Below are 57671 nucleotides of genomic sequence, written 5' to 3' on the forward strand. Positions count from 1 at the left end.
GCCCCCGTAGAGGTCGGGCCCGAACTTGGCGAAGCGTTGCAGTCTTGCCGGACGTATTGCGAACGGACCGAGGGGCTTTTCGACATCACCCTCCGGGATCTCTCCCGCGTTCGTCTCGGCACGGAGGCGGGTGTCGTCAGCGTCCGCTTCGACGGGGAGGAAACGTCGCTCGATTTCGGCGGCTTCGCCAAGGGCTATGCGCTGAAGAAGATCGGCGTGCTGTTGCGCGAAGCCGGTGTCGGATCGGCCTTCGTCGATTTCGGCAACAGCTCCATTCTCGGCATCGGCCGTCATCCTTACGGCCCCTGCTGGCGGGTGAGTCTGCCCGATCCTGCAACGGGGAATGCTTTGGCCGAGTTCGACCTCGTGGACCGGGCCCTCTCCGTGTCGGGCAATACGGCGGCCCATACGGAACATATCGTGAATCCGCGCACCGGCCTGCGTGACGCCTCGCGGCAGATCGTGGCGGTCGTCGCCGACGATCCGCTCGATGCCGAAGTGGTGAGCACCGCGTGGATGATCGCCGGCGAACCGCAACGGCGGCGTATTGCCTGCGGATTCGACAAACTGGAAGTTTACGCATACATATTGCATCATGGATAGGAAGAATGGCGGAGCGGAGATAAGTCGCAGGGATTTTTTGAAGAACATGGGGCGCCTGACCGGCGGCGTGACGCTGCTGGCCGCCACGCCGTGGCTGACGTTCTGCACTCCCGAGAAGCATCGGGAGATTGCGGGCGAACGGGCCCGTGTGGCGCTCATCGGCACGGGGTCGCGCGGCCAGTACCATCTCCACAACCTGCGGGCGATCCCCCATGCCGAAGTGGTCGCCCTGTGCGACGACTACGAACCCAACCTGCGGGCGGCGCAGCGGTTGTGCCCCGGGGCGAAATGTTATACGGATTACCGCCGGCTGCTCGAGGACCCCTCGATTGACGGCGTTATCGTCTCTACGCCGCTCGACTGGCATGGGCGGATGACGCTCGACGCCCTGGCGGCCGGCAAGCATGTCTTCTGCGAGAAGGCGATGGCCCGTACGCTCGACGAGTGCCGGGCGATCTACGATGCCTACGGGCGGACGGACCGGGTGCTCTATTTCTGCATGCAGCGCATGTACGATGAGAAATACATCCGGGGCATGGAGCTGATCCGTTCGGGACTGATCGGCGACGTGGTCGGCATGCGCTGCCACTGGTTCCGCAACGCCGACTGGCGCCGTGCGGTGCCGTCGCCCGAGCTGGAGCGGCGGATCAACTGGCGCCTCTATCGGGAGAGTTCGGGCGGTCTGATGACCGAGCTGGCCTGCCATCAGTTGGAGGTGTGCAACTGGGCCGCAGGGCGTATGCCCGAGGAGATCGCGGGCATGGGCGACATCGTTCATTGGAAGGACGGCCGCGAGGTCTATGACAGCGTGAATGTCATCTACCGCTACCGCGACGGCCGCAAGATCTGTTACGAGTCGCTTATCTCGAACAAGTTCAACGGCATGGAAGACCAGATTCTCGGAAGCCGCGGCACGATGGAGCTGGCCAAGGGAGTCTATTACCTCGAGGAGGACCGCTCGGCGTCGGGCATCCGCCAGCTTATCGGGCAGATGAAGGACCGGGTTTTCGCGGCGATTCCGGCGGCGGGGCCGAGCTGGCGTCCCGAAACGCGTGTGGAGTATCCGCCGCATCCGATCGTCGAGGGGGCGATCCACGTGAACGGCGGTCAGAGCATGGTCGGCGCCGACAAGGACGGATCGGACATCATCCTCTCGGCCTTTTGCCACTCGTGCATCACGGGCGAGAAGGCTCCCAATGTCGTCGAGGAGGCCTACTGTTCGACGGTGCTCTGCCTGTTGGGCAACCGGGCCATGGAGGAGCAGCGCACGATCCGCCTCCCCGAGCAGTACCGAATTCCCTACATGAAATTTTAGACCATGAAAGATCTTGTTATCTCCGCACGCCGCATCCGTCGCGAGATCCGCTTTGCGTCGGCGGCTTTCATCGTCGCTTTCCTGACGAATCTCTATGCCGTCGTGCGTTTCGACCGTCCGTGGTACGAGCTTTTCACGCAGATGGGTTACGTCGTCGTAATTACGGCGGTGATCTACCTGCTGCTGTGGATCCCGCGGCTGCTCGCGGCGCTCGTTTCGCGTATGGGAGGGCGCCGCGGATGACTTTTGCGTTTTTTGAAGGTTCATTGTCGGGATTGACGAGCCGTAATCCCCGTAAAATCTCTAATTTTGGATAAACATTACGACCTATGACTACGAGAAGAGACTTCATTAAGAAACTGATGACGGGGGCGGCTGCCGTATCCTTGGGAAGCGTCTTGCCCGGCGTGGTGTCGGCACGGGCCGCCGGAGCCAACGAGCGCATCCGGATCGGCGTGATCGGCGTGAATTCGCGCGGCAATGCCCTGGCTCAGGGTTTTGCGAAGATGAGGGACTGCGAGGTAACCTGTGTGTGCGATGTCGATTCGCGCGCTTTGGCCAAATGCCGCGAGGATATCGCCAAGGTCTGCGGGCGCAAGCCCCGCGGCGAGCGGGATCTGCGCCGTCTGCTCGAGTCGGAGGATGTCGATGCCGTGGTGATCGCCATGCCCGACCACTGGCATGCCGCCGCGGCCGTCATGGCCATGAAGGCCGGCAAGCATGTCTATCTCGAGAAGCCTACGAGCCACAACCCTGCGGAAAACGAACTGCTGATCCGCGCGGCCCTGAAATACGACCGTGTGGTGCAGGTGGGCAACCAGCGCCGTTCGTGGCCCAACGTGATCGAGGCCGTTGCGGCGATCCGCGCCGGCGAGATCGGCAGGGTGCGCTACGCCAAATCGTGGTATGTGAACAACCGCCCGTCGATCGGCATCGGCAGGGAGGTTCCGGTCCCCGGGTGGCTGGACTGGGATCTGTGGCAGGGCCCCGCGCCGCGCGTGAAGGCTTTCAGGGACAATGTCGTACACTACAACTGGCACTGGTTCTGGCACTGGGGAACGGGCGAGGCGTTGAACAACGGTACGCACTTCGTGGATATTCTCCGCTGGGGTCTCGGGGTCGAGTATCCCACGCTGGTCACCTCCGTGGGCGGTCGCTACCGCTTTCAGGACGACTGGGAGACGCCCGACACGCAACTCATTACCTATCAGTTCGGCGACGAGGCCTCCTGTTCGTGGGAGGGCCGCAGTTGCAACGGCACGCCGGTGGACGGCTTCGGTGTGGGCACGGCCTTCTACGGCGAGACGGGCACGCTCTTCATCAGCGGCGGCAACGAATACCGGATCGCCGACATGGGCGGCAAGACGGTCAAGGAGGTGAAGAGCGCCCTGAAGTTCGAAGAGGGCAATCTGCTCAATCCCTCCGAGCAGCTCGATGTCATTCACTTCCGGAACTGGTTCGATGCGATCCGCAAGGGCGAGAAACTCAATTCGGGAATCGTCGATGCCTGCATCAGTACGCAGTTGGTCCAGTTGGGCAACATCGCTCAGCGCGTGGGCCGTTCGCTGCGGATCGACCCGACGACGGGCCGCATCCTCGACGACCGCGAAGCCGGCGACCTCTGGGGCCGCACCTACGAAAAGGGGTGGGAGATTCGCGTCTGACGCCGCGTCGGAAACGCATGGGATAAAAACATAACGTATTATATACTAACGATATGCAAAGGAGAATGCTCGTCTCCCTGTGTGGGGTGTTGTCTCTGTTGATCGCCGGATACGAAGTCTCGGCACAACCCGCCCCGGGGAAATATCTGCCGATGACCGATATTCGCGACCTGGTGCTGATCTATCAGGGTGGTTCTCACCGCATGGACTACAACGCCGAACAACTGCGTCCCTATGTCGTCCACGAGGACCGCTTCGGGAACCGCGACTGGCTCTTTGACGGCTTCCTCTTTCTGGAGTTCGACAGCGGCGAAGGGGTCTCGTACCATGTACGGGGCTCCGCGCCGCTGGCCAGAAAGGAGGACTGGGCCTGGCTTGTCGATCGGCATTTCGAGAGCGGCAAGGGCATTGCGGCGCTCGACGACTGCATCGCGGCGGCCGTTCGGGAGTTGGGAGAGCCGCCCTTCCGTCACAAGGTGGTGATCGGGATTCCCGAGCCTCCGCGCGGTCAGAAAGACTGGGGCGAACTGGAAGGCCGCAAGTTGGATTTCTCGAATGAGGAGGATCGCATAGCCGCCTGCAAATGGTATGCGGATCTCCTCGAGGAACGTTTCCGCAGCAGCGGTTTTCGGCACCTCGAGTTGGCCGGATTCTACTGGCTGCCCGAGATACTGCGGCAGAGCCGCGAGGTGACCCGCGCCCTGGGCGACTACGTGCGGAGCAAGGGGCTGCGCTTCTATTGGATTCCCTACTACACCGCCCAGGGTTACAGCGAGTGGCGCGATCTGGGTTTCGATGCCGCCTACCTGCAGCCGACCTACTTCTGGAACCGCAAGATCGGCGACGAACGGGTAGATCGGGCCTGTGAGTTGGCCCGGACCTACGGCATGGGGCTCGAAATGGAGTTCGACATGCGGGCTTCGGTGAAGTCGGAGGAGTGCCGCCGCGACCGCGGCATGGGCTATATGTCGTCGTTCCGCAGGAACGGAGTTTACCGCTCTTCGGCGATCGCCTACTACGAAGGGGGCGGCGGGGTATATTATTTTACGAAGACCACGGCTCCCGAAGACCGGGCCTTTATCGATACGCTGGCCTACTTCATCCGCGACCGCCGGCATCGGATGCTCGACGGAGCGAAACCCGACTTCCGGGAGACGTTCGGCGGAAAGCGCCTTGATACGGCTTCGTGGAACGAGACGCCGGGCGGCAAGGCCGTCGTGCGGCGCGGACGCCTGCTGTTGAAGGGTACGACCCGCCTCGACACGCGCGGCCGGTGGGATCTGCAATACGGCACGATCGCCGTGCGGGCCCGCATCCGCTCGCGCAATCCCGAAGCGAAGGCCCGCATCCGCCTGCTGCCCGTCACGGAGCGGCTCGGAGCGTGGCCCGACAGCGGCGACCTGTTCCTCATGGACTACGACGGATCGCGGCCCGGCGCTGTGGCCTGCGGTGCGAACACGATGCAGATGAACGAGGTGAAACTGCAAAATATCAAGCGGTCGGTCCTGCCGGTCGAGAACTTGTACGACGGATTCCATACCTTCGTCTGCAAGTGGACCGAACGGGATGTCGTCTTCTCGATGGACGGCACTGCGGCCAACATCCAGGAGGACCTCTTCGACAGCCGTTTTTCGTACTATCCGCAGGGATGGCCTTTCAACTGCGACCGTTTCTATCTGGAGATCTCGACCGAGGCGCCCGACGGCGAGGCCGTACTTGAAGTGGAGTTCGCGGAGGGATTGCCCGACTGATTGTTTCATGATCGAGATATTAAGATACCGCGAATGAAGAAGGTGGTTACTTTCGGGGAGATCATGTTGCGCCTGGCGGCCCCCGGGAATCAGCGATTCTGCCAGGCGAACCGGTTCGATGCCACGTTCGGTGGCGGGGAAGCCAATGTTGCCGTGTCGCTCGCCAATTACGGTTACGTGGCGCAGTTCGTAACGCGTATGCCCGAGAACGATCTTGCCGCGGCCTGCCTGATGGACCTGCACAAGTACGGAGTCCGTACCGATCATGTCGTTTTCGGAGGCGAGCGGCTCGGCATCTATTTTCTGGAGACGGGAGCGGTGAGCCGCCCCGGCAAGGTCGTTTACGACCGGGCGCACTCCTCGATGGCCGGGATCCGCCCGGGGATGATCGACTGGGAGCGGGTATTCGAGGGAGCGTCGTGGTTCCATTGGACGGGAATCACGCCGGCGATCAGCGCCGGAGCGGCCGAAGCCTGCCGGGAGGCCGTCGAAGCGGCCAATCGGATGCAGGTCCCCGTTTCGTGCGACCTGAATTACCGCGACAAACTCTGGAAATACGGCAAGACGGCCGCCGAGGTGATGCCCCGCCTGGTGGCGGGTTGCGACGTGGCGATCGCCAACGAGGAGGATGCCGAGAAGGTCTTCGGTATCAAACCCGAGGGTTTCGACGCTGCGACTGCGGGCGGCGGGATCGACAGTCGCCGTTTCGGGGATGTCTGCCGCCGGCTCATGGAACGTTTCCCGCGTCTGCGGAAGGTGGCCGTCACCCTGCGCGGGTCGATCAACGCGAGCCGCAACACCTGGGGCGGGGTGCTCTGCGACGGACGGCGTCTCTACCGTTCGAAACGTTACGACATCACGCATATCGTCGATCGTGTGGGCGGCGGCGACTCCTTTGCCGGCGGGCTGATCCACGGCCTGCTCGCCTGGCCCGGAGACGATGCCCGGGCTCTGGAGTTCGCGGCGGCGGCTTCGTGTCTCAAACATACGATCGACGGCGATTACAACCTCGTCTCCGCGGAGGAGGTCGAGCGGCTGATGCGGGGCAACGGCTCGGGACGCGTCTCCCGATAAAAACAGGCGATATGGCACGATTCGACTTTTTGGAGGTGCTCTGCACACTCCGCGATACGGGCATGGTTCCCGTCTTTTATCACCGGGACGCCGCAGTGGCCTGTCAGGTCCTGAAAGCCTGCTATGAGGGCGGCGTCCGCGCGTTCGAATTCACGGACCGCGGGGATTTCGCCTGCGAGGTTTTCGCCTCGCTCGTGAAATACGCCGGGAAGGAGTGTCCCGAAATGGCACTCGGTGTCGGTTCGGTGACCGACGCGCCTACGGCGGCGTCCTATCTGAGCTGTGGGGCGGACTTCGTGGTCGGTCCCTGTTTCGTGGAAGAGGTGGCGCGGCTGTGCAATCGCCGGGTTGTCCCTTACGTTCCCGGCTGCGGGACCGTTGCGGAGATCGTGGCGGCCCAGGAGGCGGGCTGCAACCTGGTGAAGCTCTTTCCGGCGGGATGTGCGGGCGGACCTTCGTTCGTGAAGAGTGTCCGCGGACCGCTCCCGCGCGTGCAGATTATGGCGACGGGCGCCGTGGAACCTACGGAAGAGAGTCTCCGGGCGTGGTTCGAGGCGGGCGTCGCCTGCGTCGGCATGGGGTCGCGGCTATTTCCCGCCCCGCGGCTTGAGGCGGGGGACTGGATGTGGATCGCCGGCAAATGCCGCTTTGTTCTCGGGGTGATCCGGAGCTGCCGGCGGAAATGACCGTTCCGTTATCGGAAATTTCAAAAAACCATCGGATATGAGAAATCTCTTCAGTGTCGGAGACCGCGTCATCGTCATCACGGGCGCGGCGGGGATTCTGGGATCGGCCATGGTCCGCCACTTTGCCGAGCAGGGAGCGCAGGTCGTCGTCTTGGACCGCAATCTCGAGGCGGGAGAGCGGCTTGCCGCAGAGGTCGCGGCCGAGGGGGGCCGTGCCGCGGCGTATGCGACGGATGTTCTGGACCGTGCGTCGCTTGCGGAAAACCATGCGGAGATCATGGACCGTTTCGGTCGTATCGACGTGCTCATAAATGCCGCCGGGGGCAATATGCCCGGGGCGACGATCCCTCCTGACAAGACCTTCTTCGACCTCGATCCCGAGGCGGTGCGCAAGGTCGTCGATCTGAATCTTTTCGGAACGATCCTTCCGACGATGGTCTTTGCCCGCGCGATGACCGAACGGGGCGAGGGGTCGATTATCAACATCGCTTCCGAATCGGCCCTGCGTCCCTTGACCCGCGTGGCGGGCTATGGCGCGGCGAAGGCTGCCGTAGTGAACTTTACACGCTACATGTGCGGGGAGCTGGCCACGAAGTTCGGTGCCGGGCTACGCGTGAATGCCATTGCTCCGGGTTTTTTCCTTACGGAGCAGAACCGCACGCTGCTGACGAATCCCGACGGAAGTCTCACGCCCCGGGCACGGACGATTCTGGCCCATACGCCCTTCGGGCGTTTCGGCGAGCCCGGGGAGCTGCTCGGCACGCTGCAATGGCTTGCGAGCGACGCGTCGCGTTTCGTTTCGGGAACGCTGACGGTGATCGACGGCGGATTCGACGCCTTCTCGATCTGAACGGTCTGGACGACGATTGATTCTAAAACGAACGAACATGTATTTGTGCAAACAATCCTGGCGCTGGTACGGGCCCGATGATCCGGTCGGTTTGCGGGATATCCGTCAGGCGGGCGCCACCGACGTCGTGCATGCGCTGCACCACATACCCAACGGCGAGGTGTGGCCGGTCGGGGAGATCAGGCGTCGCAAACGGCTCATCGCCGAAGCAGGACTCGTGTGGAGCGTCGTGGAGAGCGTTCCCGTCCATGAGCAGATCAAGACTCGTACGGGCGATTTCCGTCGCTATACGGAGAACTACAAACAGACCTTGCGCAACCTGGCCGCCTGCGGTATCCGTTGCGTGACTTACAATTTCATGCCGGTGCTCGACTGGACCCGCACCGACCTCTCCTTTGCCATGCCCGACGGTTCCCGGGCCCTGCGTTTCGAGCGCGACGCCTATGTCGCATTCGATCTCTTCGTTCTGAAGCGTCCCGGAGCCGGGGCTGAATACGACGACGAGGCGAAGGCACGCGCCCGCCGGCGGTTCGAACGGATGTCCGCAACCGAAAAGAACCGGTTGGTGCGCAACATGATCGCCGGACTTCCCGGTTCGGAGGAGAGTTTCACCCTGCGGCAGTTCCAGGAGGCGTTGGACCGTTACCGCGACATCGACGCGGAGCAGTTGCGGCGGCATCTGATCCTTTTCCTCGGGGAGGTCGCTCCGGCAGCCGACGAGGCGGGGGTCGTGCTGGCCATTCATCCCGACGACCCTCCGTTCCCGATTCTGGGACTTCCGCGGATACTCTCTACGGCCTCCGATTTCCGGCGGCTCGTCTCCGAGGTGCCCTGCTCTTCGAACGGTTTGTGTCTCTGTACGGGATCGTTCGGCGTGCGTGCGGACAATGATCTTCCCGCCATGATGCGTGAGTTCGGCGATCGGGTCCGCTTCGTGCATCTGCGCAACACACGGCGCGATGCCGACGGAAACTTCGTCGAGACGGACCATCTGGAGGGCGACACGGATATGTACGAGATGATGAAAGCCCTTCTGGAGGTCGAACAACGGTACAAGGTCTCGATTCCGGTGCGTCCCGACCACGGACACCAAATGGGAGACGACTTGAAGAAAAAGGGCAATCCCGGCTATTCGTATGTCGGACGCTTGCGAGGCCTCGCCGAACTGCGGGGGCTCGAGACGGGCATAGCCCGTTCGCTGTTCTCCGAACAGTCGCAGGGCGTCCTGGCGATCCCTCGCACCCTCGGACGATGATCCGATGCGGACTGTCCGGCCGGGAGCGTACGGCCACGCGAAACCCCGGTGTCCGGGAAGCTCCCGATGCCGATGTGCTTGCGCGGATTCCTTACAGCGCCTCGCCCACCACGTAGGTGCTGCCGCCGATGAAGATCATGTCCTCCGCGCCGGCCAGCTCGCGGGCCCGGGCCACTGCGGCCGGGACGTCGGCGACGGCCTCGCCCCGCAGTCCGTAGATCGCGGCCTTCGCGGTCAGCTCCCCGGCGGTCATGGCGCGGTCGGAGTGCGCCTGCGTGAAGATATAGTGCGCCTCGTGCGGCAGCAGCGGCAGGATGTGCGCCAGGTCCTTGTCGCGGACGAATCCCATGACGCAGAAGAGCCGTTTGCAGGGCGTGGCCTTCAGTTGCCGGGCCACATAGGCGATGCCGTGGGCGTTGTGTCCCGTGTCGCATACCGTGAGGGGCGCATCGCCGATCTTCTGCCAGCGGCCGTGCAGCGACGTGTGGGCCGCGGCGTCGCGCATTCCCTCGAGGTAGGCGCGGCGCGAGATCGTCAGCGGCGTCTCTTCGTGCAGGAAGTCGATGGCGGCCGAGGCCGTCACGACGTTGCGGCTCTGGTAGATGCCCCGCAGATCCAGCTCCACGTCGAAAGTCCGGTCGTCGCGCGTGCGGCGCAGGCTGAACGACTGCCGGTCCCCCCGCTCGGTGCAGCTCTCGCAGCGGAACTCCCGTTCGGCGTAGATCACCTTCGACTTGTTCGCGGCGGCGGCCTGCTCGATCACGCCGTCGTAGCGTTCGTCTGCCTCGCCGATGAGAACCGGGATGCTCTTCTTGACGATGCCGGCCTTCTCGGCGGCGATCTTTTGCAGCGTGTCGCCCAGCAGCGCGGTGTGCTCCAGCCCGATGTTGGTGATGATGCTCAGGATCGGGACGACGATGTTCGTGGCGTCGAGCCGTCCCCCGAGTCCTGTTTCGATCACGGCCACCTCGACGTCGCTCTGCGCGAAGTAGTCGAAGGCCATCGCCGCGGTCATTTCGAAGAACGACAGCTCCAGATCGACCATCTTTTCGCGGTGCTTGTCCACGAAGTTCACCACCTTCTGCTTGGGAATCATCTCGCCGTCCACGCGGATCCGTTCGCGGAAGTCCTGCAAGTGGGGCGAGGTGAAGAGCCCCGTGCGGTAGCCGGCCTGCTGGAGCACCGAGGCGATGATGTGCGCCACGGAGCCCTTGCCGTTGGTTCCCGCGATATGGATGGTGAAGAAGTTGCGCTGCGGATTGCCCAGGTGGCGGCAGAATGCGGCGATGCGCTCCAATCCCGGCTTGTAGGCCGTCGCTCCCTGGGTTTCGAAGGCGGGCAGCGACGAGAAGAGGAATTCGAGGGTTTGGGTGTAATTCATGGTGTACGGTGTTATTTGACGAGGTAGTTTCGGCGTTTGACGCGGTAGGCGACGAAATAGAGCACGCAGAGCAGCAGCACGTACTCCGCGATGCGGGCGATGTAGTCGCCGTAGCGGGTGTAGAAGGTCTCCTGCGACGAGAGCGGCACGTCGGCCGTGATGACGCCGCGCTGTTCCCAGCCCAGCGTCTGCCCCACGTCGCCGCGCGCCGAGATGAAGCCCGACCGTCCGGTGTTGGCCGAGCGGGCGATGGCGCGGCGGTGCTCGATGGCCCGCAGGCGCGAGATCGAGAAGAGGTGTTTGTAGCCGGGCGTGTCGCCCCACCAGCCGTCGTTGGAGATGATGGCCAGGAACTGTGCGCCGCGCCGAACGAAGTCGCCGCAGAAGTCGCCGTAGAGTCCTTCGTAGCAGATCGCCGGGCCGACCGTCGCCCCGGCGTGCCCGAACGCCGTGCCGTGCTGGCCCATGCCGATCTGGCCCAGCGTGCCCCCCAGGTCGATGACGAGGAACTTCAGCACGTCGAACACCCACGTCGGGGTGTTCTCCACGCCGATCACCAGCCGTCCCTTGTGGTGGAGGCTGACACGTCCTGCGGAGTCGATTCCCACGGCCGTGTTGAATATGTCGTAGTAGCTGCCGTCCAGCCGGTTGTAGCGCGCCGTGGGGGTCTGCGCCCCGGCCTCGTAGCGCCGCAGCGTGTTGGCCCCGGTGACGAGCATCGCTTCGGGATGCGCCGTGCGGAGCGAGTCGGTCAGCTCCAGCCAGAATGCGCCGGGCGTCCGCCCGCCGGGCGCGTCGGAGAGTGACGGCTCCCAGTAGTGTTCCGGTACGGCGGTTTCGGGCAGCAGGATGAACTGCGCCCCGGCGGGAACCTCGTGCAGCAGCTCCGCGATGTTGCGCTGCTGGCGTTCCGCGTCGCCGTGGAATTTGTCGTAGCAATCGACGTTGGGCTGGACGATGCTGACGCGGACCGTCCCTTCGTCGGGCTGCTTCCATCCGCACCGGATCGCCAGCGAGGCGGCCAGCGGTAGGACGACGACGGCCGCCGCCGCGAGACTGCGCCGCAGCGTGCGCCGCCGGAGCGCCTCGAAGACGGCCATATTGCTCGCCAGCACCCACAGCGATCCGCCGAAGACGCCCGTGTATTCGTACCACTGCACGGCCCAGACCTCGTGCGAGAAACCGTTGCCCAGCACGAGCCACGGCCACGAGAACTCGCCGGTCGTGTACCAGTATTCGGTGGCGATCCACGCCGCGGCGAGCGTGGTGTAGGCCAGCGCCGCGGGGGCTTTTTTCGAAACGGTGTGGAACAACATGAAGGCGATCATGTTGAGGGTCGTCGAAGCCAGCGTCGCGGCGAACGGCCCGACGGGCGTGGCGTTCCATATCCACCAGACGGTCAGTGCGTTCCACAGGACGAACGTCAGCGTTGCCCAGCCGAACATGCCACGCCACGAACGGCGTGAGCCGTCGTACGAGCCGCTGATCCACAGCAGGGGGACGAATCCGACGAGCAGCGTCAGTCCCGTCATGCCCAGCCAGCCCGTTGAGAGCAGGAGAGCCGAGAGAGTTGCCGCCGCGAGTTTTCGAGACATGGGAAGGCCGTGTGTGATTTTACGTTTTTACGTGAGGCAAAAGTAGTCAAACGGGCTTAGATTTCAAAAATATTTCCTATTTTTGTGTGAAACTAAAAAATCCCTGATGACATGAAGAAATTTTCCGTTTTGCTATGCGCCTTCGCCGGTCTGCTCTTCTCGGCCTGCGGCGGCGGAGAGGAGGGCTGGAAGCGGGTGGACGGCGTGATCGTGTTCGACACGCCCGAACGCGAACCGGGCCAGAAGTCGGTGCTCGGGCTGCGCACGGCGCCCATGGAGACGGTCCGCGTGGGCTTTATCGGGCTGGGTATGCGCGGTCCGGGGGCCGTGGAACGGTTCACGCACCTCGACGGCGTGGAGATCAAGGCGCTCTGCGACCTCTATCCCGAGCGGGTGGAGAGCGCGCAGGGGATTCTCTCGAAGCGCGGCTTCCCCGAGGCGGCGTCGTACAGCGGCGAGGAGGGCTGGAAACAGCTCTGCGAGCGCAACGACATCGACCTGGTGTATATCGCCACGCCGTGGCTCAAGCACGTGCCGATGGCCGTGTACGCCATGGAGCACGGCAAGCACGTGGCCGTCGAAGTGCCCGCCGCGCAGTCGCTCGAGGAGTGCTGGCAGCTGGTGAACACCGCCGAGAAGTACCAGCGCCACTGCATGATGCTCGAGAACTGCGTCTATGACTTTTTCGAGCTGACGACGCTCAACATGGCGCGCCACGGGCTTTTCGGCGAGATTCTGCATGTCGAGGGCTCCTACATCCACAACCTCGACGAGTTCTGGGACTACTACCAGGGCAACTGGCGTCTGGACTTCGACCAGAAGCACCGCGGCGACGTTTACGCCACGCACGGTCTGGGTCCCGCCTGCCAGTTGCTCGGCATCCACCGCGGCGACAAGATGAACTACCTGGTGGCGATGGACACCAAGTCGGTGAACGGTCTGAAGGCCGCCCGGGAGAAGATGGGCGTCGATACCTTTGCCAACGGAGACCACACGCTGACGCTCATCAAGACCGAGAAGGGCCGCACGATCCACTTGCAGCACAACGTTTACACGCCGCGTCCGTACAGCCGCATGTACCAGCTTACGGGAACCGAGGGCTTCGCCAACAAATACCCCGTCGAGGGCTATGCGTTCCGTGCCGGACAACTGGCCGGGAGCGGCGTGCCCGACCACGAGAACCTGAGCGAGCACTCCTTCATTCCCGAAGAGGCGAAGGCCGCGCTGATGGAGCAGTACAAGGATCCGATCGTCAGGGACATCGAGGATAAGGCCCGCGAGGTCGGCGGCCACGGCGGCATGGACTTCATCATGGACTACCGGCTGATCTACTGCCTGCGCAACGGCCTGCCGCTGGATCAGGACGTGTACGACGCGGCCGAGTGGTCGTGCATCGGCGCGCTTACGGCCATGTCGCTCGACCACAACAGCGCTCCCGTCGCCGTTCCGGACTTCACGCGCGGAGACTGGAACAAGATCGACGGCTACCGCCACGCCCTGTCCGGGGAGTAGCTGCCGTCGGTCCGGTTTCCGATGCGCCGGAGACGTTCTCCGCAACGCCCGGGAACGAGGCTTCCGTCCCTGCCGCAACGGCTGCGGCAGGGACGTTTTTTCGTGCCTTCGCCGCGGCGCGGGCCGGTCGGATGCGCCGCTGGACGGGGAAAGCCGTCTCCGCTGTCCGGATTTTCCCGGCGCGCAGTGCGTACCGACGCGAAAAAAAACGTATCTTTGCGGAACGGAAAACCGATTCGGATGCGAAAGTCGCTGTTGCTGTTCTTTGCCTTCGCGGCTTGCTGGCTCTTCTTTTCGGAGGGCGGAGCGGATGCGTCCGCGCTGCATGAAAGCCCCGTGGCCGAGTTCTCGGTCGATGCCGGGTGCGCGGACCAGTGGAGGCTGGAGCGCATCGGCAACTCGGATCTGAACCGGCTCCGCACCCTCCGCGAGACGGAGACCTGCCCGGTCGTCCGCCTCGTGCAGCGCGAAGGTCCGGCGTCGGCCGGCCGTGCGGCTCTCCTGCGGGAGGGCGTTCCGTGCGGCAAGTGTTCCGGCGCCCTCCGTTCCGCCTTCACTTTCCCGTTCCGCGACTCCTTCGCCGGACCGTCGGTCGCGGATTTCTACGTTTTCCGCCTGTGCCGGCTCATTATTTAGCGATTCGTGCCTTTCCCTTCTTTTCCCGAAACACGAAACGTCAAATAATGTCATAAAATGGATAAAACGAAAATCTGCGAGGCGATGTACGCCTTGCCCGGAGCGGTTGTGATACGCCGCCGCAAATCCTTTCTGATGCCTGTTCTGCTCGTCGCCGCAGGTATCGCTCTGCTGATTCTGAACCGCTCTTTCAGGGCCGACCTGTCGAACGACCTGCGTTCCGCGATCGTCTTCGTCGGGGCCTCGCTGCTGCTGGCGGGAGTGGCCGTGCTTTTCGCTCGCCTCTTCAGCGCCGGTAATCCCTATTATCCCGCGGGACGCTGTTACCTGCGCTACGAGGAGCTGTTTTTCGAGATTTACGAGAAGACCGCCGTGGCGCGGTGCGTCGAGGAGGGCGGTTTCCGGGAACTCCTCGGGAAACCGCAGGCCCGCGTTCCGGCCGTGACGGTTTCCATGTACCGTTCGCCCGACGACCGGTTCGTGGCGATGCAGGCCTTCGAATACGCCGATCTGGAATACAAGCCATTGACGCAGGTGCGTATCGTGGACGGAACGTCCGTCTGATGGCCCGGAATCCGCTGGCGGCATCCCTGTGCGGAAAGCCGGAACGATCGGCTCTCCCCCGCGGGACGCTGCCGGAGCCGGTGGTCTGAAAATACCCCGCCGCAGATTACTGCGGCGGGGTATTCCGTCAGGCGTTGCGGGTCCGGCGCCTGCTCCGGACCACCTCCGCGACGGCCGGCAACAGGGAGACGAAAACGATCGCGACGATCAGCAGCCTGAGGTTCTGCTGCACGAAAGGCAGGTCCCCGAAGAGATACCCGGCGTAGCAGAACAGCGCGATCCACGCCGCGCCTCCGAGCAGATTGAAGGCCATGAAGCGCGTGTAGTGCATCCGTCCCATTCCGGCGACGAACGGCGCGAACGTGCGCACGATGGGGACGAAGCGGGCGAGGACGATGGTCTTGCCGCCGTATTTCCGGTAAAATGCGTGCGTCTTGTCCAGATGGCTCCGTTTGAAAATCCGGGAGTTTGGGTCGGCGAAGAGTTTTCGGCCGAAGAATCGGCCGATCGTGTAATTGCAGGAGTCGCCCGCGACGGCCGCGGCGAAGAGGATGGCGGCGAGCAGGTGTGCGTTCACCGATGTTCCGGGCTGCGCCGCGATGGCGCCCGCCACGAACAGCAGCGAGTCGCCGGGCAGGAACGGCGTGACGACCAGTCCGGTCTCGCAGAAGATGACGGCGAAGAGGATGGCGTAAGTCCACAAATGGTACTCCTGGACGATGCGGAGCAGGTATTGGTCGATATGTAGGATGAAATCCAGCAGAAAATCCATGTTTCGGGTATTGTTTGCGTGAATGAATACGGAAGACCCGCCGGGCGCCGGCGGGACGGGGTGTGCCGCACCGGATTCCGGTCGGATTCCGGCGGCGGGAGGGTCCGGAGGCTAAATCCGGATACGCTCCAGGGTGTAGATGTAATACCGCGGAGGTTTCGGGGCCGGCCCCGTTCCGTTTCCGCGTTTTCCGCGGAACTGTCCGGATGCGGCGTTCCGGGGGGCGATGCCGGGGCGTAGCGCCGGGAGAAGCGGATTCCGGAATCCGGGAAGGGTGCGTATCCGGGACGGAGGCGGGACGGTTTCGGCCGCGGCGGCCAGTCCGCACCGCGGTGCGCCGCACGTTTCGCGGACCGTTGCCGCCTCACGGTCCTCTTCCGCCGGGATGCGGAGCTCCGTGCGGACGGAAGGTCCCCCTGCCGCGGCCTTATTGCCGGACAGGACCGTTCCTCCCGCCAGCAGCAGGATGCCCAGCAGCGTATGGAGCAGGCGTTTTCCCATCGGTCCGTTCGCAATCCGTCGCAAAGATAGGGCTATTCGGGTGAAATCGGGCCGGACGACGGCCGAAATCCGTCTGCGGACTTGCTCTTTTCTCGGATTTGTCCTAATTTTGCCAGAAGAGATTTCCGGAAGATGAGAACGTCGCTGCGCATACTCTTTGTCGTGCTGGCCGCCTGCTCGGCGGCCCTGCTGAAGCAGGGCTCCGCCGGAACTGCGGCGGCAGATACCCGGCGTTCGTTCTCGCAGTACTGTTTCGACGCTTCCGGATTTCCGGGCGATTTGGCCACGGAGGCGGTCCGGACCTCCGTTCCCGCGCCTTCGACGCGCGCGCTGCGCAAAAGTCCCGAGACGCGTCAGCGGACCGGCGGCGAAGCGCCGGAGGCTTTCGGGCTCCCGTCGTTCTGCATGGAGCCGGGCCGCCGCCCTTGTAGTGCGGCCGTACGCCTCTTCGCCGGGCGCGGCGCCGTCGTGTCCCATCGTTCCGATTACCTTCGTTTCGGCATCCTGCGGATTTAGCCTTTTTCCTTTCCGATCCGTTTTCCCGTGCGAGTTCCGGCATGACCGGACGCCGTACGGGCTTTCCGACGTCTCCGCACGGGCCGCTCCGGCCTGCGTGCGGGGCGATTCCGGTCTTCCGCACGCGCTCCGGAGACGGCGTGCTCCGTCCCGTTTCCGGGCGGGGACCCGTCCGGCGGTGCGGCGGGCGGCCGAGCAACAACCATTCGAAAAAAATCCGTAAGATGACACTGACTTATATTATCCGGGAGACGCTGCTGATGATGGGCTTCACGTTCGTCGTGGGGGTGGCGTTCGCCTATGTGCTGAAACTGATGACGCTGTTCTTCTCCTACCTGAATGGCGAGGACCTGCCCTCGCTGGTCCGGCGGAGCCGGATCTGGGGACGGGCCTACCGTATGGAGGTCGCACACTCCTACCGCTACATCCGTTCCTTCGTGGGCGACGAGCGTTCTGTGCGCGAAATGCCGATGGACCCTGCGACGGAGGAAGAGTCGATTCACGGCATGAACGGCCTGACGGAGTATCATTTCGGCAACCCCGAAACTCCTGAACGGGGATATGCAAACCGTTAAATCACGCTTTTTCAGTCATGGAAAAATTCGATCTGAACAACATATTCCAGGGCATCTCGACCCTGTTGCAGTCCGATCCGGCGATCATGTACGCGCGCATCGGACTGATCCTGCTCGGCATCCTGCTGGTCTATCTGGGCCGCAGGGGCGTTCTCGAACCGCTGGTGATGATCCCCATGGGGCTGGGCATGGCCGCCGTGAACGCCGGCGTGCTGATCTTTCCCGGCGGTACGCCGGGAAACCTCTTTCTCGATCCGATGGTCACGGACACCGACGCGCTGATGAACATCCTGCAGATCGACTTCTTGCAGCCGGTCTATACCTTCACCTTCAGCAACGGCCTGATAGCCTGTCTGATCTTTATGGGCATCGGAACGATGCTCGACATCAATTTCCTGCTGGCCAAGCCGTTGCAGAGCATGTTCCTCGCGCTGTGCGCCGAGCTGGGGACCTTCGCCGTCGTGCCGATCGCCTACGCCATGGGGCTGAGCCCGAGCGACAGCGCCTCGATCGCCATGGTGGGCGGAGCGGACGGGCCGATGGTGCTCTTCGCGTCGCTCAACCTCTCGAAGGAGATTTTCGTGCCGATCACCGTCGTCGCCTACCTCTATCTGGGCCTTACCTACGGAGGCTATCCCTATCTGGTGCGGGCGATGGTTCCCAAGCGCCTGCGGGCCATCCGGATGAAGCCGCCCAAAAAAGCCCCCAAGCAGTACGGTCCCGCGACGAAGATTTCGTTCGCCGTCGTGATGTGCGTCATCCTGTGCCTGCTCTTCCCGGTGGCCGCACCGCTCTTCTTCTCGCTTTTCATCGGCATCGTCATCAAGGAGTCGGGGCTCAGGCACGTGAACGACTTCATCAGCGGGCCGATGCTCTACGGTTCGACCTTCTTCCTGGGCATTCTGCTGGGTATTCTCTGCGACGCCCACACGCTGCTCGATCCCGCGGTGCTCAAACTGCTCGTGCTGGGCATCCTCGCCCTGCTGATTTCGGGCATCGGCGGCATCTTGGGCGGCTATGCCGTGTATTTCTTCAAGCGGGGCAACTTCAACCCCGTCATCGGCATCGCGGCCGTGAGCTGCGTCCCGACGACGGCCAAGGTGGCGCAGAAGATCGTCTCGCACGACAATCCGTCTTCGTTCGTGCTGGCCGACGCGCTTGGAGCCAACGTCACGGGGGTCATCACCTCGGCCGTCATCGCCGCGATCTACGTGACCGTGATTCCGATGCTGTAAACGCTGCGGGCGGCTTCCGCCCCGCTTTCCCGTTCTGCGGATCCGCCCCTGCCGCACCGATTTGCAGCAGGGGCGGACCGTATTTTTTTCGGGGCGGGATTCAGTCGAGAAGGCCCGCGGCCTTGCGGTACTCCAGCCAGCGGAGGTAGGAGCCGATCCGCGCTTCGACCTGCGTGCGGCTCGCCTGCTGCCACACGGCCTGTGCCTCGAGATAGTCCGAAAGCGTCTCCACACCGGCCTCGTACTGGCGGCGGCTCATGCGGAGGTTCTCCTCGGCGGCCTCCATCGAGGTGTCGGCCAAGCGCCGTTCGAGCAGCGCCTCGTCGAGGTTGTTGGCCGCCTGCGTCATTTCGAGCGCCAGCAGCTCGCCGCCGCTCTCCAGCTCGGCCTGCGCCTGCTCGTATTTGGCCCGGGCCGAGCGGAACCTGTTCGAGCGGGTTCCGAAATGGAAGATCGGCACGGAAAGCCGTATGCCGGCGGAGAATCCCCAACTGCCCAGCAGGTTCTGCCCGTTCACCTCGAGTCCGTGCAGGTAGCCGTAGTTGCCTGCCAGCCCGATCTGCGGGAGCCGTTCGCTGCGGGCCAGCCGCATCTGTTCGCGGGCCAGGTCGCTCTTCCCGGCGAGCATCCGGTATTCGGGGCGCGCCGTCATGTCGCCGGTCCCGGGTGCCGCGGCCGCCGGAGGCTCGGGCAGGTCGCCCGCCACGTCGAGAGGCGTGCCGAGCGGACAGCCGATGTAGTGGCAGAGGTTCATCGTCGCCAGCCTCAGGGCGTTTTCGGCCCGGCGGAGGTCCAGTTCGCTCTCGTTGAACTTCACGCGCACCTTCAGCACGTCGTTTTGCGGCTGGATGCCGTGTCTGCGGGCACTCTCCACCGAGCGCAGCAGTTCGGCGAGCAGTCTGCGGTAGCTTTCCGCCACCCGGCGGATCTCCTGCGCGCGCACCACGCCGGCGTAGGCCCGCGACGTCTCGACGATCACTTCGGCTTCCGTCAGGCGGCGGTTTTCGGCGGCCAGCGAGCTGCCGATCCGTGCCATGCGGTAGCCCGTGCGGACCTTGCCGCCCATGTAGAGCGGCTGTTCGAGGGTGACGCCCCCGCCGTAGATCCATCCCAGGCTGTAATCGAAGCCGAGTCCCGGGAAATAGGCCGTGCTGCCCGTGGGTACGCCGTTTTTGTCCAATACGGGCAGCGAGCCGCCCGCGATGTCGAGCCGTCCGTCCGAGGTGGAGTAAAGCCCGACGCCCGCGGCCGAGAGCGAGGGAAAGAAGTTTCCCTTCATGCTCCGCAGGTCGAACTGCGCCGCCTGCGCCTGCCGTTCGGCCGCCGCGAGAGCCTTGTTGTTCTCCTGCGCCAGACGCAGGCAGGCGTCGAGGGTGAGCGGTTCGGTCTGGGCGTATGCGCCGCCGCAGAGCAGTGCCGCGAGGATGATGGGAAGTCGTTTCATCGGTCGATCCGGATTTTGAAGAACATGGCGTAGAGCACGGGTACGAAGAAGAGCGTGGCGAAGGTCGAGAAGAGCAGTCCGCCCATGATCGTCGCGGCCATCGAGCCAAACATGGCGTCGCCCAGCAGGGGGATCATGCCCAGAATGGTCGTCAGCGAGGCCATCATTACGGGGCGCAGGCGGCTTTCGGAGCTGCTGACGAGTGCCTTCGCGGGATCGGTCCCGGCGGCGATCTGTTCGCCGATCTCGTCCATCAGCACGATGCAGTTCTTCATCATCATGCCCACGAGCCCCAATGCGCCGACGATGGCGCAGAAGGTGAAGGTCTTGCCCGTGAGGAGCATGGCCCCCACGATGCCGATGGCCAGCAGCGGAATGCCGCAGAGAATGATGAGCGGCTTGCGGTAGTCGCCGAAGAGCAGGATCAGCACCGTAATCATCAGTACGATACCCAGCGGCACGTTCCGGAACAGGTAGCGCATCGTTTCGTCGCTGGCTCCCTTCTCGCCCTGCCACGCGAGGGCGTAACCCGTCGGCAGGGGGATGCGGTCGATCTTTTCGGCGACGGCGCGGCGTGCGGCTTCGGTCTCGGTTCCCGGGACGGGCGAGCACATCACCTTCTGGGCGCGCTGGCCGTTGTAACGCGGCACGACGGGGTCCTCCCAGGCCACCTCCACGCCGCGGCTCACCTGCCGGAGCGGTACGGTGCCGAGTACCGATTCGACCAGTTCGCTGCGGTCGATCGTCCCCGTTTTCAGCCTGACGAGGGTCTGCTCGTCGAGCAGTCCGTCGAGCGAGGGGAGCATCGGGAAGACGGGGACGTTCTCCAGATTGTCCACCGGAGCGCCCCCGGCATCGGTGCATTTGAGGTAGATCGTATTCTTGTGCGTTCCGTCGTAGAAAGCCCCGACGGGAATGCCGCCCGCCGCCGAAAGGATCGAGGTGGCCACCTCCTGGCGGCTCAGCCCCGCGCGCCGTGCCGCCGACTGGTCGTAGTCGATTTCGAGCACGGGCAGCGCCGGTTCCCAGTCCGAGGTGACGAGGCACACTTCGGGCGAGGTCTCCATGACCCGGCGGGCGCTGTCGGCCAGCGCGTGCAGCACGGCCGGGTCGGGCCCCGTGAAGAGCGCCTCGATCGGGTATTTCTTGTACATGATGTTGTAGCGTTTGAGCTTCACGTAGGCGTCCGGATAGCGGTCCGTCAGGATGCGCTGTATCTCGTCCATGTTCTCCTCCAGCGCCTTCGGAGAGGCGAAGTCGATAATCAGCTCGCCGTACGACAGCGACGGCGTGGCGATGCTCCGCACGAGGTTGTAACGGGCCGGCGTGCCGCCGATCGAGGCGGTCACCGCGCCGATCTCGGGGCGGGTTTTTAGCCACGTCTCGATTTCGTGCAGGTCTTCGGCCACGCGGGTCGAGTTCGTTCCTTCGGGGAGTTTGTACTCCATGTAGAGCTGGTCGTAAACCATGTCGGGGAAGAAGCCCTGCCGCATGAAGCCGTAGCCCCAGGCGCTCAGGGCGACCAACCCGAGCGCGAGCAGGATCGACGAAATGCGGTGGCGCAGTCCGAATCCGAGGGCGGAGCGCAGCCAGCCGTAGATCCGGCCGTCGTAGAGGCGTTCGCCCCGTGCGGCGCCGGCGGGCTGCTTCAGCCAGCGGTCGGCCATCAGCGGCACGTGCACGAGTGCCAGTATCCAGCTCAGCAGCAGCGAGACGGCCAGCACGATGAACAGGTCGCGGACATAGACGCCCGCCGTGTCGGGCGAGAGAAAGATCGGCAGGAAAGAGAGGATGGCGATGAGCGTCGCGCCCAGCAGCGGCATGGCCGTCTTGCGGCCGATTGCGGTCATCGCCTCGCGGCGCGGCCGTCCCAGCTTGAGGTCCACCAGAATGCCGTCCACGATGACGATGGCGTTGTCCACGAGCATTCCCATGGCGAGGATGAAGGCCGCCAGCGAGACGCGCTGCATCGTGCCGTCGAAGAGCCCCAGAATGAGGAACGAACCGACGACGATCATCACCAGGCTGATGCCGATGATCATGCCGCTGCGGAAACCCATCGTGAGCATGAGGATCGCCACGACGATGAGCACCGATTCGACGAGGTTCACCAAAAAGGTCGTCAGCGCGTCGGTCACCTGTTCGGGCTGGAAGAAGACCTTGTGGCACTCGATGCCGGCCGGGAACCGTTCGGCTTCCAGTTCGGCCAGCCGCCGCTCGACCTCGGCGCCGACCTTGACGATATCCGTTCCCGAAGCGGCCGCGACGGCGATGCCCAACGCCCGCTGTCCCTCGTAGGTCATGGCGTTGCGCACGGGTGTCGCATAGCCGTGCTCCACGGTGGCGATGTCGCCCAGCCGCAGTTGGTCGTCTTCGTGCCCCTGGATGACCATGCGTTCGATCTGCTCCACGGTCCGGAACTTGTCGGCGACGGTCACCCGGATCCGGTCGGGACCGTTGTCGTAATAGCCCGTATAATAGGTATCGTTCTGTCCGTTGAGCGTCGCCAGCACCTCGGCCGGCGAGACGCCGAGCGTGGCCATCTTCTCCGGGAGCATCGAAATGTCGATGCACTCCTCCCGTTCGCCGTAAACCGTGACGCGGGCCACGCCCTCCAGATCGCCGATCTCGCGGCGGATGAGCTCGGCGTAGTCCGAGAGCCGGCGTTCGGTCAGTCCGTCGCCCGTCAGGGCGTAGAGCATGCCGTAGACCAGTCCGAAGTCGTCCTGCACCTGCACCGAAGCGCCCTGCGGCAGTCGCGTCCGCGTGTCGCCGACCTTGCGGCGCAGCATGTCCCACGACTGCTCTACGTCGGCGTCGGGAACCGTGCTTTTCAGCTCCACCTCGATCAGCGCCAGATCGTTGTACGACCAACTGGATACGTTGTCCACCTCGCCGATCGCGCGGATGCTCTTTTCGAGCGGGTCGGTCACCTCCATCTCGACCTCGTGCGCCGAGGCGCCGGGGTAGGTCGCCACGACCATCGCCATCTTGACCTTGATCTCGGGGTCCTCGAGTTTGGGCATGTCGTAGGCCGCGAGCGCACCGCCGGCCAGCAGCACGGCGAGCAGGAAGTAAACGAGCTTCTTGTTTGCGAAAGCCCACTTTCCGAAGTCGATCATAGCAGTCCTCCCACGTTGGTTTCCGATTCGGCGGGCAGCGGAGCGGTTTTCTGCCCCTCATGCAGCCTGTGTACGCCCGAGGAGATGATCCGCTCCCCGGCGTCGAGTCCCGACGAGAGGACCGCCCGCCCGTCGGTGTGCAGGCTCTCGACGGCGACCGCGCGGCGATGCACGGTGCTGTCGGCTGCGAAGACCCAGACGCAGGAGGCGTCCCCCTCGCGGAAGAGTGCCGTGGCCGGGACGCTCGTCCGTCCGGTGTCCGCAGGACGGTACGAGACGCTGACCATCGTGTTCATGCCCGGGGCGGGCATCGGGTCCGTTCCGGCGGGAATCCCCAGCCGGACGGTGTAGAGCTGGTTGGCGTTGGCCTTGGGGGCGACGCTCAGCAGCCGCAGCGGAATCCGCCGTCCGGGCCAGAAGTCGAACGCCGCCTCGAATGCGGCGAATTCGCCGCGGCGGACGTATTCCGAGCCGGGGATGTTGATCTCGATTTCGGGTGCGGAACCCGAGAGCAGCGTGACGACGGGCATTCCCGCGGCGACGACCGTCGGCGGATCGAACAGCCGGCGCTGCACGATACCGTCGAACGGGGCATATATCTTCGTGTCGGCGAGCTGGTTGCGGCAGCTTTCGTATTTGGCTTCGATCTGCCGCAGCCCGTAGCGCGCCTTGTCGTAGGCGTCGGGCGTGGCGACGCTGTCGGCGTAGAGGGCGATGACACGCTCGGCCTCGGCGCGGATGCTTTCGTATTCGGCCTCGACGGCTTCGAGCCGGAGCCGGTAGTCCCTCTCGTCGAGTTCGGCGATCAGCTCTCCCTGCCGGACGGACGTGCCCTGTCCGGCGTGGACGCGCAGCAGCGTGCCGGGGATCTGGAAAGCCAGGTTTACCTCCTCGGCGGCCTTCACGCGTCCGGGGAACTCCAGCGTCCGGCCGGAGCCGTACGTTTCGGCCGTATCGACCTGTACGGCCGGCGGCCGGTTGTCGCCGTCCCTGTGCGGGGCGCATCCTTGCAGGAGGAGCGCGGGCAGCGCGGCGGCGCAGATAAGTCCGATTCTCGTTTTCATAAGTTCCGGTATTGTTCGGTTACAAATGTACGGGGTTGCGGCAACCCCGGAAAGTATGATAGTGAGCGGGAGTTGTCCTATTTGTTCGATTCTTGTCAAAATGTTTGTTCCGGAGCGTCGGAAGAAGCCGGATTCTTCGTTATTTTGTGCAAAATGTCGAATCTATGATCAATCCGTCGGATATTCCGGGCATCGGCCTTTTCGATATGGACAAAGCCTCGATCGAAACCTTCGGGCCGGTGGTGCACCTCGACCGGAACGGCTTTCTTTACTGTACGCGGGGGAGAATCGACCTGGCCCTGAACGAACGCGTCTATGAGATTCGGACGGGGGACATCTACATCTATCCGCCCTTTTCGCACACTTATATCCACGAAATAAGCGACGACCTGCAATGCGTCGTCGGAGTGGCCGATTTCGATTTCGTGCTTCCGGTCATCAATCAGGTCTCCAATGCGCGGAACCAGGTCTTCATCCTCGAAAACCCCTGCATCTCGCTCGACGGGAGGCAGCGGGTCCGGATCGGGGAGCTGATCGCCGCCGTCCGCAACCGGGAGGCCGAGGCCGGCGAATATACCGCTGCGGCGCACGGCGATACGGTCTATCGGCAGTTGCTCTCGGCGCTGGGGCAGGCGGTCTGCTACGAAATCATGCAGGCCTATTTCTCGAGCCGGCCGATCCGCCCGCTGCCGCAGGAGCGCAAGGACCGGATTTTCCAGCAGTTCCTCATCTCGCTCCACCGGAACTTCCGGGTGCACCGCGAAGTGGCCTTCTACGCCGGGCAGCAGTGTCTGACGCCGCGCTACTTCTCGACGGTCGTGCGCGAGAAGACGGGCCGCTCCGCCCTGCGGTGGATTACGGCCACGGTCGTCGCCGAGGCGAAGAAGATGCTTTCCGATCCCGCTCTGAGCGTCAAGGAGATCGCCGATGCGCTCGGATTTCCGAACCAGTCCTTTTTCGGGCGCTATTTCAGGCAGTACACGGGCATTTCCCCGACGGAGTTCCGCTCGGGCGGACCGAAACGGGGATCGGAGGCGGCCTCCGCGTAGCTTCCGGGGCGGCCGGCCGCCGGGTCATGCCTTCCGGGCGCGTTCGACGGCTTCCCGGATCAGGCGGATGTTGCGGCGGTTGCGGCCGAAGGAGGAGATCGCCGTGCGCTCGTCCGGATCGCTGATGCTGTTGATCTGCACCTCCCCTTTGCCGAAGACGACGTAGAGCCGTTCGCCCCACGAAGGGATCGGGAATCCGGGGTGCGTGCGTCCGACGAAGCAATCCGTGCCGTAATGGAGCGGTTCCCACCCGTGAAGCCGGCACAGCTCCTCCAGCAGGGGGCCGAAATCCCCGGCCTTCAGCGGTGTGCGGACCGGCGTGCAGCGGAGCTTGCGGTACTGGCGGCGGGCCGTGATGACGGCCAGCGCGAGCGGCAGCGCGGCGCACCATTTCCACGGGAAGGCGGCGAAGGTCGCGCGGGAGAATCCGTCGGTGAATCCGGCGATGGCGAGAATGACCGCCGGCAGCAGGACGAGGACCAGCGGCAGTCCGTAATGGGTCGAAGCCTGCCATGCGGTCAGCGGCAGGCGGCCGGTGCGGAGGACGAAGTCCGCCAGCGGTTCGTCGCATTCGTGCCGGACGAATTGCCTGACGGCCAGCCATTCGGCCGCCATGAGCGTCAGCAGTCCTCCGAAAAGGAGAAAAAACGGGTGCTCCGGGTCGGAGGCGCGGCCTGTTGCGGGGCGGGCGTCCCGGGATTCGGGGCTGTCGGGGTCGGGAGCGTCGGCTCCGGTCCGGCCGATCCGGACCTCCCGGCTCAGGGCGTATTCGCGTCCGCCGAAGCGGAGACCTGCGGTCCGGATCGTGTATCGCCCCTCCCGTTCGGCCCGGACGCGGAAGGTGTATTCGTAGCGGGGGGCGTCCGTTCCGGTCTGCACTCCGGATCCGCTCCGCCGGAAGGTCAGTCCGTCGGCGGCGATTCCGGGATCGCCGTTGTCGGGCCGTGCCGTGCAGACGAGCGCGACGGTAAATTCGCTTCCCGCCTGCGGATGTTCGGGACGCAGCTCGAAGCGGCAGCGGATGTCCCGCAAGTCCTGCCGGGGCGGTCCGACACGGACGCGCACCGCCGGGGTCGCGTACTTCCGGCCGCCGATCCGTGTCGTGGCGGAAGGCACTTCGGCAACTCCTTCCCGCGTGAACCGGATGCGGAGAGAGAGGCCCTGCGTCGTGTATTTGCGCCGGCGGCCGTCGATGAACTCCAAGCGGGTCCCGCGGTAGTGCGTCGTCTCCCCGACGGTTTCGATCGGCTCCCGGAAACAGGGCGGCCGGATCGAATCGCAGGGTGCGGTGCATTCGTAGCGCAGCGTGTACTCCACTCCGGCACGAAGGCCGCCGAGGGTGTCCAGCTCCGCACGGAAGCGGGGATCGGACGCTTCCTGCGATGCCGTCGCCGCACTTGTCTCCGCATTTCCGTACGGCGGCGGGCAGAGCAGCAGCGTCATGCTCAGAAACAGCCCTTTCATGTCAATAGGAACGGGGCGAATGCTCCAGCAGCTCCTGCTGCTGCAACCCTTCGGCGCCCTTCCACTCCTGCGGTCCGGTGCGCCAGGCGAACGGCAGCAAAAGTTCCTGGTAGTCGAACCGGCAGCCTCGTCCGGCGAGCGACGGGACGATGCCGACGAAGGGATGCTCTTCGAGCCGCGGGTCGAAGGCCAGCTTGCAGGAGTAGTAGAGGTGGCGGACCTGCCGCCGCCGGGTCTCGAACTCCGCCGCCGGTCCCTGTCCGTCGGTGGGGGATTCCTGCGGAGCGCTCCTGCCGCCGCAGAGGGAGATCCGGTTCAGCTCGGTGCCGACCGCATCCGAGTCGCGCAGATCGGTGTGCAGAAGGAAGGACGCCTCGAAACACTCACCGCGGCGGATGGCTCCGTGCGGGACGGCGATGCGCACGACGATCCACAGCGAATCGCCCGCGTGCGCCGCCTGTTCGATGCGGAATCCCACGCGCGGGCGGTGCAGGGGCCTGAGCCGCCGCTGCACGGCGGCATCGTCGTCCGTCGGCCAGTTTTCCGAGGAGTAGCGCTCCGCCCTCTCCGGCGTCCGTTCCCGCCGGGCGTCGGGATTCCGTTCCGCGGGCGGAGCCTTCCGCACGTCGCTCCGGACGCATTCCGCCTGCGTCGCCCGTCGCGGGGCCGCGCGGAACGGCCCCGGCAGCAGGAGGACGAACAGCAGCGCGGCCAGCCGTTTCATCGGGCGTCCGCTTTGGAGTATTCCGAAAATTCGCAGCCGAAACGTTCGACCATCATGTTGTCCATCTCGTCGGCCTTCAGCGCGAGGTTCACGATGTTGCGCCGGATCTCCTCCTCCGAGGCGTCGGTGATGTCCGACAGGTGGATGCGGTAGGCGATGTAGATCTGCCGCCCTTCGATGCCGAGTTTGTAGGGACCGAAATCCTCCGAGAGCATGTAGTCGAGCACCGGTTCCACCTCCTTTTTGGGCAACAGGTTGATCGGCGAGGTGGAGAAGAGGTAGGCGCCGTCGTAAACGAAGATGCGGATTTCCGAACTGCCCTTGTGGAAGAGCCACGAGTCGTAGCCGTCTCGCGCCAGTACGGGGTCGATGCCCATTTCGCGGATGGCGCTCTCGACGAAGCCGCACAGGGGCGACTCCTCGCGCTCGTCGAAGGCCCCTTCGGGCAGCTTGTCGCCGCACGAGGGGCAGAACTCCTCCTCCTCGGCGATCAGCTCGTCGCAACTGCCGCACTGCACCTGGAACTGCGTGCGGTCCACCTCGCCGAGCGAGTCGAGCAGCTTGCGCAGCGTCTCCACGCGGATACCGAAGCCCATGTTGTCGGCCTGCGTGAACTTGCTGACCGTCACGCCGACCACCTCGTTGCGGTCGTTGAGCATCGGGCCGCCCGAATTGCCGGGGTTCACCGCGGCGTCGGTCTGGAGGTAGTACTGTCCCTCCATGAGCTGCCTGGGGGCGGAGACGGAGCCTTCGGTGATGGTGAAGGGCATTCCGTAGGGGTATCCCGCGACGTAGATCTTGCGGCCTACGGAGACCGTTTCGTCGTCGGCCAGCGGGATTTCGGGCAGTGCCGTGAAGTCCCCCTCGGCGGCCAGCAGCGCGATGTCCAGCAGCGGATTGACCACGACCACGTGCGCCAGGTAGGGGTTGCGGTCGTTGTCGTGGATCGCCACGGTGCGGTAACCCTCGACGACGTGGTAGTTGGTGACGAACAGGTCGCGCGACTTGAGGTAGAAGCAACTGCCCGACCCGCCCGAGTGGGTCACCTTGAAGATCGACTGAAAGATATTGTTTTCCATGGTATGTGCCTGTTTTTTGACGGTTTATTGCTGATCCTTGAGCGCCTGCTCCATCATCTTCTGCTGGAACTCCATCGCCAGCCGCATGTATTCGGCCATGTCGCCGCGCGCCATGGCGGCCTGCATGTCGGCCTGCATCCGGGCCACCTGCGACTGCATCTCCGCCGCCGTCTGCTGCATCCGGGCGATCTGCTCCGCGGCGGCCTCCGCCGTCCCGCCGTCGAGGCCGGCGGCTCCGGAGAAGAAATCCGGCCCGTCTTCCTCCAGATCGTCGTCCATGAGCTTTTCGAGCGCCGCGTAGAGAATCTCCGACGCCTCCTCCATCGGTTTCCCGGCCGACTGTTTCAGCGCCCGGGCCACGACGGTGTTGATGTCGTCCTGCACGTCGTTGTAGAAGTACATTTCGTAGAACTTGTAGAGGATGCGCACCACGCTGCGTTCGTAATTCTCCGCCTCGATCGCCTCGGTGGCCTCCTGGTAGAGGTCCTTCATGTTCTCCTGCACGTTGGCCAGCGACGAACGGCGCTTGGTCGAGACGAGCGTATCGACGAAGTAGAGGTCGGCGGCGAGCTGTTCCCCGGGCGTCACGAGCAGCTTCTCGAGGAAGGCCCGTCCTTTGGCGACGAGCTCCGCCACGGGCAGCTCCCGGTCCATGTCGTCCACCGCCTTGTCCAGGTCGTTCGACAGTTGTCCCTGCGGCTGCGCGAAGTAGCTGATCTTGTAGAAAGCCGTGTCGATCACGTTCCACGAGTATCCGTACTTGCGTTCGGCGTCGTACTCCTTCACCGCGTCGAGCGTCTCGCGGCAGGTGGCGCGGATGGCCTCGACGATCCGGGCGCACTCCTCGGCGGAGTAGGGCGTGACGCGCGGCTCGTAGCAGCGCTCGGCGCCGAACTTCGTGCAGAACTCGTCGTCGTAGCGGTCGCCGACGTGGCAGATGTTGCGCAGCACGAAGTAGATTTTGTGGGGATGGCTCTGCGCGAGCGGGCAGACGTACTCCATGCGCAGGCGGTCGCCCTCCTTGCGGAAACGCGGCAGCAGCAGGCGGTTGAGCGTCAGGTCGGCGACCTGGCGCAGCATGGCCACGCGGCCCTTTTCGGGGAGACGGAGGAAATCGGCATGGACCTCCAGCCGTCCGTCGCGGACGAGGATATTGACCAGGATCGAGCCGTGGGGGATGTGGAACTCCGTGCCGTCGGCATTGCCGTACTTGGCCCGGAATCCGGGATTGAGGTGGTCGAGCAGCAGGTGGAACGCCTCGAGGTGTTTGCCTTCGTTGTAGCGTTCGAGGCTCTGCTCCCAGGCCTCCATGCTGACCTTGCTCTGCGTGGAGCCGATCGCGGGAGCGACGTATGCGTGTGTGGTTTTCATGGGTTCGGAACGTTATGTGGGTTTATTTCGCTTCGATAGAGAGCTGTCCGTCCTCTCCGACGGTGACCTGCGCTTCGTAATAAATATAGGAGGTCTTGCCGGCGCTCGATTCGGTCTCCTTGCCGTCCTCGGTGAAGCGGACGACGAACGAGGCGGTCCGTCCGCCGAACTCTTTGCCCCTGTTGAGATAATCGTTGTCCGAGGGAACGGCCTCCTCTATCGTGTAGTTGCCGACCGACTTGAAGGTGTGCCCCTCGGGTAGCATCGTCTTGGCCCGGGCGATCTGAGCGGCGATCTCTTCCGGGTCGATCGTTCCGGGGTCGATGCCCGCGGTGGTTTCGTATTTCGGAGCGTCGAACGATACGTCGTCCAGATCGGTGGGTTCCAGCCCGTTGAGGTAGTAGGTCTGGCTGAAGGCCCGGTCGTCCCGGTTCACCATCTTCACCGAGACGAGGAACAGGTCGTCCGACAGAGCCTCCCGTTCGAAGAAGTCGATCGAGTAGATCTTGAACTTGTCGGTGTCCACGTTGGTTTTCACCAGCTCGACGGCACGGGCGTAGCTCGCGGCCTCGTCGGTGGAATAGCCCGAGATCATCGAGCAGGAAACGGTCGCGGCGGCGAGCAGCGGCGCGACGGCGCAGATAAGCGGTTTTCGCATATTTCGTTATGGTTTTGAGATGATACGGAAAAGATTGCCGGGATGCCGCGGACGCGGGACTGTCTTCCGGAACGGAAGGCGGTCCGCATTTCCGGGGAATCCTTCCGGTCCGCGTGTCAGGCTTTTTCGAAGAGGGCGCGGAACGCCTCGAACTCCTCCTCCGAGTCGAAGTACCCGGCGTTGAAGGTGTGGTGCGCGTCCGGCAGCGCGATTTCGAATTCGTTCTCCTCCTCGTCGAATTTCGTGCGTTCGACCTGCGGGATGAGCAGCGTCTCCTCCGTCACCGCGCCCTTGCGCACGACGGGGAAGGTCACCCGGTCGCCGTCTATGGTGATTCGGCCTCCGGCGGCGGCCAGCGCGCGGGCCTTCCGGATTTCGAGCAGCGTGCAGAGGAGCAGTACGGCGCCTCCCGCGACGAAGAGGATCGTGACGGCCGTAGGTCCGAGGATCCGCATGCTGCCGATGCGGATGCCGAACGGGGCGACGAGCGGGAAGACGATCATCACGAGGGAGATGCCGAGGTTCGTCAGTTTGCCCGAGAAGGGGCTGGACGGGGTGTAGTTGAAGGTTCTCATGGCGTTTTTCGGTGTGTGTTTCGTTTCGGATTGTGTCTGCGAGTACAAATATAGGAAAAAGACGGCAGATAATTATACGGTCGTATGTTTTTTTGAGAAAAAAACGGCCCGTTTCCGGGGTCGGGCGCAGCCCCCCCCCCCTCGTGCGAAGGCAATTTATTGTATGTCAGGATATTGATTCGTTCTGTCGGTTCGCGCCTCTTCGGGCTCCCGGCGACCGTGCGGGTCGGCCTTTCCGGAAATCAGGCCCGGATAAGCTCGTATAGCTGGCGGAACTGCCCGGCCAGCGTGCCGATGTCGAGCCCTTGCAGCATGGCCTGCTCGAACGAAAGCCCGAAGTGAATCTGATGGAACATGTCGGCGATGCGCGCGACGTCGATGTCGGGGCGCACTTCGCCCGTCTCGGCGGCCCGCTGCACGGCTTTGCGCCAGTAGGTGCGCGTCTTCCGGTAGAGCTGTTCGAATTTCCGCTCCGCGCCGGGGTAGTACCGCCGGGTCTGGAGCATCAGGTTGAAGTAGTGGAAATTCGGGGCCACGGCTCCCCCCCCCTCCGTTTTTCCGGCACAGAGACCGACGATCTGCCGCATGGTGCGGACGATGCCGTCGAGGTAGTTGTCGATGAAGTCCGCGAGCGAGCCCTCCGAGGCGCCGAACTTGTTGGCCGGGTCCTGCACTCCGAAGACGTAGCGGTCCACGACGGCCGTGAATACGGCCTGCTTGTTGGGAAAATAGTGGTGTATGGCCATGCGCGACAGCCCGCAGGCCCGCGACAGTTCCGTGATGCTGGCCCTTTCGTAGTTCATGGTCGCAAAGACCGACAGACAGTTCTGCAGAATCTCCTCCCGATTGGTTTTCATGGCCGTGTCCGTTTCTCCTCTCCCGCGAAGATAGCGATTTTTGCGCAGGGGGCCAAATCCCGGGGCGGACGGCTCTTCGGGCGGATGTCCGGACCGGCCGGGGATGTGCCGGGGCCGAAACGACCGAGCGGCCGGGCAACGGATGCTGCCGGGCCGCTCGGGTTTCAGTCCGTGGAACGGCGGATCAGTTCCACTTGGTGTCGATCATCTGCGGGTCGGAGCTTCCTCCGATGGCGTCGTAGCCGTGCCCCGTTTCGTCGCGCACGACATTGCCGGAACCGTCTTCGTTCGGCTCCCATTCGTTCATGCGCCAGTAGGCGAGCAGACCGTCCGAAGCGGGATCGACGTAGTTCATGTTGTTGGCGATCTCCGACTGCGACAGCGCGCGGGTCCATACGCGGGCCTCGGCGATGTAGCCGTACATGTAGCGGCCGCCGCCGTAGGAGGCGCCCAGATAGAAGCCGCCCGAGTTGTCGCTCGAAAGATCCACGGTCTCGCCCTGCGTGGGAACGCCGGTGGCGTAGATGCCGTCGATGTAGATGTCCCACGAAGAGCCGGTCCATACGGCGGCCACGTGATACCACTTCTCCGTGTCGAAGGGTTTGTCGGTCGCTGCCGGCTGGTAGTCGCCGTGGCATATCTGGAGTACGTTCGGGTCGATCTTCACGTCGCCGAAACGCACGCCGCAGACTCCTTCGATGCCCATGATCGAGCTGATGTAGGGATCCGAGCTGGCGAAGCGCTCCATGTAAACGCGTGCCTCGAGCGTGAGCTGCGGAAGCGCCGCGAGATTGGTGTCCTCCTGGAACGAGGGCACTTTATAGACGTTCCCCGAACCGAGGTAGATCGCCTTGCTGATGACCGGTGTCTTCAGCACGATGTAGAGCGTGCGCGAGGGTTCGAGGACCCGCATGCCGCCCGATACGGAGGTGATGCTGACAGGTACGCAGTAGGTCACGCCTTCGGCGAATCCGTCGATGCTCGTCACCGTGAATTCCACGGGAGACGACGTGCTGAAGCCGGCTTCGATGACGGTTTCCGTCGCGCTGATCGCATAGCAGTTTTCGGCCGGAACCCGGTAGTTCTTGCCGTATTTCCGGTTGAAGGCGTCGATCAGTTGCGGCTGCACCTCGATCGTCACGTGTACGTCCTGCCGGGCCAGCTCCGAGGAGGAGACCGTGAACGACGTTTTGGCCGGGGCCTCTTCGACCGTCATCGACTTGTCGGGGTTGCTTTGGGCGTCGGTCATATAGACCGCCGGATATACCTCCGCCTCTTCCTGACAGCCCGTTCCCGAAAGAAGGGCCGCGAACAGCAGCGGAGCGATCGAATATTTCAGTTTCATGGTTTTGTCGGGTTTTTATGTCGTTAGTTTGCGGGCGTGTGGATTTCCGCCTCGTTCATGCTCGTGAAACCGGAGACGTTCCCCACGTACACCCGGATGTAACGGGCTTTCACGGCCTCCTTGAACTGGAAGATCTTCCATTGGTCGGTGACTTTGGGAACGAACGCCACCTGATTGCTCAGGCTGGTCCAGTTCTTTCCGTCTTCGCTGTACCGGACGTCCGTGATCTGCGGGTTGGAGTCCTCGTAGTAGTAGTGCCAGCGGAAGCCGCTCACGTCGTACGTCTTGTCCAGTCCGATGATGAAGTTGCCGCCGTAGCCCCACGAGAAGGATTGGCTGCTTGCGTACCAGCACTGTTCGTCGAGTTTGCCGTCGAACATTTTGGCTTTCTGTTCGTCGGTGTCGCAGTTCCAGACGCCGGTGGCGCCCGACGAGTTGGTTCCCTGATAGCAGGAGATGGTCCAGCCTGCCGCGGGTTCGATCTTCGTGCCCGTGAGCGCCGTGGCTTCGGTGTCGATGTCCATGGTCGAGATCCGGATGACGATGTAGCGCACCATCGGGTCGCTCTTCGAGACGTATGCGCCCCCTTCGGGGAGTTCCGCCACGATGGGAAGCAGGTACTCGCCTTTCGCGGCGCCTGCGGCGTCGAACCCGACCGGAGCTTCGCCGGACAGGAATTCCCCGGCCTTGATTTCGAGCGTGCCGAGCGACACCCGCTCCGGATCGACGGTCAGGTAGGACTTGCCGTTCTTCAGGTTGTAGGTCTCCACGAGCGAGTTGTCCATCGCCAGCGAAACCGTGAGATCGGCCGGAGCCTTCTGCGAGAGGGTGAGCTGCACCTTTTCGTCCATCGACCCCGAGATCGAACCGTCGCTCTCGATCAGGAACGAATATTCGGGCATGTCGTTCTTCGTGAAGGAGGCCACGATCGACCCGCCGGCGGGATTCACGTCCTGAATCGCCTCGCGCATGTATTTGTAGGGCATCGCCGAGTTGCCGTACTCGTATTCCATGTGGTAGGCGCCGAAACCGCCGCAGTAGCCCTGCTCGGGGTTGAAGCGGGCCATGCCCAGCAACGAATTGACCACCTGTCCGTCGCGGCACGTGTGCGTCACGCCGCCGTTCTTCCAGAAGGATTCGAAGTTTTCGGCGAAGATGTACTGTTCGGGTTTCCAGCCCTTGGCGTAGGCATTGTCGAAACGGTTCTGCAAGTCGGTATAACCGCTCGAGTTGTAGGCCTGCACGATGCCGTAGTCGAACAGTTCGGCGATCTCCTTGTGCACGGCATAGGGTACGCCGTCGATCATGAACAGCCGTCCCGTACCCGATTTCGGTCCCACGTACTTGCTCAGCTCCTGACAGAATATCTTCATGTTCTCGTTGTCATGGCCCACCAGCGGCCCCGTGCCGCCGAATCCCGGTTCGTAGTCGAGGTCGATGCCGTCGTACGAGTACTTGTTCATCGAGTCCCGGGCGTAGGCCCTCGCGTAGGTGGCCAGCCCTTCGGGGGTCACCTCGCCGTCCACCAGGAATTCGTCGGGCACTTCGTGGGCGAAGATCGTGAAGGTCACTTTCGTACCCTTGATCTTCTGGACGAACTCCTTGTCGGCCATCTGTTCGGGCGTCAGCGAATGCCACTGGCTCCAGATCGAGATGATGTCCATCGAATCGGGGGCGCTCGCCAGACGGGTCTGGTACGAAGCGCCCACGGCCGTCCAGGAGCCGTACCAGCCGAAGGCGATCTTGTGCTTGGTGTTCCGTTTCCAGTCGCGCAGGGCGGCGTAATAGGCGTTGTCGCGCAGGATGGGCGATTGCTCGTCGGGATGCTGGGTGATTACGCGCTCGGATTCCACCCAGTCCGAGCAGCCGGCGAGCAGCGCTCCCAGCGCAAGACAGCTCACTGCGTATTTCAGGAAGTTTTTCATGGTTGTTTGTCGCTTTAAGGATTTTCAGGTCATCGGTTTTTCTTGTCCCACCAGAGGTGCGTACCTCCCGTGTCCGGGCCTCCGAGCAGCGAGATGGCCTGCTGTACGCCCGTCAGGTTGTTCGAGTACTCCGAGCGCGGGAAGGTCATGCGGCGCACCTGTTCGTCGGTCGCCACCTTGCCGCCGCTCATGTTGTCCACGATCGGAATGAGTTTGGGGTACCCCGTGCGCCGGAATTCCGACCAGGCCTCCTGTCCGTTGGGGTACATGGCCAGCCATTTCTGGGTGATGATGCGCTCGAGTTTTTCCTCGTCTCCGGCCGAGGCGTTCCACTTCGGGGTGATTGTCGAAGGCTGGGCGTAGTTGTACTTGTTCGTGCTTTCCGAGCTGTCCTCGAATTTTCCCGGTTGTGCGTCGCTCTCGGCGTAGGCGGCGGCATCGCCGGCCGAAAGGCCGTTCTCCAGGAACGACAGTTCGATGCCCTTCTTGTAGAAATCCTCGTCCTTGCCGCCCATGTCCCAGTTGAGCATGGCGCCCTCGGCGCGCAGGAAGGCCACCTCCGAGGCCAGCATCCACACCACCGGCGTCGTCTTTGCGACATTGGGTACGGACAGGCGCGTGTAGTGTTCCTTGAGCATCGACTTCAGGCCGCTGCGCACGCCGTGGTACTTGCTGTCCAGCTCGCTGCCCTTGAAGTAGATCGGCAGACGGGGGTCGTCGTACCCGTTCATATAGGCGTCGATGGTCGCTCCCATGCGGGTGTCCTCGTAGGCGTTCCACACCTCCTCGAGGGGATTGAAGATCACGATCGACCCCGAGGTTTTGAGCCATGCTCCGTCGTCGGAGGACTCCATCACGCCCGCCGCCACGGCCGCTTCGGCATACTCCTGCGCCTTGCCGGGCTCGACGAAGCGGATGCGCATCGCCATACGGAGTTTGACCGAGTTGGCCAGTTTGAGCCATTTCGGATAGTCGCCCTGGTAGATGGCGTCCACCTTTTCGAGCGGATGCGCGTCGGCCGAGTTGGTGGCGTATTCGGTCAGGGTGGCGATCGCCGCGTCCAGATCGCGGAAGAGATTCTCATAGACGGTCTGCTGCGACTCGTAGGGGTTTTCGGTCTCCCCGAAATGCGACACGGGGATCGGGCCGTAGATGTCCGTGGCGCGCTGGAGCGCCATCACGCGGATCACTTCGGCCACGGCGAAGATGTCGTCGGTGATCTGTCCGTTCTCATGGGCGTATTTGAGTTGCAGCCATGCGGGCATCACGTTGGTGAAGGCCACCGAAAAGGGGACGTTGTTGTAGTCCGTGCCGTCGAGGTCGTAGGTGCAGGTGTAGCTGCCTCCGTTGAAGGCCTGGATCGGGGCGAAATAGCCGCCGAAGGTGTCGCCCATCAGGTTGCAGGCGCGCTGGTATTCGTTCGCGCCCTCGTCGCTGGTGGGAATCACGGCGTCGCGCTCCATCGTGGTGATGTAGTTCTTCACGTCGATCTGCTGCACCGCGTCGGGGTTGGTGTTGAAGGAGTCGAAGTCTCCCGTGCAGGAGGCCGCCATGCACGCCGCTGCGGAGAGAAGTCCCAGTTTGATATGGTTGATTCGTGTCATGAGGTCTTGGGTTTTAGAATTGGAGTCTTACGCTGAAACCGAAAGTCCGGGTGCTGGGCTGCATGAAGTAGTCGAGTCCCTGGTAATAGGTTCCGGTCGAAGCGGTGATTTCGGGATCGAAGGGCGCCTTGTTGTAGATCATCCACAGGTTGCGTCCCACGAGCGATACGGTCATGCCCACCTTGTCGTTGAACCACTTCGAAGGGAGGTCGTAGCCGATCGAGAGTTCGCGCAGCCGCACGTTGGTCATGTTATAGACGTAGTGCGAGAGCATCGACATGCCGTTTCCGTTGTTGGAGTAGAAGGTCTGCACGTCGGGCAGCTTCTGGTCCTCCGAGATCCATACGCCGCCGTCGTCGCGGGCGTCGGCCGAGGCCTGCGAGGCGCCCCAGCGGTCCAGCAGGGCCTGCGTGGCCGATACGCCCTGGCCGCCGATGCGCGTGTCGATCAGCACGCCGAGCGATACGCCCTTGTAGGAGAACTGGTTGTTCCATCCCAGGCGGAAGCGCGCTTCGGTGTTGCCGCCGTAGATCCACGTGTTGGGATCGGTCGTGACGGTATTCGTGTTGGGATCGACGTAGATGCGGCCGTAGTCGTCGGTTTTGAGGCCCGTTACGTAGAAGTCGCCGATCGAACCGCCGGCCTTGACCTTCATGCGGTAGCCGCCGTAGTCCATGTTCACCTCGTCGATATCCACCAGGTTGCCCGATACGTCGCGCGTGCCTTCGGGAACCAGCTCCTTGATCTTGTTGCGGTTCATCGAGAAATTGACGTTCGTGGACCATGCGAACTCTTCCCACCGGTTCTTGTAGCCGACCACGGCCTCGATGCCCCAGTTGTTGATCTTGCCGGCGTTGATATAGGCCTTCTTGTAGCCCGTGCTGGGCGGTGCGTCGTACTCGAAGAGCTGGTTGTAGGTGTTGGTGTTGTAATAGGTCGCGTCGAGCCAGATCTTGTTGCCCAGGAACTTGGCGTTCAGGCCGACCTCGAAGGACTTGGTACGCTCGGGCGTCAGATTGACCGCCGGGGCGTAGGTGGATGACGAGATGACGCCGCCCGTGGCGAGCGGGATGTTCACGCCGGTGATGAACCGCTGCGGCGCGTTGCCCACTTCGGCGTACGATCCGCGCACCTTGAGGAACGAGATGCCCGCGGCCGAGAGGTCGGTCATCGAGGAGATGACGGCCGAGAGACCCACCGAGGGGTAGAAGATATTGACGTCGGGGGTTCCGGCCAATTGCGAGGCCCATTCGTTGCGGGCCGTCACGTCGAGGTAGAGCATCCCGTTCCAGCCCAATTGCAGTGTGGCGTACATGGCCTGCACCTGGTCGTGGTAACGGTCGGCGTAGGGCTTGGTCTGCGAGTGCGACATGTCGATGTTGTAGAGCGAGAACTTGTTCGGAAGGGTCGCCAGATGGCCTTCGAATCCCGAACCGTTGTTCTTGTCGTCCATGAGGCTCGCGCCGAGGTTGAACTGCAACGAGAGCCTGTCATCGACGAACCGCTTGTCGATGCTCAGCAGTGCGTCGGCATAGAAGTTGTTGTGGTTCACCTTGTGGTCGAGGTAGTTGCCGTACTCCGATGCGAAGAGGGTGTTCGACGAGGCGTAGATCTTGCGCGTGTAGTTCATCGCCGTATTGTCGGTCCTGACGCGGCCCATGACGCTGATCCAGTCGGCGATGTCCCACTTGAGCGTGGCGTTGAAGGTGTAGCGCGACGCCGTGTTCTCGAAGAGCTGGCGATTGACCACCCACCACGGGTTCTCGACGCCGGTGATGAATTCCAGCGGCCAGAACTGTTTCTTGTATCCGGCCGTGGCGTCGTAACGTTCGTAAATCTGGTATTTGCGGATGTCGTCGCCGCGCGGGAAGAGATAGACGGCGATCAGCGGGTTGTGGTAGAGACCCTGCACCAGCGGATTGCGCGAATATTGGCGCATGTAGGAGGCGCCCAGGTCGAGCGTCAGCTTGTCCTTGACGAGCTGGGTCGTGTTGCGCACCGAGAAGTTATAGCGGTTGTAGACGTTGTTGGGAATCGTGCCGCGCGAGTTGAGCGAAGCGGCCGAGAAATAGGTCTGGTTGCGCTCCGTGCCGCCCGAGATCGAGACGGAGTTGGTGGTGTTGAATCCCGTCTGGAAGAAGTCGCGCGGATCGTAGGAGGTCGGCGAGTCGAGCTTCGTGCCCCAGCTCATCGACGGGGAGGTGGAGCTCGTGCCGTAGGTGTTCTGGAAGTCGGGCATCACGAACGGGGACGAGAAGGTGGTGTTGTTCGAGAAGTTCACGCGGACGCGTCCTGCCGATCCTTTCTTCGTCGTGATGAGGATGACGCCGTTGGCGCCCTGCGAACCGTAGAGCGCGGCGGCCGTCGCGCCCGAGAGCACCGACATGGACTCGATGTCCTCCGGATTGAGGTTGGAGATGCCTTCGAAGTCGCCGCCGTCGGGGGTTTCGTAGATGCCTTCGGTCTGCGACGACCGCAGGTCGGGCATCGGGATGCCGTCGATGACGTACAGTGCGTTGTTATTGCCGCTGATCGACTTCACGCCCCGCATCACCACGCGCGTGGAACCGCCCGTTCCGGAGGCGCTTGCGTTGATTTGCAGTCCGGCGATCTTACCGGCCAGCGAATTGACGAAGTTGGCGTCCTTGACCGTATTGACCACTTCGCCGCCGACTTCCTGGACGTTGTATGTCAGCGATTTCTCCTCCTTCCTGATGCCGAGGGCCGTCACGACCACCGCGTCGAGCATCTCGTTCTCCTCCTTCAGGACGATTTGCAGGGGTTGCCCCGTCACGGGAATTTCCAGCGTCTGGTAGCCGATCAGCGAGACGACGAGTATGTCGCCCGGCCTGGCCTGCGGCAGGACGAAGTTGCCGTCCACATCGACGGCCGCGCCGGTCGTCGTGCCTTTGATGATGACGCTGGCGCCGATCAGTCCTACTCCCTCAGCGTCTCTGACGGAGCCGGAAATTCCCCCCCCCTCGGAGCCCGAGGACGGCTGCGGAACGGATTTTTTCGAGAGGATGATGTGTTTGTCCTTGATCGTGTAGGCGATGTCCGAACCGTCGAAGAGTCTGTCCAGCACGGCCGGCAGCGTCTGGTCTGTGACGTCGAGCGTGACGCGGCGCGCCCGATCGACGTCGGAGTTATTATAGACGAACGAATACCCCGTCTGCTCCCGGATGGAGCGGAACACTTCCGAAATGGCTTCGTCTTGCGCCTGAACGGATACGCGGAGCGGCTGCGTCTGGGCTGCGGCCTCCGTGCCGGAAAGTCCGAACAGCAGCATCGGTACGATGAGCAGACAGCGGAACCATGCGCACGCCGCACGGTCTCTCCCGCCTGCTGCAGGATAAGATTTTTTCATTGGTCGAAATTTAGGTTAAGAAATAGTTGTGGAGAGGCGCCGCCGCGGACGGCGGCTTTCGGAGGTCGGCGATCTAAGTTTCGGTCATAGGCAGGTCGGTTGGCATTTTGTAATTCGGTTTTTGGTTTCGGTCGTGCATGTGCGGCGTTCCGCCGCTTTTCTATTTCGGCGGAATGGCGTGGAGGTAAATGTCGTTGCCATGCACCGTGTAGGAGAATTTCCGTGTCAGCCGGAGTACGGCCATGATGTGGTAGATGCCGTCCTCGACGTGGAAATCGCCCGAGAAGCGTTCGTTGCGCAGGGAGGCGTCCGTGAAGTGCACGTCCACGTTGTAGTAGCGTTTCAGTTCGGCGACGATCTCGGCGAAGGTGCTGCGGTCGAAGTGCAGGCGGCCGTCGATCCAGCTGATCGACGCCTCGGCCGAGGTGCAGTCGGTCAGGCGCATCTCTCCTTTCCGGGTGTCATAGACGAGCTGCTGCGCCGGACGCAGGCGTATCGGGGCGCACCGGTGTTCCCGGGTGTCGGCCGTTACGGCCCCCTCCAGCAGCACGGTGGTGACGCGGTGGTTCGTGTCGTCGTTGCGGATGTTGAAGCGTGTGCCGAGCACCCGGACGTTCAGTCCGTTCGTACTGACGACGAACGGAGCGTGCCGGTCGTGTTCCACCTCGAAGTAGGCTTCGCCCTCCATCTTCACGCGCCGTTCGCGTGAAAGAAGCGGGGCGGAGTACTCCACGCGGCTGCACGAGTTGAGCCAGACTTTCGAGCCGTCGGGCAGTACCACCTGCGAGCGTTCGCCCATCTGTGTCGAGACAATCGTCGGCTGCGACAGCCGTTTCGAGACCGATACGGCCGTCATGCCGCCCGTCAGGAGCAGGACGACGGCAGCGGCGGCCGAGGCGGTCCGGAAGACCAGCCGCCGGATGCGGGACTGGCGGCCGGCGGCCATGCGCCGTTTGACCCTTCTCAGGGAGCGTTCCACGTCGATTCCGGCTACGGCCGAAATCCGGTCGCCGACGAACAGCACGTAGTAGATCTCTTCGAGCCGTTTGCGGTGTTCGGGCGAGGCGTCGTGCCACGCTTCGACCGCTGCGGCCGTTTCCGGGTCGAGCCTGCCTTCGAGATAGGCGGCCAGCGTACCTTCGTCTGGTTTGAAATCCGTCATTTTTTCGTCGTTCTGTATAGTAATACAATCCGCGGCGGCGGATTGCTAAGCGGAGAAACGATTTTTTTGGAATTTTTTTCAGGAAAGGCGCTGGCCCAGCAGCAGCACGAGCAGAGGCCAGTACTCCTTCAGCTCCTCGCGGAGCGTCCTGACGGTCTGTCCGATGCGGTAGTTCACCGTCTGGGGCGATACGCCCAGCGCGGAGGCTATCTCCTTGTGGGTCATTCCTTCGAGACGGTGCATCCGGAATGTCTCCTGAAATTCGGGCGGCATTTTTCTCAATGCTGCGGCCAGTCTGTCGGCCAGTTCGTTTTCGAGGTAGAAATCCGGGTCGTCGAATTGGGCCTCGTATTGTTCGGCCAGTCGGCGGATGATCTTGCTGCGGATCGTGTCGCGCGCCACGCTGTTCAGCGACTTGTTCTTGACGATGGTGAAGAGCAGCGACTTGAGGGGCATTTCGGGCAGCAGCTTATCGCGGCTTTCCCATACCCACATGAGCGTATCCTGCACCAGTTCCTCGGCCCGGTCCACGGCGACGAACCGCGAGGCGTAGGCGCACAAGGGCTTGTAATAACGCCGGAAGAGTGCGTCGAAACACGCCTCGTCGCCCCTGCGAAGCAAATCGACAACTCTCCGGTTGTCCTGTATTTCGGCGGCTGTCATCCGTTCGTCTGCTGCGTTTGCCCGGCCGCGCCCGTGTCGGACAGGAGGCGGTCTGCGTCCGCAAATGTAATATTTAATCGCGTATCTGCAAACATGCGCAGGGCTTTTCGCACACTTCGGGGGCCTCTGCCCGCATCGCGGGGCCTCCTGCCGGGGACCGTGCCGCGTCCGGAAGGAACGCGGCGCCGACCGTGCGGCCGGGAGTGTCCGTCGCAGCGGTTCGTCCGCGTCGGGACGGACGACTTTTCGGACGGATGCGCGGATATGGGTTTACGCGTGTCAATTTGTCATGGGATAAGAGCATTTTTGTTGGCGGCCGGCAGGGCGTGCCGTTGTATTTTTGCCGTGAGACACGCTCTGCCGGCCTTTTGGCGGAGGAACGTCCGGTTCGGCGAAGGACCGTCGGCCGGGATTCCGGACGGAACCCGGAGAATGCGCCCGGAAGCGGGGCGGAACGAGGCCGGTGGAATCGTGGCGGGGCTTCGGACCCCGGAGGCCTGCCGTTCCGCAATCCGGGGCGGGAGGCGTTCACCCTTGAAAAAAACACCGGTGTTATGAATTACCTGAAAAACGGATTTTTATCCTTGGCATTTCTCCTTGCGGCGGTTTCGGCCGGAGCGGCCGCCGCCCGCGATGCCCGCCCGCTGGGGCTGACCTGCAATTACGCGGAGGAGCCGCTCGGCATGGGGGACCGGCGTCCGTCGCTGGGCTGGCGGATCGACACCGGAAGACCCGGGTATTTGCAGGGAGCCTACCGGGTGCTGGTCGCTTCGGACCGAAAGCTGCTGGAGGCGGACCGCGGCGATATATGGGACTCCGGCGTCGTGCGGGAGGGGCGGAGCCAGCATGTGAAATTCGGGGGCGTTCCGCTGCTGCCCTGCTGCGATTACTATTGGAAGGTGAAGGTGTGGGACACGGACGGCGCCGAATCGGACTGGAGTCCGGTGGCATCGTGGCGGACCGGGCTGTTCGACGAGTTCGACTGGAAGGGGGAGTGGGTGGGTGTCCTCCCGTTTCGCCGAGGTGCTGCCGCACCGCAGGTACAAGTCGAACCGGCGGACCGAGCGGGAGAACTGGTTCATGGAGGACAGTGCCGCCGTATATATGCGCCGGCAGGTGGAGCTGCCCTCGCCGGTCCGCAGGGCGACGGCGTTCATCTGCGGACTGGGCTATTACGAACTCTATATCAACGGCCGCAAGGTCGGCGACCGGGTCCTGGACCCGCTGTTCACCGATTACGACAAGCGGGTGGTGTATGCGGCCTACGACGTTACGGACCGGCTGGCGGCGGGGAGCAATGCCGTGGGCATCGTGCTGGGCAACGGCTGGTACAGCTCGCCGACGCGGGATGTCTTCGGCATGCACGACGTGAACTGGCGCACGCCGCCGAAGGTGAGGCTGAATATCGTCGTCGAGTACGAATCGGGTGCGCGCGAGGTGATCGCCACCGACCGCACGTGGCGGTGGGGCCACGGCGAGATCGTTTACAACAGCGTCCGGTCGGGCGAGACGATCGACCACACCCGGACCGTGCACGGCTGGAACGAGGTCGGATTCCGCGACAGCCTGTGGCGGCCGGTCTGCCGGGTTCCCGCTCCGTTGGGCCGTCTGACGGCGGACCCGATGCCGCCGATGCGCGTGACCGGGGAGTTGCCGGCGGAACGGGTCGTGCAGACCTCTCCCGGGGTCTATCTGGTGGATTTCGGCGAGAACCTCACCGGCTGGGTCGAGGCGCGGGTGCGGGGCGAGCGGGGACAGACCGTCGAGTTGCAGTTCAACGAGGTGCTGAAGGCCGACGGCTCGCTGGATACGCAGAACAGCACGTGGCACACCCGCGGGCGCTATCAGACCGGACTGCTGATTCTCGGCGGGGAGGGCATGGAGACGTTCGAACCCCGTTTTACCTATCACGGATTCCGCTACATGCAGGTGCGGGGGCTGACCTACGAGCCGTCTCCGGAGGATTTCACGGCCAAATGCGTCCATACGGACCTGCCGTCGGCCGGGACGTTCCATTGCTCCATGCCGAAGCTGAACGAGCTGAACGCGGCGGTCCGGCGGACGCTGTTGAACTCCATCCACGGCATTCCCGGCGAGGAACCCACGCGGGAGAAGATGGGCTGGACGCTCGACGCGGCGGTGGTCATGGAGTCCTACCTCTACAATTTCGATGCGCTGAACGCCTATAAGAAGGCGCTGAGGGACTTCCGGGACGCCCAGGCCCCGACGGGGCACATCCCCTCCACCGTGCCGTCGGCCGGGTGGGGCTATGTCCACGAGGACGGCAGTCTGGACTACTGGGACGATCCGTGGTGGGGCGGTTCGATCTTCCTGCTGACCGACAAGCTCTATCTTCACACCGGAGACGTCGGGGTGCTGGAGTACGCCTTCCCCGCGCTCAAGGCCTATGTGGACTTCCTGACCTCGACGGCCCGCGACCATATCGTTACATGGTCGCTGGGCGACTGGCTCGACCTGAATCCCGACACCACCAGCCAGGCGTCGAACCTGACGCCCGTGGCGCAGACCTCGACCGCGGGCTATTACTGGATGAGCCGCCGCCTGGCCGAATACGCCGAAATCCTCGGCTACGACCGGCGGCTGTCGGAGCATTACGGGGCGCTCGCCGAACGGATCCGGGAGCGGTTCAACCGGGAGTTCCTCGATCCCCGGACCGGCATCTATGCGGAGAATTCGCAGACGGCGCAGGCGCTGCCGCTGGCTCTCGGGCTCGTGCCCGACACGCTGAAGGCGAAGGTCGGGCAGCGGCTGCTCGATGCGATCGACCTGCGGGACGGGCATATCAGCGCCGGATTCATCGGTGGCAATTTCACGATGGACTACCTGCCCCGCAGCGGCCGCTTCGACGTGGCCTACCGGATGCTGACCCGGCCGGAAAGCCCCGGGTGGCTCCACATGGTGCAGAGCGAACGGAGCACGATGTCCGAATCCATCAACCAGAACGGACCCGGAAGCGGCCATCATCCCTACGGCGCTTATATCGGTTTCTGGCTTTACAAGTACCTCGGCGGAATCCGTCCCGACGAGGCGAAGCCGGGCTTCCGGGAGTTCGTCATCGAGCCGGGGCTGGATTCGGGGCTCGCGGAGGTCAGCGTCGGATGCCGGTCGCTCTACGGGGAGATCGTCTCGGCATGGAAACGGCGTGACGGCGGGGGTACGCTGACGATTCGCGTCCCGGCGAACACCGTGGCCGAGCTGATTCTGCCTGCCGGGGCGGTCGGACGGAATCCCCGCGTGAACGGCGTCCGCCTGCGGGACATTCCGTCGATTGCGCCGATTCCCTCCTCCGGTGACGGGAAGATACGTTACTCGGTGGGCTCGGGGATCTACGAGTTCGAGCTCCGGTAGTGCCGCCGCTGCGGTCCGGCTCCGTCTTCGCTGCCCGTTCCGGCGTGCGGGAGCTCGCCCCGTGGACGGAGTGGCCGTTCCGCCGGAATCAAAATTTACAGTCCGAAAATCAAATTCCGGAACCGGAATTCGGAAAATATCGAATAATTTTGTATGATGGAAACCCCGCCGGGCCGTAATTCCGTTCGGCGGAGGCGTATCCGTCCGAACCCGGCGATCCGTGCCGCAACCCGAAAAACGCTATGAAGAACCGCATCCTTCCCTTCCGCTCGCGCCGTACCGCGGCCGCGATGTGCCTTCTCGCCCTTTGTCCGCTCTTGTCGTGGCAGCCCGCCGCTGCGCGGGGAATCGACCGCCGGGCGGTCGTCACGCGGCACAATCCCGAGATCCGGGACCGCAACCTGCCCGGTCCGACGCAGGTCGGCAACGGCGAGTTCGCCTTCGGATTCGATATCAGCGGGTTGCAGACCTTCTCCGACAATGCGAACACGATGTCGAACTGGGGATGGTATCGTTTTCCGCTACCCGAGGGGCAGACCCCCGAGGAGTTCCGGGGCGCCGTCTGGGAGACGCAGGGGCGCATGGTGCGTTACGACATTCCGAATCCCGAGCAGAAGGCGTTGTGCGACTGGATGGTGCGTAACCCCCAGCGTATCAATCTCGGCCGAGTGGGACTGCTGCTGACGAAGACCGGCGGGGAGCGGGTGCGGCTGGAGGAGCTGGGCGATCCCGTGCAGCGGCTCGACCTCTGGAGCGGCATCGCCACGAGCGAATATACGGTCGAGGGGATTCCCGTGCGGGTGACCACCGTGGGGCATCCCGAGCTGGACGCCGTGGCCGTGCGGATCGAGTCGGCGAAGGTGGGCGACGGCTCCGCGGGGCTTACGCTCCGCTTCCCTTTCCCGACGAACGTCGAATTCAGCGATGCCGCCGACTGGAACAGCCCCGGGAAGCACCGGACCGACGTGCGTTCCGAGGCTTTCCGCGCCAGCTTCCACCGGACGCTCGGCGAGACGGTTTACGACGTCCACGTCGCCTGGGACAGCCCCGTGCGGCTGCGCCGGACCGCCGAACACTGCTACGAGTTCGTCCCCGAGACCGGCCGGAACGAGATCGCGTTCGTCGTCTGTTTCGACCGCATCGTGGACAACGCCGCGCTGCCCTCGTTCGACCGCACGGCGGAGGAGAGCGCCCGCCACTGGCGGCGCTTCTGGGAGAGCGGCGGAGCGATCGACCTCTCGGAGAGCAGCGATCCGCGCTGGCGCGAACTGGAGCGGCGCGTGGTGCTTTCGCAGTATGTGATGGCGGTCAATGAGGCCGGCTCGCTGCCTCCGCAGGAGAGCGGACTGGTGAACAACGGCTGGTACGGCAAGTATCATTACGAGATGATCTGGTGGCATTGCGCCCACTATGCGCTCTGGAACCGCTGGGAGCTGGCTTCGGAGATGATGCGCGTCTTTACGGACAACCTCGGCGTTTTCCGCCGCAAGGCCGCGGCGCAGGGGTATGCCGGCGTGCGCTGGCCCAAGACCATCGGAGACCACGCGTGGTGGGAGTGGCCGCTCGAGACCACGGCCCTGCTGATCTGGCAGCAACCCCATCCGATTTTCTACGCCGAGCTGGAGTACCGGCTCCGCCCGACGCGCGAGACACTGGAGAAGTGGCGCGACGTCGTGTTCGGGACAGCCGATTTCATGGCCTCCTACGCGCATTACGACGCGGTGCGCGACCGCTATGTGCTGGGGTATCCCCTGCAGGTGGTGGGCGAGAACGCCGATCCGCGGACCACGATCAATCCGGCGTTCGAGCTGAGCTACTGGCGTACGGGGCTGCGCCTCGCGCAGCAGTGGCGCGTCCGGCTGGGGCTGCCCGAAAAGAGGGAGTACGACGAGGTGCTCCGCAAGCTCTCCCCGCTTCCGGTCGAAGAGGGGGTTTACGTCTCGTGGGAGAATATCGAGCGGATGTGGACCAGCTACAACTGGGAGCATCCGGCGCTCGTCGGGGCCTACGGCATGTTACCGGGCGACGGCGTGGACATTCCGACGATGCGGCGCACGCTGGCGAAGGTCCATGCGGAGTGGAAGCTCGGCGAAACCTGGGGCTGGGACTTCCCGATGCTGGCCATGTGCGCCGCGCGGCTGGGCGATCCCGAACGGGCGGTGGAGTACCTGCTCGACTATCCGGCCTTCGACTTCGACCCGCACGGGCTGGTGGGAGGCGGCCGCGCTCCGTTCCCCTACTTCCCGGGAAACGGCGGACTGCTGTATGCCGTGGCGATGATGGCCGCAGGCTGGGACGGCGCTCCGGCGGGCGATGCCCCCGGATTCCCGGAGAAGGGGTGGGTCGTGCGCAGCGAGGGACTCCGCAGGGCGTTGTGAATGGCAGACGATAAATCCGAGACGACATTATGGAAAACGACATTCGGGCGCTCGTGCTGACGCTGCTGCTGTCGGTGGCGGCGGCTCCGCGGGCCGGGGCGCAGGCCGATTTCCGGCTGGAGCCCGTCATGGATACCCCGACGGCCGAACTGGCCCGCAAATTCCGCACGCCGCCCGGCGAGGCCGGCATGTCGTGCTACTGGTGGTGGCTGAACGGCCACACGACCGAAGAGGCCATCACGCGCGATCTGGAGGAGATGAAGGCCAAGGGGTACGGTTCGGCGTCGCTGATCGACGCCGGAGGATTCAACCCCGTCACCGCCAGACCGGGTCCCGGGGAGGTATTCCTGTCGGAAGGGTGGAAGAGACTGTACCGCCATGCCGTCCGCGAGGCCGACCGGCTGGGCATCACGCTGAGTGTCAATGCCACGAGCGGATGGAATCCCGGCGGTCCATTCGTCACGCCCGAGCGCGCCCTGAAGCGGCTGACCTACTCCGAGACGGACGTCCGGGGCGGCGGGCGGGTCGAGGTCGAACTGCCGCAGCCTCCCACGTGGTACGTCTGCCGGGACATCTGCGTACAGGCCGTGCGGAAAGCGCCGGAGGGAGCCCCGATGAAGGATGCGGCCATTCCGCACTGGTCCGCGAAGGCGTTTTACAGCGGGTTGGGATTTCAGGAGATTTTCCCGCTCGGGCTGCTGAGCGCGGATTTCGATCACGATGCGGGGGCCGAGCCGCTCCGCGGGGAGGAGATTCTCGACATCACCTCCTGTTTCGACGGGCGGAAACTCGTATGGGACGCTCCTGAAGGGGAGTGGACCGTGATCCGCTACGCCTGGACCTGCACCGGGGCGCGCACCTCGACGACGAGCGATGGCTGGGAGGGTCTTTCGCTCGATCACCTCGACCCGGAAGCCTTCGCGCTCTACCGCGACAGCGTGCTGCTGCCGCTGATCCGCACGGCGAAGGAGGCCGGCAACAGCGTCAGGTTCCTGCTGACCGACAGTTGGGAGATGGGTCTCGTCAATTGGACGGAGCGTTTCCCGGAGGAGTTCCGCCGCTTCCGCGGCTACGACCTGTGGCGTTACCTGCCCGTGATGACCGGGCGGGTGGTGGAGAGTCCGGAGGTCTCGAACCGCTTCCTGCAGGACGTGCGCCGCACGGTGAGCGACTGTATTCTGAACTACCACTACAAACCTTTCCGCGAGCTGGCCAACGCCCACGGCATGATGACCGATCCGGAGGCGGGCGGACCCTGCTACACGCCGGTCGATGCGCTGGAGGTCTTGGGCGCGTGCGACATTCCGCACGGCGAGTTCTGGGCGCGGGCCACGTCGCACGTCGCCTCGGAGGGGGCGCGCCTCTCCGTGCGGCAGAGCGCCTGTGTCGCGCACACGAACGGACGGCGGTTCGTCGAGGCCGAAGGCCCGACCAGCATCGGCCCCCATTGGGAGCGCTCGCCGAAGGAGCTCAAGGGGCTGCTCGACCGTGTCTTCTGCTCGGGCGTCAATCGTCTCGTGTGGCACACCTTCACCTCCTCGCCCGCGGAATGGGGGCGGCCCGGCGTGGAGTATTTCGCCGGCACGCACCTCAACCGCAACGTGACGTGGTGGGAGCAGGCCGGGGATTTCGTGGGCTATATCGACCGTTGTTCGTACCTTCTGCAGCAGGGACTGTTCGTGGCCGACGTGCTGATATACAACGGCGACGACGTGCCGAACATGGTGTTTCTGAAGGAGGAAGAGGCCGGTTTTCCATTCGGCTACGACTGGGACAAGTGTTCGAAGAGCGTGGTGCTCGAAAGGCTGTCGGTGGCCGGCGACGGGCGGATCGTCCTGCCCGACGGCATGTCGTACCGGGTGCTGGTGCTGCCGCCGCTCGAGACGATCGACCTCGACGTGATGCGCAGGATCGAACGGATGGTGCTCGACGGCATGACGCTCGTGGGCGATCCTCCGAAGCGGACCACCGGGTTGGCGCATTACCCCGACGGGGACCGCGAGCTGAAAGAAATAACCGACCGCATGTGGCGGTGCGACATGGGCGGCTGGATGGACGGCGTGAACCGGACCGAGAACCGCTACGGCCGGGGCCGGGTGATTCGCGGACAGGAGCTCGGCAACGTGCTGACGGCGCTCGGCGCGCCGCCCGACTTCGCCTACACGGGGGCCGATCCCCGCACGCGGCTCGATTTCATCCACCGCACCACCGACGACCAGGAGATCTATTTCGTGGCGAACCGCTTCGCCCGGCGGGGGATCGACGACTATTTCTACCGCTACGTGCCCCGGCCTTACGACCGCTTCGAGCAGGTCGAATGCCGGTTCCGCGTGACGGGCCGCGCGCCGCAGTTCTGGAATCCGCTGACGGGCGAGATCGAACCGGTGCGCTACTACTGCGAACGGGACGGCTATACCTGCATTCCGATGCATTTCGCGCCCGAGGGCTCCTGTTTCGTGGTCTTTCCGAAGGATGTGCCGCCCGTCCGCCACATCGTCCGGGCGGACCGCCGCACGGAGCCGCTCTTCCCGTCGCAGTCCGTCGTGCCGCGTTACCCGGCGATCGGGTTCGCCGATGACGGCGGGACGCTCTGCGCCGACCTGTACGAGCCGGGCGAATATACGCTTTACTGGTCCGACGGCGGCGTTTCGCATGTCGCCGCGGAGCGGCTCCCCGCCGAGACGGAACTGACCGGCCCGTGGACCGTGCGCTTCGATCCGGCGTGGGGGCCCGCCTGTCCGGTGCGGTTCGATTCGCTGCGGTCGTGGACGGAGTTCGACGATCCGCAGATCCGCTATTACTCCGGTACGGCGACCTACGAAAAGGAGTTCACCATGGACCGTGCGCAGCTCCGCGGGCGGAAGGTGCTGCTCGATCTGGGCAACGTGCAGGAGGTGGCGGTGATCCGGCTCAACGGGCACGAATTTCCCGTGTCGTGGAGCGATCCCTGCGAGGCGGACATTACGCGCTGGGTGCGGCCCGGGACGAACCGCCTGTCGGTGGACGTGGTCAATCTCTGGCCCAACCGGCTCATCGGCGACGGCAAACTGCCGCCCGGGGAGCGCCGCACGCGGAGCAATGTCTCGAAGTACGACGCCGCGGACGCCGAGAAATACCTGCGCGTTTCGGGCCTGCTCGGGCCCGTGCGCATCAGATGCTTCGAGCGGGTGAGAATCGACGGCTCAAAATAATTTTTCCGAAATATGAACAGACCTTTCTGCATTTTGCTGGCGTGCGCCTTCGCCGCCTCCGTTCCGGGGGCGGCGGCCGGGGCTTCCGCGCCGAACTATCCGAACAACCGGGCGCCGCTGGCGCCGAAAGCCTATGTCGAACTGCCGCTGGGCGCCGTCAGGGCGAAGGGGTGGCTCGGGGAGATGCTCGAACGGCAGCGTTCGGGCGCCACGGGCCGCATGGACGAGCTCTACCCCGAGGTGATGGGGCCGCGCAACGGCTGGCTGGGCGGCGACGGCGACCAGTGGGAGCGCGGCCCGTACTGGATCGACGGACTGCTGCCGCTGGCCTGGCTGCTCGACGACGCGGAGCTCAAGGCGAAGGTCCGGCCGTGGATCGAGTGGATTCTGCGAAGTCAGCGCGAGGACGGCTATTTCGGCCCGGCGACGGACTATCCGGGCGAATTCGGCCTCCAGCGGAACAATTCGGCCGACTGGTGGCCGCGGATGGTGGTGCTGAAAATCCTGCAACAGTACTACTCCGCGACGAACGACCGGCGGGTGATCGACTTCATGACGCGCTATTTCCGGTATCAGTTGAAGACGCTGCCCGACAAGCCGCTGGGACACTGGTCGCACTGGGCCGTTTACCGTGCGTGCGACAACCTGCAGGCGGTTTATTGGCTCTATAATCTCACGGGCGACGGGTTTCTGCTCGAACTGGGCGATCTGCTTCACCGGCAGGGGCACGACTATACGGGGATGTTCCTCGAATCGGACGACCTGAAACGCTTCAACTCCATCCACTGCGTCAATCTGGCGCAGGGTTTCAAGGAGCCGGTGATCTACTATCAGCGCCGGCCCGAGCGGCGCTATCTCGACGCCGTGAAGAAGGGATTCTCGGATTTGGCGCTGCTCCACGGCCAGCCGCAGGGGATGTACGGCGCCGACGAGGGGCTGCACGGCGGCGATCCGACGCAGGGCTCGGAGCTGTGCGCCGCGGTCGAGATGATGTTCTCGCTCGAACAGATGATGGGCATAACGGGCGACGTGGCTTTCGCCGACCGCCTCGAACGGGTCGCCTTCAACGCCCTGCCGACGCAGGTGACCGACGACTTCATGTACAAGCAGTATTTCCAGCAGCCCAATCAGGTGATGGCGACGCGCCACACGCGTAATTTCTACGAAGATGCCGTGCACGCGCAGACCGACGTGGTCTTCGGCACGCTCTCGGGATTCCCCTGCTGCTATTCGAACATGCACCAGGGATGGCCGAAATTCGCGCAGCACCTCTGGTTCGCCACGCCCGACAACGGGGTCGCCGCGCTGATCTACTCGCCTTCGGAGGTGACGCTGCGCGTGGGCGACGGCCGGATGGTCACGATCGCCGAGCAGACCGCCTACCCGATGGAGGAGGAGATCCGCTTCTCGGTCCGGATGGCGGGCCGCGGCGGCGAGCGCTTTCCTTTCCACCTCCGCATTCCCGGGTGGTGCGAAGGCGCCGAAGTGGAGGTGAACGGCGAGCGGGTGCAGTCGCCCGGCGGCGGTACGATCGCCGTCGTCGAGCGGGAGTGGCGCGACGGGGACAGCCTCGTACTGCGCCTGCCGATGCGCGTCGTGACGAGCCGCTGGTACGAAAACTCGGTCTCCGTGGAGCGCGGTCCGCTGGTCTATGCGCTGGCCATGCGCGAGGAGTGGGAGCTGAAGCGGTTCCCCGACGCCGAAGTGCGGCAGTTCGGCCGGGAGTATTACGAGGTGACCTCGCCCGATGCGTGGAACTACGGTCTGCCGGTCCGCGTGGCGGACAAACCGGCGGAGAACAGCCGGGTCGAGGTCGATGCGGCGAAGGCCCGGAGCCGCTATTTCTGGAACTACGAGAACGCTCCGGTCCGGATCCGGGTGAAAGCCAAAAGGATGCCTGCCTGGGGGCTTTATAACGAGATGACCGGGCCGCTGCCCTATTCGGTCGGCACGACGCCGTGCCCCGAGGAGGAGGTCGAGCTGATTCCCTACGGCTGCTCGACGCTGCGCGTTTCCGAATTTCCGGTCGTATGGTAAGGATGTGACGCGATGACGGCCATGAATGCGAAACGGCGGATCTGCACGGCGCTGCTGGTCCTGCTGACCCTTCCGGCGGCGCAGGGACAGGTCGCCGCGGTGCCCGATACGGCGGCGCTGCGCCGGCCGTTCGGCGCGGAGGACGCGGCGGCGTTCGTCGCTCCGCCCCGGATCAACTATCCCCAGACGTGGTTCCACCTCATTGGCGGCAATGTCTCGGCCGAGGGAATCACGGAGGATTTCGAGGCGATCGCCCGGACGGGCATTTCCGGGGTGCAGCTTTTCCACGGCCAGTTCGGCGGCCCCTGGCCGGGTGTCGATCCGCAGATTCCGGCGCTCAGTCCGGGGTGGGACGCGCTGGTGCGTCATGCGGCCCGGGAAGCTCGGCGGCTGGGTTTGCGCTTCACGATGCAGAACTGTTCGGGCTGGGCGACCTCGGGCGGTCCGTGGATCGAACCGTCGAACGCCATGCGGCATCTGGCATGGAGCCGCACGGATTTGTCGGCGGGGGAAGGCCCGGTCGTCCTGCCGCGGCCCGTGTCGGACGGCGAGGCGTGGCGCGACTACCGCGACATTGCGGTGCTGGCCTTCCCGACGCCGCTCGACGACACGGGCGAGCGGCTCCGGCCCGTGGCCGTGAAGAGCGGGGACGACCTGCCCTGGCGCGAAGTGATCGCAGGAACGAACCGCGAACCGCTGCGACTTCCGCCCTGCGCGGCGGGCGACTCCGTGCGGCTCGAGATCACGTTCCCCGAGGCGGTCGTGGTCCGCACCGTCGAGCTGCCGAGCATGAACAGCATCAACCATCCCCGCTGCTACGAGCCGGGGATCGGGCTGACGGTGGAGGCCGTGGCGCCGGACGGTTCGCGGAGGCGGGTGCTGCACGCCGAGGTTCCGGCGAGCAACTCGCAGGACAACACGCCGGTTTCGTTCGCCTGCGCCGACGCCTTTCCCGCGACCCGCTACCGGGTGGCGCTTTCGAACCGCCATCACATGACCCTCGGGTCGCTGAAATTCTATACCGCCGCGCGGAAGAACTGCTGGGAGTCGGAGGCGGGCTGGACCCTCCGCAATCTAGACCGGGAGAACGCCTGCCCGAAGCAGAATCCCGCGGCGTGGATCGACCCCGGCCGTATCGAGGACCTGACGGACAGGATGCGGCCCGACGGCGGGCTGGCGTGGACGCCTCCCGCAGGGCGCTGGACCGTGCTGCGCATCGGACATGTCAATACGGGTCGGAGAAATTCGCCCGCGCCTCCCGAAGGCACGGGCTGGGAGTGCAACAAACTCGATCCCGCGGGGGCCGAGGCGCAGTTCGCCGGGTATATCGGCCGGCTGCACGACGGACCGCTGTCTGGCGGGCTGCTGGGCGGCATACTGCTCGACAGTTGGGAGTGCGAGACGCAGACCTGGACCCCGGCGATGGAGCGCGAGTTCGCCCGGCGGAACGATTATGCGCTGCGGCGGTGGCTGCCGGCCGTGCTGGGTTATGTCGTGGACGATCCGGAGGTTTCGGCCCGCTTCCTGCGCGACTGGCGCGGGACGATCTCGGCGCTTTTCACGGAGAACTTCTACGGCACGATGGCCCGCCTGGCCCGCGGGAACGGGCTGTCCGTCACCTACGAGACGGCCGCCGGGGACGTCTTCCCGGCCGACATCCTGGAATATTTCAAGTACGCCGACGTGCCGATGTGCGAGTTCTGGCAGCCGTTCACCGAAGGGTATGTGGGGTCGCTGAACTTCAAGCCGGTCAAGCCGACCGCCTCGGCGGCCCGGCTCTACGGCAAGCCGCGCGTCGCGGCCGAGGCCTTCACGTCGTTCTCCCATACGTGGGACGAACACTGGACGATGCTCAAGGAGATCGCCAACCTCCATCTGTCGGAAGGGGTGACGCATTTGGTCTATCATACCTATACGCACAACCCGCAGCGGCCCTTCCTGCCGCCCGGCACGTCGTTCGGCGGCCCGGGGATCGGTACGCCCTTCCTGCGCGGACAGACCTGGTGGCGCCACATGCGCGCAATCAACGACTATTTCGCCCGGTGCAGCTACATGCAGGAGCGGGGATGGCCCGTGTCGGACGTGCTCTGGTATCTGGGCGACGAGCTGAACGGCAAGCCCGACCAGAATCCCGCTTTCCTGGCGGGATACAAGTACGACTACTGCAATCCCGACGCGCTGCTGCACCGGCTGCGTGTGGAGAACGGACGGCTGCTGACGCCGGAGGGGATCGAATACCGCGTGCTGTGGTTGCCCGACAACTGCCGGATGCTGCCCGAGACGCTCGAAAGGATACTCGGTTTCCTGCGCGAGGGCGCGACCGTCGTCGGCGATGCCCCCGAAGGGGTGGCGACGCTCAACGGCGGAAAGGAGGCGCAGCGGCGTTTCGACCGGGCCGTGCGGACGATCTGGGGCCGGGGGCAGGCAGGCGTCCGGCGCGTCGGACGCGGACGCGTGATCTCGGGCCTGCCGGTGGAGAAGGCGCTCGCCGCGGCGGGGATCGCTCCCGACCTGCGGGGCGATGTGCTGTGGGCGCACCGCCGGACGGAAGGGGCCGACTGGTATTTCGTCTGTCCGCAGCGCGGCGGAGGATTCTCCGGGATGCTGGATTTCCGCTGCGCGGGCGATGTCGAACTGTGGGATCCCGCGACGGGGCGTCGCACCCGCCTCGCGGCGAAGACGGCGGAAGGCCGGACCCGCGTGGAACTGGAACTCCCGCAGTCGGGATCGTGCTACGTCGTCTTCCGCCCGGAATCCGATCTGCCGTTGCCGGAGACGGCCGCGGGCACGACCGTTGAGAGGGAGCTGGACGACTGGACGCTCCGCTTCCCTGCGGGCTGGGGCGCTCCCGGGCGGATGGAACTGACGGAACTGCTGCCCTGGCGGGCGTTGCGGATGCCGGACGAGGGGAGGGCCTTCTCGGGTACGGCTGTTTACGAGACGACCTTCGATCTGCGCGAGCCGCTGAAGAGTTGCACGCTCGATCTGGGACGGGTCGAGATGATCGCCGCCGTGACGGTGAACGGCCGGCAGGTGCAGACGCTTTGGGCGCCGCCCTACCGGACGGAGATCGCGGAGTATCTCCGCGAGGGCGAAAACCGGCTGCGGATCGAGGTCACGGGCACGTGGTTCAACCGGCTGGTTTACGACGCCGGACGCGATCCCGGGGAGCGGAAGACGTGGGTGATCCGGTGGCCGTCGCCCGACGAGCCGCTGCGTGACAGCGGGCTGCTCGGTCCGGTCCGGCTCGTGATGACCGACAGGTAGCTGCCGTTGCGATATGTCGGTAAATGATCCGGTATGGATTCCTTTGGGAATCCATACCGGATCATTTGTGTAATGGTTGGTATATTCGCCCGGAGGCCGAGACTGCCCCGGATCGTGCGCCGTTGCGCCGTACGCTGTCGTCCAATGTCCGCAACAGTTTTCCGAAACGCGTCTCTCCGCGCGGGGCCTGGGAGCGAAACGGTGGAAACCGGCTGTCTGTGAACACTCGCTCTCGCCGTTTTCGGAATGTTATTCGATCCGAATCACGAGTCCCGTCCGATTTTCCTCATTCCACAGCCATGCTTTCCCGTCCGCCCGCTTGAGAACCAGCATTTGCAACTCCCGGGAAGGGAAACTCGAAATGCCCTGTGTTTTTACACGGACATTCACGGTGCTGCTGGCCGTCGGAGTGGTGTCCAGTTCGCATGTCAGGTAGCGGTCCTGTGCCGTGTTCTGAATTCGGAACGTATGCCGCCCGGTGTTGTAGGCGTATTGGTGAATGTCGTTGTCGTAGACGAACACGTTGTCGTCGTCGGCATAGATGCCGTAGGTCTCCTTTTGCAACAGGGCGTTCGACGGATTGTCGGAACCGTCGGTTCCGCTTTTCGAACAAGCAGCCGATGCTGTCGAGAGCAGCACGGCGCAAATGATTTTCCTGAACATGGCTTCTGTGTTTTATTTCATGACTTCCAACTCGTTGATCAACACTTCGGTCGATCCGTCGTCGAGCGAGATCTCGGCTCTGAGTTCGACCGTTCCGCTTTTGACGCATTCGTATTCGTCTCCGTCGATGACCGACCCGTTCACTTTCCAGACGATCGTGTGCTCGTCGTCGGCGATGTTCGACACGATCAGCGGGATCGCCTCGCCGGCTTTGATCCGTTTTTTCGAGAGTTCGATGACCGGGTATTCCGAGGTCAGAGGGTTTGTCTCGAACGTGAATGCAACGGGCGAAGTCGTTTCGTCGCCGATTGCCTTTACCGTTCCCTCGTATTCGGTGTCGGGGAGAAGTCCGTGGAGGTAGATTTTTGTTTCGGCCTGCGGCTCGGCGGAGTTCCATTCCGTTTCGCCCGCCCTGCGCCAGCTCACCCGCCATTCGCAGTCAGGGTTGTATCCCGGCCATGAGATGCGGGCGTCACGCTGGTAGGGGATGATGTCCACCATGTCGGAACTCATCTTCACGTAGACTGTACACGAACCCGAAATATCGGGATTCTGCACCGAGGTCGCAGTGATCGTCGCTTCTCCTGTGGCAAGGGCTTTCAGGTATCCTTTCTCGTCAATCGTGGCGATCGCCTCGTCGCTGCTTTCCCATGTCACCTTGCGGTTCAGTACGTTGATCGGCAGGATGTTGGCCCGCAGCATGATCTTGTCGCCGACAGCCATTTCGAGCGTAGGGTCGTCAAATTCGATCGCCTCCACGGGAACGTCGTCGACCTTTTCCTGCAATTCGATCCAGATCGCCCAGTTA

The 57671-nt window shown here is 64.0% G+C and carries 42 protein-coding genes (2 of these 42 running past the window's edge); 21 read left to right on the forward strand and 21 right to left on the reverse strand.

The window, feature by feature from the left end; genetic code table 11:
* From KB554_RS09760 to uxuA, 9 genes are all read left to right on the forward strand, one after another.
* Positions 1-603, forward strand: the 3' portion of a protein-coding gene (locus tag KB554_RS09760) for an FAD:protein FMN transferase (RefSeq protein WP_211035836.1). 225 nt of this gene lie to the left of the window's left edge; only the last 603 of its 828 coding nucleotides appear in the window; its start codon lies beyond the left edge, outside the window; its stop codon occupies positions 601-603.
* Complete coding sequence (locus tag KB554_RS09765) at positions 596-1918, forward strand: Gfo/Idh/MocA family oxidoreductase (RefSeq protein ID WP_211035837.1); 1323 nt, start codon at positions 596-598, stop codon at positions 1916-1918. The genes KB554_RS09760 and KB554_RS09765 overlap by 8 nt, the downstream gene beginning before the upstream one ends.
* A 3-nt stretch (positions 1919-1921) precedes the next feature.
* On the forward strand, positions 1922-2161 hold the full coding sequence (locus KB554_RS09770) for a hypothetical protein (protein ID WP_211035838.1): 240 nt from the start codon (positions 1922-1924) through the stop codon (positions 2159-2161).
* Between the two features lie 86 nt (positions 2162-2247).
* Positions 2248-3582 (forward strand): Gfo/Idh/MocA family oxidoreductase, encoded by a 1335-nt coding sequence (locus KB554_RS09775; protein ID WP_211035839.1) that lies wholly within the window; start codon positions 2248-2250, stop codon positions 3580-3582.
* A 152-nt stretch (positions 3583-3734) separates the two neighbouring features.
* Positions 3735-5333: a DUF4855 domain-containing protein gene (locus tag KB554_RS09780; RefSeq protein ID WP_211035840.1), complete on the forward strand. Its 1599-nt coding sequence runs from the start codon at positions 3735-3737 to the stop codon at positions 5331-5333.
* Between the two features lie 33 nt (positions 5334-5366).
* Positions 5367-6407, forward strand: a complete 1041-nt coding sequence (locus KB554_RS09785; protein WP_141428209.1) for a sugar kinase — start codon at positions 5367-5369, stop codon at positions 6405-6407.
* 11 nt (positions 6408-6418) lie between these two features.
* The gene (locus tag KB554_RS09790) at positions 6419-7093 is read left to right on the forward strand and encodes a bifunctional 4-hydroxy-2-oxoglutarate aldolase/2-dehydro-3-deoxy-phosphogluconate aldolase (RefSeq protein ID WP_211035841.1); all 675 of its coding nucleotides are present in this window, start codon (positions 6419-6421) and stop codon (positions 7091-7093) included.
* Positions 7094-7130: 37 nt separating this feature from the next.
* The gene (locus KB554_RS09795; protein ID WP_141428207.1) at positions 7131-7943 is read left to right on the forward strand and encodes an SDR family oxidoreductase; all 813 of its coding nucleotides are present in this window, start codon (positions 7131-7133) and stop codon (positions 7941-7943) included.
* Between the two features lie 37 nt (positions 7944-7980).
* Complete coding sequence (uxuA, locus tag KB554_RS09800; RefSeq protein WP_211035842.1) at positions 7981-9198, forward strand: mannonate dehydratase; 1218 nt, start codon at positions 7981-7983, stop codon at positions 9196-9198.
* Between the two features lie 91 nt (positions 9199-9289).
* Here the strand turns inward: uxuA and KB554_RS09805 are convergent, their stop codons facing one another.
* Together KB554_RS09805 and lnt are read right to left on the reverse strand one after the other, a co-directional pair.
* Positions 9290-10579: a folylpolyglutamate synthase/dihydrofolate synthase family protein gene (locus tag KB554_RS09805; RefSeq protein WP_141428205.1), complete on the reverse strand. Its 1290-nt coding sequence runs from the start codon at positions 10577-10579 to the stop codon at positions 9290-9292.
* An 11-nt stretch (positions 10580-10590) separates the two neighbouring features.
* Positions 10591-12174, reverse strand: a complete 1584-nt coding sequence (lnt, locus tag KB554_RS09810) for an apolipoprotein N-acyltransferase (protein WP_211035843.1) — start codon at positions 12172-12174, stop codon at positions 10591-10593.
* Between the two features lie 111 nt (positions 12175-12285).
* Between lnt and KB554_RS09815 the strand changes: the two genes are divergently transcribed.
* The 3 genes from KB554_RS09815 to KB554_RS09825 all read left to right on the forward strand — a co-directional run bounded on the left by KB554_RS09815 (position 12286) and on the right by KB554_RS09825 (position 14886).
* Positions 12286-13686: a Gfo/Idh/MocA family oxidoreductase gene (locus KB554_RS09815; protein ID WP_211035844.1), complete on the forward strand. Its 1401-nt coding sequence runs from the start codon at positions 12286-12288 to the stop codon at positions 13684-13686.
* Between the two features lie 240 nt (positions 13687-13926).
* Positions 13927-14322, forward strand: a complete 396-nt coding sequence (locus KB554_RS09820) for a hypothetical protein (protein WP_211035846.1) — start codon at positions 13927-13929, stop codon at positions 14320-14322.
* A 57-nt stretch (positions 14323-14379) separates the two neighbouring features.
* Positions 14380-14886 carry a hypothetical protein gene (locus KB554_RS09825; protein WP_232522939.1) on the forward strand — a complete coding sequence of 169 codons (507 nt, stop codon included), beginning with the start codon at positions 14380-14382 and terminating at the stop codon, positions 14884-14886.
* 127 nt (positions 14887-15013) lie between these two features.
* On the opposite strand, the gene KB554_RS09830 is transcribed toward KB554_RS09825, so the two are convergent.
* Positions 15014-15658, reverse strand: a complete 645-nt coding sequence (locus KB554_RS09830; RefSeq protein ID WP_141428201.1) for a DedA family protein — start codon at positions 15656-15658, stop codon at positions 15014-15016.
* 633 nt (positions 15659-16291) lie between these two features.
* Here KB554_RS09830 and KB554_RS09835 point away from each other — a divergent pair.
* From KB554_RS09835 to KB554_RS09845, 3 genes are all read left to right on the forward strand, one after another.
* Complete coding sequence (locus KB554_RS09835) at positions 16292-16675, forward strand: hypothetical protein (protein WP_211035848.1); 384 nt, start codon at positions 16292-16294, stop codon at positions 16673-16675.
* Between the two features lie 224 nt (positions 16676-16899).
* Positions 16900-17250, forward strand: a complete 351-nt coding sequence (locus tag KB554_RS09840) for a hypothetical protein (RefSeq protein WP_179954827.1) — start codon at positions 16900-16902, stop codon at positions 17248-17250.
* Between the two features lie 17 nt (positions 17251-17267).
* Positions 17268-18485 carry a sodium ion-translocating decarboxylase subunit beta gene (locus KB554_RS09845; RefSeq protein ID WP_141428199.1) on the forward strand — a complete coding sequence of 406 codons (1218 nt, stop codon included), beginning with the start codon at positions 17268-17270 and terminating at the stop codon, positions 18483-18485.
* A gap of 100 nt (positions 18486-18585) precedes the next feature.
* On the opposite strand, the gene KB554_RS09850 is transcribed toward KB554_RS09845, so the two are convergent.
* From KB554_RS09850 to KB554_RS09860, 3 genes are read right to left on the reverse strand one after another with little or no spacing between them, the layout of a single operon-like run.
* Positions 18586-19929, reverse strand: a complete 1344-nt coding sequence (locus KB554_RS09850; RefSeq protein WP_211035849.1) for a TolC family protein — start codon at positions 19927-19929, stop codon at positions 18586-18588.
* Entirely contained in the window at positions 19926-23051 is a 3126-nt protein-coding gene (locus KB554_RS09855) for an efflux RND transporter permease subunit (protein ID WP_211035851.1), read from the reverse strand. The genes KB554_RS09850 and KB554_RS09855 overlap by 4 nt, the downstream gene beginning before the upstream one ends.
* Positions 23048-24115: an efflux RND transporter periplasmic adaptor subunit gene (locus tag KB554_RS09860; protein WP_211035854.1), complete on the reverse strand. Its 1068-nt coding sequence runs from the start codon at positions 24113-24115 to the stop codon at positions 23048-23050. Before KB554_RS09860 ends, KB554_RS09855 begins: the two co-directional genes overlap by 4 nt.
* 164 nt (positions 24116-24279) lie before the next feature.
* On the opposite strand from KB554_RS09860, the gene KB554_RS09865 reads away from it, so the two are divergent.
* The gene (locus tag KB554_RS09865) at positions 24280-25164 is read left to right on the forward strand and encodes a helix-turn-helix transcriptional regulator (protein WP_211035856.1); all 885 of its coding nucleotides are present in this window, start codon (positions 24280-24282) and stop codon (positions 25162-25164) included.
* Between the two features lie 24 nt (positions 25165-25188).
* On the opposite strand, the gene KB554_RS09870 is transcribed toward KB554_RS09865, so the two are convergent.
* The 13 genes from KB554_RS09870 to KB554_RS09930 form a co-directional block, all read right to left on the reverse strand.
* Entirely contained in the window at positions 25189-26628 is a 1440-nt protein-coding gene (locus KB554_RS09870; RefSeq protein WP_211035858.1) for a peptidase S54, read from the reverse strand.
* Position 26629: 1 nt separating this feature from the next.
* Complete coding sequence (locus tag KB554_RS09875; RefSeq protein ID WP_211035860.1) at positions 26630-27352, reverse strand: hypothetical protein; 723 nt, start codon at positions 27350-27352, stop codon at positions 26630-26632.
* Entirely contained in the window at positions 27349-28431 is a 1083-nt protein-coding gene (locus tag KB554_RS09880) for a trypsin-like peptidase domain-containing protein (RefSeq protein ID WP_141428192.1), read from the reverse strand. The genes KB554_RS09875 and KB554_RS09880 overlap by 4 nt, the downstream gene beginning before the upstream one ends.
* Positions 28432-28455: 24 nt before the next feature.
* Positions 28456-29802: a phasin family protein gene (locus KB554_RS09885; protein WP_211035862.1), complete on the reverse strand. Its 1347-nt coding sequence runs from the start codon at positions 29800-29802 to the stop codon at positions 28456-28458.
* A gap of 22 nt (positions 29803-29824) precedes the next feature.
* Positions 29825-30460 (reverse strand): hypothetical protein, encoded by a 636-nt coding sequence (locus KB554_RS09890; protein WP_141428190.1) that lies wholly within the window; start codon positions 30458-30460, stop codon positions 29825-29827.
* 116 nt (positions 30461-30576) lie between these two features.
* Complete coding sequence (locus KB554_RS09895; protein ID WP_141428189.1) at positions 30577-31035, reverse strand: hypothetical protein; 459 nt, start codon at positions 31033-31035, stop codon at positions 30577-30579.
* A 242-nt stretch (positions 31036-31277) separates the two neighbouring features.
* Complete coding sequence (locus tag KB554_RS09900; protein WP_141428188.1) at positions 31278-31892, reverse strand: TetR/AcrR family transcriptional regulator; 615 nt, start codon at positions 31890-31892, stop codon at positions 31278-31280.
* A 184-nt stretch (positions 31893-32076) separates the two neighbouring features.
* Positions 32077-33237, reverse strand: a complete 1161-nt coding sequence (locus KB554_RS09905) for a DUF1735 and LamG domain-containing protein (RefSeq protein ID WP_211035864.1) — start codon at positions 33235-33237, stop codon at positions 32077-32079.
* A 23-nt stretch (positions 33238-33260) separates the two neighbouring features.
* A complete protein-coding gene (locus KB554_RS09910; RefSeq protein WP_211035866.1) occupies positions 33261-35162 on the reverse strand; it encodes a glycoside hydrolase family 18 in 1902 nt (633 codons plus the stop codon).
* A gap of 29 nt (positions 35163-35191) precedes the next feature.
* A complete protein-coding gene (locus KB554_RS09915) occupies positions 35192-36766 on the reverse strand; it encodes a SusD/RagB family nutrient-binding outer membrane lipoprotein (RefSeq protein ID WP_141428185.1) in 1575 nt (524 codons plus the stop codon).
* Between the two features lie 13 nt (positions 36767-36779).
* Positions 36780-40133: a SusC/RagA family TonB-linked outer membrane protein gene (locus KB554_RS09920; protein ID WP_211035868.1), complete on the reverse strand. Its 3354-nt coding sequence runs from the start codon at positions 40131-40133 to the stop codon at positions 36780-36782.
* Between the two features lie 160 nt (positions 40134-40293).
* Positions 40294-41295 carry a FecR domain-containing protein gene (locus tag KB554_RS09925; protein ID WP_211035870.1) on the reverse strand — a complete coding sequence of 334 codons (1002 nt, stop codon included), beginning with the start codon at positions 41293-41295 and terminating at the stop codon, positions 40294-40296.
* A 78-nt stretch (positions 41296-41373) separates the two neighbouring features.
* Positions 41374-41958, reverse strand: a complete 585-nt coding sequence (locus KB554_RS09930) for an RNA polymerase sigma-70 factor (RefSeq protein WP_211035872.1) — start codon at positions 41956-41958, stop codon at positions 41374-41376.
* A 1002-nt stretch (positions 41959-42960) separates the two neighbouring features.
* On the opposite strand from KB554_RS09930, the gene KB554_RS09935 reads away from it, so the two are divergent.
* From KB554_RS09935 to KB554_RS09955, 5 genes are all read left to right on the forward strand, one after another.
* Positions 42961-45327 carry a family 78 glycoside hydrolase catalytic domain gene (locus tag KB554_RS09935; RefSeq protein WP_211035874.1) on the forward strand — a complete coding sequence of 789 codons (2367 nt, stop codon included), beginning with the start codon at positions 42961-42963 and terminating at the stop codon, positions 45325-45327.
* 242 nt (positions 45328-45569) lie between these two features.
* The gene (locus KB554_RS09940; RefSeq protein WP_211035876.1) at positions 45570-47705 is read left to right on the forward strand and encodes a hypothetical protein; all 2136 of its coding nucleotides are present in this window, start codon (positions 45570-45572) and stop codon (positions 47703-47705) included.
* A gap of 29 nt (positions 47706-47734) precedes the next feature.
* On the forward strand, positions 47735-50896 hold the full coding sequence (locus KB554_RS09945) for a glycosyl hydrolase (RefSeq protein ID WP_211035878.1): 3162 nt from the start codon (positions 47735-47737) through the stop codon (positions 50894-50896).
* Positions 50897-50908: 12 nt separating this feature from the next.
* Positions 50909-52933 carry a beta-L-arabinofuranosidase domain-containing protein gene (locus KB554_RS09950; RefSeq protein ID WP_211035880.1) on the forward strand — a complete coding sequence of 675 codons (2025 nt, stop codon included), beginning with the start codon at positions 50909-50911 and terminating at the stop codon, positions 52931-52933.
* Between the two features lie 21 nt (positions 52934-52954).
* Positions 52955-56200, forward strand: a complete 3246-nt coding sequence (locus KB554_RS09955; protein WP_247652226.1) for a glycosyl hydrolase — start codon at positions 52955-52957, stop codon at positions 56198-56200.
* 249 nt (positions 56201-56449) lie between these two features.
* Here KB554_RS09955 and KB554_RS09960 read toward each other — a convergent pair whose 3' ends face one another.
* Positions 56450-56863 carry a hypothetical protein gene (locus tag KB554_RS09960; RefSeq protein WP_211035882.1) on the reverse strand — a complete coding sequence of 138 codons (414 nt, stop codon included), beginning with the start codon at positions 56861-56863 and terminating at the stop codon, positions 56450-56452.
* Positions 56864-56875: 12 nt separating this feature from the next.
* On the reverse strand, positions 56876-57671 hold the end of the coding sequence (locus tag KB554_RS09965; protein WP_211035884.1) for a M6 family metalloprotease domain-containing protein. 2036 nt of this gene lie beyond the right edge of the window; the window shows 796 of its 2832 coding nt (coding positions 2037-2832); its start codon lies beyond the right edge, outside the window; its stop codon occupies positions 56876-56878.

Source organism: Alistipes sp. Marseille-P2263 (assembly GCF_018101075.1).
GTDB lineage: Bacteria > Bacteroidota > Bacteroidia > Bacteroidales > Rikenellaceae > Alistipes > Alistipes dispar.

Excerpts from the sequence above, each read along its gene's own strand:
- KB554_RS09765 (WP_211035837.1), top strand. The coding sequence starts at position 596 with ATGGATAGGAAGAATGGCGGAGCGGAGATAAGTCGCAGGGATTTTTTG.
- KB554_RS09770 (WP_211035838.1), top strand. The coding sequence starts at position 1,922 with ATGAAAGATCTTGTTATCTCCGCACGCCGCATCCGTCGCGAGATCCGC.
- KB554_RS09775 (WP_211035839.1), top strand. The coding sequence starts at position 2,248 with ATGACTACGAGAAGAGACTTCATTAAGAAACTGATGACGGGGGCGGCT.
- KB554_RS09780 (WP_211035840.1), top strand. The coding sequence starts at position 3,735 with ATGACCGATATTCGCGACCTGGTGCTGATCTATCAGGGTGGTTCTCAC.
- KB554_RS09785 (WP_141428209.1), top strand. The coding sequence starts at position 5,367 with ATGAAGAAGGTGGTTACTTTCGGGGAGATCATGTTGCGCCTGGCGGCC.
- KB554_RS09790 (WP_211035841.1), top strand. The coding sequence starts at position 6,419 with ATGGCACGATTCGACTTTTTGGAGGTGCTCTGCACACTCCGCGATACG.
- KB554_RS09795 (WP_141428207.1), top strand. The coding sequence starts at position 7,131 with ATGAGAAATCTCTTCAGTGTCGGAGACCGCGTCATCGTCATCACGGGC.
- uxuA (WP_211035842.1), top strand. The coding sequence starts at position 7,981 with ATGTATTTGTGCAAACAATCCTGGCGCTGGTACGGGCCCGATGATCCG.
- KB554_RS09805 (WP_141428205.1), bottom strand. The coding sequence starts at position 10,579 with ATGAATTACACCCAAACCCTCGAATTCCTCTTCTCGTCGCTGCCCGCC.
- lnt (WP_211035843.1), bottom strand. The coding sequence starts at position 12,174 with ATGTCTCGAAAACTCGCGGCGGCAACTCTCTCGGCTCTCCTGCTCTCA.
- KB554_RS09815 (WP_211035844.1), top strand. The coding sequence starts at position 12,286 with ATGAAGAAATTTTCCGTTTTGCTATGCGCCTTCGCCGGTCTGCTCTTC.
- KB554_RS09820 (WP_211035846.1), top strand. The coding sequence starts at position 13,927 with ATGCGAAAGTCGCTGTTGCTGTTCTTTGCCTTCGCGGCTTGCTGGCTC.
- KB554_RS09825 (WP_232522939.1), top strand. The coding sequence starts at position 14,380 with ATGGATAAAACGAAAATCTGCGAGGCGATGTACGCCTTGCCCGGAGCG.
- KB554_RS09830 (WP_141428201.1), bottom strand. The coding sequence starts at position 15,658 with ATGGATTTTCTGCTGGATTTCATCCTACATATCGACCAATACCTGCTC.
- KB554_RS09835 (WP_211035848.1), top strand. The coding sequence starts at position 16,292 with ATGAGAACGTCGCTGCGCATACTCTTTGTCGTGCTGGCCGCCTGCTCG.
- KB554_RS09840 (WP_179954827.1), top strand. The coding sequence starts at position 16,900 with ATGACACTGACTTATATTATCCGGGAGACGCTGCTGATGATGGGCTTC.
- KB554_RS09845 (WP_141428199.1), top strand. The coding sequence starts at position 17,268 with ATGGAAAAATTCGATCTGAACAACATATTCCAGGGCATCTCGACCCTG.
- KB554_RS09850 (WP_211035849.1), bottom strand. The coding sequence starts at position 19,929 with ATGAAACGACTTCCCATCATCCTCGCGGCACTGCTCTGCGGCGGCGCA.
- KB554_RS09855 (WP_211035851.1), bottom strand. The coding sequence starts at position 23,051 with ATGATCGACTTCGGAAAGTGGGCTTTCGCAAACAAGAAGCTCGTTTAC.
- KB554_RS09860 (WP_211035854.1), bottom strand. The coding sequence starts at position 24,115 with ATGAAAACGAGAATCGGACTTATCTGCGCCGCCGCGCTGCCCGCGCTC.
- KB554_RS09865 (WP_211035856.1), top strand. The coding sequence starts at position 24,280 with ATGATCAATCCGTCGGATATTCCGGGCATCGGCCTTTTCGATATGGAC.
- KB554_RS09870 (WP_211035858.1), bottom strand. The coding sequence starts at position 26,628 with ATGAAAGGGCTGTTTCTGAGCATGACGCTGCTGCTCTGCCCGCCGCCG.
- KB554_RS09875 (WP_211035860.1), bottom strand. The coding sequence starts at position 27,352 with ATGAAACGGCTGGCCGCGCTGCTGTTCGTCCTCCTGCTGCCGGGGCCG.
- KB554_RS09880 (WP_141428192.1), bottom strand. The coding sequence starts at position 28,431 with ATGGAAAACAATATCTTTCAGTCGATCTTCAAGGTGACCCACTCGGGC.
- KB554_RS09885 (WP_211035862.1), bottom strand. The coding sequence starts at position 29,802 with ATGAAAACCACACACGCATACGTCGCTCCCGCGATCGGCTCCACGCAG.
- KB554_RS09890 (WP_141428190.1), bottom strand. The coding sequence starts at position 30,460 with ATGCGAAAACCGCTTATCTGCGCCGTCGCGCCGCTGCTCGCCGCCGCG.
- KB554_RS09895 (WP_141428189.1), bottom strand. The coding sequence starts at position 31,035 with ATGAGAACCTTCAACTACACCCCGTCCAGCCCCTTCTCGGGCAAACTG.
- KB554_RS09900 (WP_141428188.1), bottom strand. The coding sequence starts at position 31,892 with ATGAAAACCAATCGGGAGGAGATTCTGCAGAACTGTCTGTCGGTCTTT.
- KB554_RS09905 (WP_211035864.1), bottom strand. The coding sequence starts at position 33,237 with ATGAAACTGAAATATTCGATCGCTCCGCTGCTGTTCGCGGCCCTTCTT.
- KB554_RS09910 (WP_211035866.1), bottom strand. The coding sequence starts at position 35,162 with ATGAAAAACTTCCTGAAATACGCAGTGAGCTGTCTTGCGCTGGGAGCG.
- KB554_RS09915 (WP_141428185.1), bottom strand. The coding sequence starts at position 36,766 with ATGACACGAATCAACCATATCAAACTGGGACTTCTCTCCGCAGCGGCG.
- KB554_RS09920 (WP_211035868.1), bottom strand. The coding sequence starts at position 40,133 with ATGAAAAAATCTTATCCTGCAGCAGGCGGGAGAGACCGTGCGGCGTGC.
- KB554_RS09925 (WP_211035870.1), bottom strand. The coding sequence starts at position 41,295 with ATGACGGATTTCAAACCAGACGAAGGTACGCTGGCCGCCTATCTCGAA.
- KB554_RS09930 (WP_211035872.1), bottom strand. The coding sequence starts at position 41,958 with ATGACAGCCGCCGAAATACAGGACAACCGGAGAGTTGTCGATTTGCTT.
- KB554_RS09940 (WP_211035876.1), top strand. The coding sequence starts at position 45,570 with ATGAAGAACCGCATCCTTCCCTTCCGCTCGCGCCGTACCGCGGCCGCG.
- KB554_RS09945 (WP_211035878.1), top strand. The coding sequence starts at position 47,735 with ATGGAAAACGACATTCGGGCGCTCGTGCTGACGCTGCTGCTGTCGGTG.
- KB554_RS09950 (WP_211035880.1), top strand. The coding sequence starts at position 50,909 with ATGAACAGACCTTTCTGCATTTTGCTGGCGTGCGCCTTCGCCGCCTCC.
- KB554_RS09955 (WP_247652226.1), top strand. The coding sequence starts at position 52,955 with ATGAATGCGAAACGGCGGATCTGCACGGCGCTGCTGGTCCTGCTGACC.
- KB554_RS09960 (WP_211035882.1), bottom strand. The coding sequence starts at position 56,863 with ATGTTCAGGAAAATCATTTGCGCCGTGCTGCTCTCGACAGCATCGGCT.